This window comes from Coprococcus sp. AM100_B19A (assembly GCF_027662015.1).
In the GTDB taxonomy this organism is placed as follows: domain Bacteria; phylum Bacillota; class Clostridia; order Lachnospirales; family Lachnospiraceae; genus Allocoprococcus; species Allocoprococcus comes.
In genome coordinates this window covers 344,026-401,696 of sequence record NZ_JAQDKN010000001.1, presented here as the reverse complement: position 1 = coordinate 401,696, position 57,671 = coordinate 344,026, and the positions used below count along the sequence as shown (strand labels likewise).

Genomic DNA, 57,671 nt, shown 5'->3' with positions numbered 1-57,671 from the left:
GCGTACTCGTACATGTCACTGGTTCCGATCATCCAGCCGCCGATCATGAAGCTTCTCACAACAGAGAAGGAAAGAAAGATTAAAATGGGACAGCTTCGTCCGGTTACACAGCTTGAGAAAATTCTGTTCCCGATCATCGTAACCATCGTTGTATGTATGATTCTTCCGACAACAGCTCCTCTGGTAGGTATGCTGATGCTTGGTAACCTGTTCAAAGAATCCGGTGTTGTAAGACAGCTGACAGAGACCGCATCCAACGCAATGATGTACATCGTAGTTATCCTGCTTGGTACATCTGTAGGTGCTACTACAAGTGCAGAGGCATTCTTAAATGTCAGCACATTGAAGATCGTACTACTTGGTCTGATCGCATTCGCATTCGGTACCGCAGCAGGTGTCCTGTTTGGAAAACTGATGTGCGTAGCCACACATGGCAAGGTAAATCCGCTGATTGGTTCAGCCGGAGTATCTGCCGTACCTATGGCAGCCCGTGTATCTCAGAAAGTAGGAGCGGAAGCAGATCCGACCAACTTCCTTCTGATGCATGCAATGGGACCGAACGTAGCCGGAGTTATCGGAACAGCCGTAGCAGCCGGAACATTTATGGCTATTTTCGGAGTAATGTAGCAACAGGAAGCGATTTGCTTGCTTGCAAGGGCAAATCGCGGTTGCTATCGAAATGTCAGACTGTGTCATCAGGCACAGAAGGAAACCGTCAGGTTTCCTTAGCGCTGCGAGCGGCGCGTATCTGACAGTGAGATAACAATCCTGGAGCTTAATAAACCTTATAATAATTGGAGGAAGATATAATGGCAGCAATTGAAAAGAAACCGATTAAGATTACGGAAACAGTTCTGCGTGATGCGCATCAGTCCCTGATCGCAACAAGACTTACCACAGAACAGATGCTTCCGATCGTAGATAAAATGGACAAAGTCGGATATCATTCCGTAGAGTGCTGGGGCGGAGCTACATTTGATGCATCCCTTCGTTTCCTGCATGAAGATCCATGGTCAAGACTTCGTAAATTCCGTGACGGATTCAAGAACACCAAACTTCAGATGCTCTTCCGTGGACAGAACATCCTTGGATACCGTCCATACGCAGATGATGTAGTAGAATACTTCGTTAAAAAATCTGTTGCAAACGGAATCGATATCATTCGTATTTTTGACTGTCTGAATGACCTTAGAAACCTTCAGACAGCAGTAAAAGCAGCTAACGCTGAGAAAGCGGAAGCACAGATCGCGCTTTCTTACACACTTGGAGATGCTTACACCTTGGATTACTGGGTAGACATCGCAAAGAGAATCGAAGATATGGGTGCAAACTCTATCTGTATCAAAGATATGGCAGGACTTCTTCTTCCGTACAAGGCAACAGAACTTGTCGGAGCATTAAAAGAAGCTGTTGATATCCCGATCCAGCTGCATACACATTACACATCAGGTGTTGCTTCAATGACATACTTAAAAGCAGTTGAAGCTGGTGTCGACGTGATCGATACCGCTATTTCACCGTTCGCACTTGGAACTTCTCAGCCGGCAACAGAAGTTATGGTTGAGACATTCAAGGGAACACCTTATGATACAGGATTTGACCAGAATCTTCTGGCTGAGATCGCTGATTACTTCCGTCCGATCCGTGACGAAGCACTTGACAGCGGACTTCTCAATCCGAAGAACCTTGGTGTTAACATCAAGACTCTTCTGTACCAGGTACCGGGTGGAATGCTTTCCAACCTTACTTCCCAGCTCAAAGAGCAGGGAGCAGAAGACAAGTTCTACGACGTACTTGAAGAAGTACCGAGAGTTCGTAAAGACCTTGGTGAACCACCGCTGGTTACTCCGTCATCACAGATCGTTGGTACACAGGCAGTATTCAATGTCCTGATGGGCGAACGCTACAAGATGGCAACAAAAGAGACGAAAGACATCCTGAGCGGAAAATACGGTGCAACTGTTAAACCGTTCAACCCGGATGTTGTTAAGAAAGTACTCGGAGACAATCCGGAAGTTATCACATGCCGTCCGGCAGATCTGATCCCGGATGAACTCGGAACTCTTGAAAAAGAGATGGAACAGTACAAAGAGCAGGATGAAGACGTACTCAGCTACGCACTCTTCCCGCAGGTAGCTACAGACTTCTTCAAATACCGCGAGGCACAGGAGAAGAAAGTAGATGCTACAATTGCAAAAGACGGAAGTTATCCGGTATAATAACGACGAACTGACGAAAGCTGTTACAGACAGTATTTTGTGAGCAAAACGTAACCTCAGGAGCCATAAAATTCGAGTTGAATTTTATGGCTCTTTTGCTTATAATAAAAAGGGTTGTGACCTTATTTATAATAGAAGTAAATGATTTTATAAAAAGGCACGTTTCTTATTTGGAGGCAAATTGTGAGCACAAAAAATGAGTTACTGATTAGAATTGATGAGAAATATCCGAAGTTCAGCAAGGGACAGAAGCGGCTTGCGGATTACATCAAAGAAAATTATGATAAAGCAGCCTTCCTGACGGCTGCAAAGATGGGAGAGGCAGTCGGTGTCAGCGAATCAACGGTTGTCCGTTTCGCAACACAGCTTGGATATAAAGGCTATCCCGAATTCCAGAAAGCACTGGGAGAACTGGTGCGTACCAAGCTGAATTCGATCCAGCGTATGGAAGTGACCTACGGACGGATCGACCGGAGTGAGATCCTGGCGACGGTTCTGCAGTCTGATATCGAGAAGATCAAGCAGACATTGGAATCCGTGGACAATCATGCATTTGAGCTGGCGGTGGATACGATCCTTGCGGCAAAAAAGGTTTATGTGATCGGAATCCGAAGCTGTGCACCGCTGGCAAAATTCCTGACTTTCTATCTGAATCTGATCTGTGAGGATGTGGTAGAGGTCGATACCAACAGTTCCAGCGAGATTTTTGAGCAGCTGATCCGGATCGGGGAAGAAGATGTGATCATCGGGATCAGTTTTCCGCGATATTCCATGCGTACTTTAAAAGCACTGGAGTTTGCCAGCAACCGGAAAGCAAAGGTAATAACCTTGACCGACAGTGTGAATTCACCGATGAATCTCTATTCCTCCTGCAATCTGATCGCCAAGAGTGATATGGCATCTATCGTAGATTCCCTGGTTGCACCGCTCAGTGTGATCAATGCACTGGTGGTTGCACTCTGCATGAAGAAGCAGGATGATGTCATCGAGACGCTGGAGACACTGGAGGACATCTGGGACGAATATCAGGTTTATTCCAGAGATGAGCTGGAGCCTGTAGAAGATGAGGTAAGGATCAAATGAGTAAAGTACTGATCGTAGGGGGCGGAGCTGCCGGTATGTTCGCATCGATCTTTGCGGCGAAAAATGGCAATGAAGTCCACGTATTTGAGAAAAATGAAAAACTTGGAAAGAAGCTTTTCATCACGGGAAAAGGCAGATGCAATGTCACCAATGCCTGTGACGTGGATGAACTTTTCCAGAATATGGTATCCAATGAGAAATTCATGTACAGCAGTTTTTACGGATTTACCAACCAGGATGTGATAGATTTCTTTGAAAATGCAGGATTGCGTCTGAAGACAGAGCGTGGCAACCGTGTATTTCCGCAGTCGGATCATTCTTCGGATGTTATCTGCACACTGGAGCTGGAAATGAAGCGAAATGGAGTACACATCCATCTTTATTCCAATGTAGAAAAAGTTGTGGCAGAGGATGGAAGATTTTCCTATCTTGTCATGGCAGATGGAAGCAAAGAAGAAGGGGATGCCTGCATTATCGCAACCGGTGGTGTCAGCTATCAGACAACAGGTTCCACCGGAGATGGCTATCGCTTTGCAGAAGCGATGGGACACAAGATCACCGAACCTGCACCGTCCCTGGTTCCGATGAATGTCAGAGAAGAGTACATTCCGGCACTGATGGGGCTTTCCCTCCGGAATGTCCAGGCAACGGTCTATGACGGAAAGAAAGAGCTGTACAGTGATTTCGGAGAAATGTTATTCACCCACTTTGGAGTAAGCGGACCACTGATCATCAGTGCGAGTGCCTATGTAGGTAAAATCCTGCAGAAAAAGCATGAGTTAAAGCTGGTGATCGATCTGAAACCGGCACTTTCCGAAGAGCAGCTGGATGCGAGAGTACTGCGGGAATTTGATGCAAACCATAATAAACAGTTTAAAAATGCAGTTACCGGACTGTTTCCGGCAAAATTACTTCCGGTCATGATCCACTTAAGCGGCATTGATCCGGAGAAGAAGGTCAATGTGATCACAAAAGAAGAGCGGATGAATTTCGTCCATCTGATCAAGCATTTTACTGTGACATTGACCGGGCTTCGAGATTTCAAAGAGGCAATTATTACACGGGGCGGCGTAAAAGTCAAAGAAGTCAATCCGTCTACGATGGAGTCAAAGCTGGTACAGGGACTGTATTTTGCAGGGGAAGTGCTGGATCTGGATGCACTGACCGGTGGATTCAATCTGCAGATCGCATGGTCGACTGCATATGCGGCAGGAAGTAATATCTGGTAGTTTTTGGATTATAGATATCGCAAAGCAATCCAGAGATGGCGTAAACAGGAAATGTAAGTGAAACAGGGAGGATATAAAATGGGATATAATATCGCAATTGACGGACCGGCAGGTGCCGGAAAGAGCACGATCGCAAAACTGGTTGCAAAGGAACTGGGATTCATCTATGTAGATACCGGGGCAATGTACCGCGGACTTGCCGTACATTTTCTGAAAAAAGGGATCGTACCGGGAGAAGTAGAGAAGATCGAGGCAGCATGCGAGGATGCAAAGGTAGAGCTTGGTTATGAAAATGGTGTGCAGCAAGTCTATTTGAATGGAGAAAACATCACTTCACAGCTTCGTGAGGAAGCGGTTGGAAATATGGCATCCGTAAGCTCGGCAGTACCGGCAGTCCGTGCAAAGCTTCTGGATCTGCAGAGAAATCTTGCAAAAGAAAAAGATGTCGTTATGGATGGAAGAGATATCGGAACCAATGTACTTCCGAATGCGGACGTTAAAGTGTATTTGACTGCAAGTGTAGAATGCCGCGCAATGCGCCGGTTCAAAGAACTGGAAGGAAAAGGAGAAGCCTGTGATTTTGAACAGATCAGGCAGGATATCCAGGAAAGAGACGAGCGCGATATGACAAGAGAGATCGCACCGCTTAAGCAGGCTGAAGATGCAACGCTGATCGACAGCTCTGAGATGGGAATTGACGATGTGGTGAAGGCGATTATTGCACTGACAAAGTAGAAAATCTGTCAGAAATCAGATTGCAGCAGCAAAAAAGGTGATTATTGTATGGAAAGGGTAAAAATCTATAATTGAAAATACAATAATTGATAAATAATTAAAAAGTCATTAGTTTTCAGGAAAAAGTAGATAAAACTAATGGCTTTTTTGTGTGGAAAGTCGATAAAATGTCGAAAAAGAGAATTGTACATGGAGATTGCTTTACCTTTTATACGAAATATGTTATAAATGTTAGAGAAGAAAAATTACGAAAGTAATGTTTAAGAGGGTTGGGTTCACTTATGTACAGAAAGAAAACTTCCAGTTGGTTAAAACACTGGGATTTTATTTTGTTAGATTTAATATTGTTGGAATTATCTTATTTACTTGCTCACTGGTTACATCATGGGACTGCATATTACAGAGAAGCACCGCTTTACCGGAATGTGTTTTTTGCGATAGCGGCGATCGATCTGGTTGTGGGACTGATGATGGGAAGTTACAAGGGCATCTTAAGAAGAGGGTACTGGTTGGAGACTAAGGCAGTCGCAAAGCACGCAATCATCGTGACCGTGTGTGTGATTGCTTATTTGTTTGCAATGAAAGAGTCGAGCAATTACTCACGAGTTGTTATATTTGCATTCCCAATCATATCGATCTGCGTATTATATATAGGAAGGATTTTGTTGAAAAAATGGCTTTCCAAGCACAGAGGCCCTGCATCAGGGAAAAGAGCGATCCTTCTGATCGGTGGAAAAAAGAATTATAGAGAAATTGTGGAGGCATTTACCAGCAATCCCTACAGTGAGTTTCATGTAATGGGAATTGGAATTATTGATGCAAAAGAAAATGAAATTCCAAATTATCATGGATTCCCGGTATTTTGTGGAGAGAGTGCGATTGAAGATTTTGCACAGTTGAACTGGGTGGATGAAGCACTTTTCAGCATTCCGACAGAGCTTGCGCTTCCGGATAAAATGATCAAAAATTTCGGTATCATGGGAATTACCATACATATCAAGCTGGCAAGAGTTGCGGATGATTCTTCCAACCAGATTGTGGAAAAGCTGGAAGGATATACGGTGCTTTCGACCAGCATCAATATGGTAAGCGCCGGTCAGCTGATCTTCAAAAGGACGATGGATATCTGCGGAGGACTGGTTGGAATGCTACTGACAGGTATCATTTTTATCTTTGTAGCACCAATCATTTATATTAAGTCACCGGGACCGATCTTCTTCAAACAGGTGCGAATCGGAAAAAATGGCAAAAAATTCAATATTTACAAATTCCGAAGCATGTATATGGATGCAGAAGAGCGGAAGAAAGAGCTGATGGCGCAGAACGATATCAAAGATGGTATGATGTTCAAGATGGATAACGATCCGCGTATTATCAAAGGAATCGGAAACTTTATCCGTGATTACTCTCTGGATGAATTCCCGCAGTTCTGGAATGTGCTCAAAGGTGATATGAGCCTTGTGGGAACCAGACCGCCTACAGTAGATGAGTGGGAGAAATACGAGATGCATCACCGCTCCAGACTGGCATTCAAGCCGGGACTTACCGGTATGTGGCAGGTCAGCGGAAGAAGTAATATCACAGACTTTGAAGAAGTTGTAAGACTGGATACCGAGTATATTAAAAAGTGGAGTCCGGGGTTGGATATTATGATTCTGTTTAAGACCGTGGCTGTTGTGTTGGGGAAGGTTGGATCGAAGTAGGATTGTTGTAAAAGGTCAATAAAAAGCATACGAAATGCTGAAGAGGCTACTTCTTTTAAGTATGTAGAGTGCAGGAATGTCTACTCAACAAAAGTACATAGATATAAAGGAGTAGAGGGGACAATATTGGTTGGAGAACATTATGAAAGATAAATTTGCAGTGTCCATGTTCGGACAAAAAAGACTGTCCCGTGAGGGCGGGATAGAGATTGTTGTAAAAGAACTGTGCACCAGAATGGCACGAGATGGATGTCAGGTTACCTGTTACAACAGATCTGGTCATCATGTGAGTGGTGCAGAGTATGACAATAAAATTGAATATGATGGCATCCGACAGAAATTTGTTCCAACTATTGAAGGAAAAGGTCTTGCAGCGGTGAGTTCCTCTTTCTTTGCGGCTCTGTACAGTGCTTTTGGAAAATATGATGTGGTACATATCCATGCAGAAGGTCCAGCTTTTTTTTCATGGATTCCAAAGATGTTTGGAAAGAGGGTTGTGGTTACCATTCATGGTATAGACTGGCAACGGGAAAAATGGAAGTCAGGATTTGGCTCTAAATTCATCCGTCAGGGTGAAAAGAATGCTGTAAAATATGCAGATGAAATTATCGTACTAAGCAAAGGTGTTCAGGATTATTTCAGAGATACCTATGGCAGGGAGACACATTTCGTTCCGAATGGAGTGAACAGACCAGAAACCCGAGAAGCTGGTTTAATAACAGAAAAATTTGGACTGACGAAAGATTCCTACATATTATTTCTTGGTCGACTGGTACCGGAAAAAGGTATCCGGTATTTGGTTGAAGCGTTCAAGGATGTCAAAACAGATAAAAAGCTGGTCATCGCAGGCGGTTCCAGTGATACAGATTCCTTTATGAAGGAATTGAAAGAACTGGCGAAGGGTGACGATCGGATTCTCTTTACCGGATTTGTGCAGGGAGCGATGCTGGATGAATTATACAGCAACGCTTACATCTATACGCTGCCGTCTGATCTGGAAGGAATGCCATTAAGTCTTCTGGAAGCCATGAGTTATGGAAATGCTTGTCTGGTATCTGATATACCGGAATGTACCGAGGTGGTAGAAGATAAAGCAATCATATTCCGAAAATCCAATATCAAGGACCTGACAGAAAAACTGCAGGACGCATGCGATGATATTCGGAAGGTAGGAAAGTTAAAAGAACAGGCAGCCGACTTTATCTGTGCAAAATACAACTGGGATGAAGTAGTGGATAAAACACTTGCATTGTATGGGAGAAGAGCCGATGAGAGTATTAATAATAAATAATCTCCTCTAACCGAACGCAGGTAGTGAGATGTACATAGTGAAAACGCCTAAAAATGGCGTATTTACGGAACTTTTCGAGAGATGAGTAGAGCTGCGAGAGCGGTTTTTATCTCGCTACCTAGGTTCAGTAACAGCAGATGATTTTATCATAAGAACTTTCAGTATCACTACCTGCGTTTGTATGGAGCACTCTGGTTTATGAACAACACATTGGAAGTGCTTTATCTGAACAGAGGTAGTGAAATAGAACATAGAATAAGGAGAAATTTAACGTGAGGACGCTGATTTTGAATAAATTTCTGCACCGAAACGGCGGAAGTGAGACGTATATATTCAAGTTAGGTGAGGCACTGGAGCAGCACGGACACGAAGTTCAGTACTTCGGAATGGAGCATGAAGGTCGCTGCGTAGGTAACCGTGTCAATGCTTATACATCTGATATGGATTTCCACGGCGGCAGCAAACTGAGCAAGCTGACCTACCCGATCAAGACCATCTACAGCAAGGAAGCACGGGTGCAGTTGAGAAAAGTTCTGGACGACTTCAAGCCGGATGTCTGTCACCTGAACAATTTTAACTACCAACTGACTCCTTCCATCATCCTAGAAATCGTGAAGTGGCGCAAGGAGACTGGAAGGGATTGCAAGATCATCTTCACGGCACATGACTACCAGCTGGTTTGCCCGAACCACATGCTGAACAATCCGAACACCCACCAGAACTGTGAGAAGTGCCTCGGCGGCCATTTCGTGAACTGCATGAAAGGCAAGTGTATCCACGGCTCCACGGCGAAGTCTGCCATCGGCATGATGGAGGCAGAGTTCTGGAAGCGGAAAGGAACTTACAAGTACATTGACACCATGATCTGCTGCTCTGAGTTCATGAAGAGCAAGATGGACAGCAATCCGCTGTTTGCGACGAAGACCGTGGCAATGCATAACTTCATCGATAAGGTGGAGTGGAAAGAGACTCCGAAGAAGGATTACGTCCTTTACTTCGGCCGCTTCTCTGAGGAAAAGGGTATCGGCACACTCATCAAGGTCTGTAAGGAGCTGCCGGATGTGCAGTTTATCTTCGCCGGCACTGGCCCGCTGGAAGAGAGCATCAAGGGTGTAAGTAACATTAAAAATGTTGGCTTCCAGAAAGGCGAGGCACTGGAGAAGCTGATCCGTGAGGCGCGGTTTTCCATTTATCCGTCCGAGTGGTACGAGAACTGCCCGTTCTCTGTGATGGAATCCCAGATGTATGGCACACCGGTGCTGGGAGCTGATATTGGTGGTATCCCGGAACTGATCCAGGTCGGTAAGACCGGTGAGCTGTTTAAGAGCGGTAGTTCGGAAGAACTGAAGAGTAAGATTCAGAAGCTCTGGGGCGATAAGGAGCTGTGCAGAGAGTACAGTGAAAATTGTAAGGGCATCAGCTTCGATACCATTGATGAGTATTACGAGAAAATTATGAGAGTTTATAGATAAAAAGAATTTGAGGGAGCTATTTGTTGTGTAATGCAGGCTTGAAGTTTTCACATATTAAAGGATTGCATTATAATGCACTTGATTCTCAAAATGAGAAATATTTACGAGGTAAAAAATGAGTTTAAGTTTGGTTTTGCCATGCTACAATGTGATGAAATATTTGCCGAAATGCTTAGATAGTATTTTTAAAAATGATTGTAATGATATTGAAATTGTATTGGTGAACGATGGTTCTTCTGATGATATCGGGGGGGGGGTTAAGCCAATATTTTGATAAGAGCAATTGTGATCACAATATAGAATTTGAGTACAAAGATGCACGGATTAAAATAATTCACACGTGTAATTGTGGTGTTTCAGCAGCAAGAAACACAGGGATTGAAAATGCAACCAGTGATTACATTATATTTATTGATCCAGATGATACTGTGAAAGAAAATTATTTTTCCACGATAAAGACCTTTATGACATCGATAAACGTAGATGTTGCCATTTTGGGATTTTATCAAATTGTAGAAGATAAAAATGGAAATATAGTTAAAGAAGGAGAAATTTTTCCGCAAAAGAATTATATTTCCAATTCGGTCGAAGAAACGGTTAGAACTGTTCTTCCAAAATATCTTGGATATTCAGTTGAGGACATTTTGAAATGGGCGAAGTCAACAGAGGCGATATCGAAAAGGCTTGAATGGGGAGCTGTTTGGCGAAATGTGTATCGTAGAGATTTTTTGAATAAAAACCAAATCCGTTTTAATCCTTCAATTCGATTAAATGAAGATAGTATGTTCAATGCAATGTGCTTTTCTCGAGCACAAAAAATTAGAACATTGAATAAGGGATTTTATTGCTATACGATTCGTCCATCCGGTGCTTTTATGAAAAAACGAGATGCGGAACTGGTGGAAAATAAAACGGCATTGCTCGAAGCACGTAGTAACATTGTGAATGATTTAAATAAAAGAGGCTTTGATTTTTCTATTAAGGACTATGCAGGATCAAATGTTATGTCTTGCTTTGAATTGATAATTAAGATGCCTTTTTCTGCAAGGAGAGAGACGAAAAAGTATATCCGGAATTCGATTGTAAAAGAGTCTATAAAAGTTTTACCGTTTACGGGGCGAAAAAAAGTAGATATTCCGCTTTTTGCTTTGAAATATGACTTACATGTATTGATGATATATGCGGTGAATCTTGGTAAACTTTTTGGAGTTCAATTTCGATTATAAATTATATATTTGTGTCATCAGTCGTGATGAACATTGGGAGAAAATGTTGAAGGTGTATCAGTAAGATCGGTAAAGGAGGAGAGAATCGATGGCTATAAAAGCGGATCGATATGAGGGAATCGATGGATTGAAAGCGTATGCCATCATTGGCATTGCTTTGATGCACGTCCTTTCAAATGGAAAATATGAACTTGGAGGATTTGCGTTTGAACGGCTTATACCATCTTTCACGAACCTCGTTTTTCTTTTTATGATGGTCAGCGGTTTTGGTATGTGCTGCGGCTATTACCAGAAAATCATAGACCGCAAGATCAGCATGGAAGATTTCTACAAGAAGCGATACATAAAAATCTGGCCGTACTTTGCACTGCTTTGTGCGTTGGACTTTGTAATTTCACCGAGCAAAGAATCGTTGTCTGAAGTATTCGCTAATTTGACTTTATGTCAGGGACTTCTGCCAAATGCGAATATTACGGTCATTGGTGTGAGTTGGACACTGGCGGTTATTTTTGTGTTCTATATGCTGTTCCCGTTTTTCTGCTTCCTACTTGGAAATAAGAAGAGAGCGTGGGGAGTGGCGATAGTCGCATTGGTGTTCAATTTTCTGTGTGGTAGCTACTTCAATGCCGACAGAACAAATATTGTCTACGATGCAATCTACTTTATCGCAGGTGGCTTGATCTACCTTTACCGGAAAGAACTTGCTGAATTTGCACAGAAACATAAGGTAATCACCGGTGCGATTCTGCTGGCAGCCACAGTTGCGTATTTCGTGTTAGGCAGCTCCACTTTTACGATGCTGTTTTTTTGTGTGGCAGCATTGCTTTATACCCTCGGATGTAAGTGGGGGGGGGTACTGGTCAATCCAGTCGCAAAATTCCTCGGTGGCATATGCTTCGAGATCTATCTGTGCCACATGGTAATTTATCGTGTGCTTGAAAAATTGCACCTTGTCCATCTGTTTGGTAATGGCTTACTTGCATATATCTTCACAGCGGGCGCAGTTATTTGCGGCGCAGTTGTGTTCTCGGTATGTGCCAAGTGGTTCTTAAATAAAATTGAAACTTTGATTGTTAATAGGAGAGTTAATCATGTCTGAAGAAAAGAAGTTAAATGGTACGGTTATCGTTACTTACCGCTGCAACGCTCGTTGCTCCATGTGCAACCGTTATAAAGCACCTTCCAAGCCGGAAGAAGAAATCAGCATCGAAACCATCAAGAAGCTGCCGAAGATGTACTTTACCAACATTACCGGCGGTGAGCCGTTCATCCGTACTGACCTGAAGGATATCGTGCGCGAACTGTACAAGAAGTCTGATCGTATCGTTATCTCTACCAACGGTTTCTTCACAGATCGTATCGTTGATCTGTGCAAGGAGTTCCCGCAGATCGGTATCCGTATTTCCATCGAGGGTCTGGAGCAGACCAACAACGAAATCCGTGGCCTGCAGAACGGCTACCAGCGTGGTTACGGTACGCTGAAGAAGCTGCGTGAGATGGGAATGAAAGACGTTGGTTTCGGCATGACTGTTCAGGACAAGAATGCTCCGGATCTGGTTTCTCTGTACAAAATCTCTAACGAGATGGGTATGGAGTTCGCAACCGCTTCCCTGCACAACAGCTTCTATTTCGTTGAGGCGAAGAACATCATTCATGACCGTCCGATGGTTGCAAAGAACTTCGAGAATCTGGTCAACGAACTGCTCCGTAGCAACAGCCCGAAGAAGTGGTTCCGTGCCTACTTTAACCACGGCCTGATCAATTACATCTATGGCCAGAAGCGTCTGCTGCCCTGTGACATGAGCTTCGATACTTTCTTCATCGACCCGTATGGTGATGTTATGCCTTGCAATGGTACCAAGGATAAAGAGGTCATGGGCAACCTGAACAATCAGACTTGGGACGAGCTGTGGAACAGCCCGGAAGCAGAGAAGGTTCGTGCAAAAGTTCGTTGCTGTGACCGTGACTGCTGGATGATCGGTAGTGTAAGTCCTGCTATGCACAAGTACATTTGGAAGCCTGCTACATGGGTTCTGGTTCACAAGTTTAAGGCTCTCTTCACCAAGCATCCGTACAGCATGTATGAGTTGAAGATTTGCCGTGACTACCGTGATGGCAAAGTTACCAAAGAGGATCTTGATAAGTGTAGCACTTGCGATATGAACTGTGTGATCAACAACGGTCTGAGTGAAGCATCTAAGGAACAGCTGAAGCATAAGACTGGTGAGGAAATCGTGGATGCTGATATCGCACAGCAGATGGAGAATAAGTAATGAATATCCTATATATAGCTTATTCATGTAATCCTTTTGCCGGAAGTGAAGATAAAATAGGTTGGTGTGTTCCTTATGAAATTTCAAAAACGAATACTGTTTATGTAATTACAAAGGAAGAGCAGCGTGAACCAGTCGAAAAATATTTGCAGAGACACCCACTTCAAAATATAAAGTTTTATTATGTTGATATCCCGAATTTTTATAAGAAAATCTTCAAGGGATTCATGTATTCTGGAAGACTTAATGTGTGGAATAGACGGGTACTTCCTCTTGCAAAGAAAATCTGTGCAGATCAAAAAATTGACGTTATTCATCAGATTACGCCAATTGAGTTCCGTGCAATTGGCGACTATGGAAAGATAGCAAATATCAAATTTATTTGCGGGCCACTTGGCGGAGGCGAGTCTTTGCCTAATGGGTTAAAAGATTACGCAAAGGGACATGAAATCATTGAAGTTGTTCGTTCAGGGATAAATCGTTGGTATCGTTTTAAGCTGAGAATTACGGGCAAACTAAATCGCTGCGACTATATTATGTTTGCGAATCGAGAGACACGCGATTTTTTGGGATTAGATGAAAATGTTCCTTTGGTTACAGAAATTGCTGCGGATGAAATATCAATTGAGGAAAGAATTGTACCAAATGATATAAATAATGAACTCGTTTTCTTGTTTGCAGGAAGAATGGTGTATCGAAAAGGACTGGAATTACTCTTTGATGCAATAATGGAAATTCCAGACGAGTGGAAATACATAGTGAAAATAGTAGGAACTGGCCCGGAACTTTCACATTTAAAACATCGTTGTGAATCAAACTCCTTGTTGTCTGCACATGTACAGTTCATGGGGGCAGTTGAATACTCTGAAATGCAAAGGGAATATGAAATGTCAGATGTACTAATCATGCCAAGTATTAGAGAAACAACTGGAACGGTGTTGATCGAAGCTATGTCGCAAGGGATGCCTATAATTACAATTAATAAGTTTGGAGGAGCAATACTTGTAGATGAAAATACTGGCTGGTTATATAGCGGTGAAAATCGAAAATCATACATAGCTGGTTTGAAAAACGCAATGGTTGCTTGTATTGTGAATCCAAAAGAAGTAGAAAAGCGTGGACAAAATGCTAGAAAAAAAGTAAAAGACTATACATGGAAAAGAAAATGTGATCAATATGAAAAAATATACAAAAGACTAAATTGTAATTAATAATGATCCTGTATGTAAGGAACCGTAGAGATAAGGAGTTTTGGCTTGAAGCAAATGGATAAAAAGGATGGCATGAGTAAAACGGTTACGGTAGTGATACCGATTTATAATGTTGAAAAGTACCTGAATAGATGCATTGAAAGTGTTGTTGGTCAAACATATAAAAATTTAGAAATAATATTAGTGGATGATGAGTCGCCAGATAATTGCCCTCAAATTTGTGAGTCTTGGAAAAATCGAGATAACAGGATTAAGGTAGTGCATAAAAAGAATGCTGGTTTGGGATACGCAAGAAATACAGGCATTGATTGTGCAACCGGAGAGTATATTTGTTTTGTTGATAGTGACGATTATATTGCTACAGATATGGTAGAGAAAACATATAAATGTGCGGAACAGTATAATGCAGATATAGTAATGTACGGATATAACGTAGTCGACTCTAATGGGAAAAAGGTAAAGGAATGCATACCAAAGCCGTATAAGACATTTTATAAAAATGAGGAAATACAAAATTATGTTCTACCTAATATGATAGCAACTGATCCAAATGCAGGGGATGAATTTTGGATGAGCGTGTGTGGCGGTTTGTTTTCAATGCGACTGATCAATGGAGCAAACTGGCGGTTAGTGTCAGAAAGAGATATTATCTCTGAAGATGTATACTCATTACTTCAGTTATACAATAGTGTAAAAAGTGTTGCGTTTCTAGCCGAGCCTTTTTATTACTATTGTACAAATATGGGGTCTCTAACGCATACATTAAGAGTGGACCGCTATGAGAGAATCAAGGATTTTTACGATCGAGCAATTAATGAATGCGAAAATCTAGGATATTCCGAGGAAATAAAACTTCGTTTATCAAAACCATATATGGATAATACTATGGCGGCACTTAAAATGGTTCTTCAATCTGATTTGATGGCTAAACAAAAAAAAGATATGTTTATGGATATAGTAAAAGATGAACATCTTCATAGGGTAATCAAAAATGTGGATATGAAAAAGATGACCCTAAAAAAGAGGCTGTTTTGGCTGGCAGTAAAGTATAAGATATATTACATGAGTTATTCTATGGTCGGGATGAGGATATAATATATGATAATTGAAAAAAGAGGCAATTCATTATATTTTCATAAAAACATAAAATCATTGGTCTGGTTTCAACTGTATTGGTTGATGTTTTATGGCGTACTTAGAGATCTTGTTGGAGTTCCTGGGTATGTGGCATATGTGCTCGATTTGTTTAATATTATTCTCATTGTTTATGTCATTGTTAATGGGAAAATGATTAAATACGGGAACAGTAGAGTTGGATTGTGGATAATACTGTCTTTTTTTTGTTCTACGGTTATAGGACTGATTGCAGTAGAGGGTTCGCCAATACTCTATATATGGGGCTTTAGAAATGTTTTTAGATATTATGCATATTTTATATCATGCATTGCGCTATTAGATATATCAGATGTGCTAGAAATTATTCCCAAATTAAAAAAAATCTATATAATTAATTTCTTTATTTGTCTTGTAGAGTTAGGATTGGGATACTCAGGAGATAATATCGGAGGAATATTTGGAACACAAACAGGATGTAATGGTTATTTAAATCTGTTCATGATTGTAATTTCTGCAATTTATGTAACAGAATATTTGGAAAAAAAGATAGGCCTTATGCAGACTATGATTTCCATCATGAGTTGCTTTTTTTTGATGGCAATAGCAGAATTGAAAGTTTATCTTTTCGAACTTCCAGTTATAATCTTGATTGGTATGCTTAATGCTAAATTTAGCTTTAGAAAAATAATAATTATTATGCTTGGAGTTTGCGGAATAGCCGTAGGAATTTCAATGCTTGGGCATTATTTTGAATCGTCTGGATTGGAGTTTTTTACTTCTGATGCGATTACAAAATATATGGGAGATCGCGGATATACAAACTCCGGAGATTTAAGTCGAATGAATGCAGTTTCACAACTTTATGAAAGGTTTCTAAATGGGAATCCGTTGGGAACGTTATTTGGTATAGGTCTTGGAAACGCAAGCTATTCAGCTGCGTTTTCGTTCTTTAATAGTCGGTTTTATCTTCTGAATCAAGCACTGCATTATCAATGGTTTACGGATGCAATAATCTTTATTGAAACTGGAACTGTTGGACTTATGCTTTATGAATTGTTCTTTCTGAGAATATTTACTTATTCCAGAAAAATAAATAAAAGAATTGCAAATAGATATAGTAATGATATTTCACAACAACTTAGATGTGTAGTGCAGGTGGCTGGAATTACAGCAATATTATGTATTATCAATTCGGTTTATAATAGTGCTTTAAATATGGATGCGGGCTATATGGCTTTTTTTATTTTTTCAGTTCCGGCAATAGTTGATATATTTATGGAGGAGAACAACTGTTATGATAAATAGAATAATTAGAAAGCTGATCTATGGCCATAAGGCATCCACAGAAACGTATATTAAATATCTCCGCAGTTTGGGTATGAAGATAGGAGATGAATCAACAATTTATGTTCCGACAAAAACACAAATTGATACCACACGTCCTTGGTTGATTGATATTGGAAAGAATGTAAAAATAACAGAGGGAGTAACGATTTTGACGCATGGATTTGATTGGTCCGTTTTGAAAGGTGTCTATGGTGACATTCTTGGATCATCGGGGGGGGGGTCAAAATCGGAGACAATGTTTTTATCGGTATGCAGACAACAATCTTAAAGGGCGTGCATATTGGAAACAATGTAATTATCGGAGCCAATTCGTTAGTTAATAAAGATATCCCAGATAATTGTGTTGCAGCTGGTAATCCCTGTAAAGTTATAATGAGTCTTGAGGAATACCATGAGAAGAGAAAAGCGGCTCAAGTTGATGAGGCAAAGGAACTCGTAATGCTATATCGGGAGCACTATGGAAAAGAACCAGATGAACATGCATTACATGAGTTTTTTTGGCTCTTCACAGATGGAAATGATGAGCTTCCTGAGTGCTGGGATAACATGATGAGACTCGGAGGAAATTACGAGTATTCCAAAGAAAAACTCAGAAAAAATCAAAAGAAGTTCTTGAATATGAAAGACTTCTTGAAGAATGTTTAGAATATAAAAGCGTGTAGGAACGAAGGAGGAACAAAAAAGTGAAAGTATGTATTTTGTCGATGCAACGGGTTGGTAATATGGGGTCCTTACTTCAATCGTATGCGCTGAAGACAACAATTGAAAGACTCGGTCATCAGGTGGAATTTATAGATATTGAAAAAAGAGAAGATGACTATAAATTGTTGGGTGATTATAAACAGAAGTATGATAAAGAAAAAGAAACGACAGGCTTGATTGGAAAAATAAAGAAAACGGATAGATACACACTGAACCGTCTAAGAATAAAAAAGAAGAGCATTGACCAGGAAAATATCTTTGAGAAATTTCGTCAAAAAGAACTCTTTATTGATAGAAAAAGCTCGAAATATGATATGTGCGTTATTGGTAGTGATGAGGTTTTTAATTGCTTGAATTCTGGCGAATGGGGATTTACTTCACAGTTATTTGGTAATGTTCCAGAGGCAAACAAAGTGATTACCTACGCAGCATCCTGTGGCTCCACAAAATATGAGGAACTTCCAGCAATGGTTGCTAAAAAAATCAGAAAAACATTTGAAAATGTTGCAGCTATTTCGGTGAGAGATGAGAATACGCACAAATTTGTTGAAAAACTAACAAATAAGTTGATTGACGATAATTTAGATCCTGTGCTGATATATAATTTTAACTGTGAGGTGGAACAGGCGAATTTGCCTAAAATGCCAAAGCATTATTGTGTGGTTTATTCCTATTATAACCGAATTCACACGGCAGAAGAGATTGATGCAATTAAAGTTTTTTGTAAAAGGCATGAGTTGACACCGATTGCAATTGGTGCACCGCAATTCTGGATTAAAGATTATATTGTATGTTCACCATTTCAGTGTCTAAAGATTTTTAAAGAGTCGGATTTTGTAATTACGGATACATTTCATGGCACAATTTTTGCTTCAAAATATGCAGATAAATTTGCAGTGTTAGCAAGGGCTAGCAATAAAAATAAACTGCTAGATTTGATTAGAAAAATAGGAATGAAAGATCATTTGATGAGTAATCTTTTAGAACTGGAAGAAAAATATGGCCTTTTGAAAAATAAGGAAAACTTTGATTCAATTGTTGAAGAAGAAACACAAAGGACCTTACAGTATTTGAACAAAAATATATAAGGTAAATAAACAGCAATATAGATTTTTACAATATAAATTAAAATATAGTTAGAAAAGCGGGAGTTGGTTGGGTGATGAGAACTGTATGTAAACAGGATTTATGCACAGGTTGCATGGCTTGCGTAGGAAAATGTAAAAAAGAGGCCATATCAATTCAGGATAATGTGTCGGCATATAATGCAGTTATTGATGAAAGCAAATGTGTTAGTTGTGGAGCATGCGAACGAGTATGCCCTAATAATCACAAAGTGAACCTGAATGAACCTATTTATTGGAAAGAAGGTTGGGCGCCAGATAATATTAGAAGCAAAGCATCATCGGGAGGTGCAGCTTCTGCTATGATGGAATATTTTGTCAATGATGGTGGCTATGTGGCAGCCTGCCTGTTTAGTAATGGAGAATTTGTTTTTGACATAACGAATAAAAAAGAGGAATTGGTTCATTTTGTAGGTTCAAAATATGTGAAAAGTAATCCAGTTGGTATTTATGATAAAGTTATCGAGAAACTCAAGAATGGAAATAGCGTTCTATTTATTGGTTTGCCTTGTCAAGTGGCAGCGGTAAAAAACTATATGCTGGCAATGCCAGATAATATAAGAGAGAACCTTTATACAGTTGATTTGATCTGTCATGGATCACCGTCACCAAAAATCTTGAAATTTGCATTATATGAAAAAGGCATTGACATCTTGCAACTGAAAGAGATTCGATTCAGAAATAAAACAAATTTTGGATTGTCTTCACGAGATGAGGATGGTGAATATAAAACGATAGTGCCGGCAGGTGTTCAGGATATGTATACTCATGCATTTCTTACATCTTTAGATTACACAGAAAATTGTTACTCTTGTCGGTATGCAACATGGGGGAGAGTATCCGATGTTACTCTTGGAGATTCTTGGGGAAGCAATCAAATCGATAGGGAGCAAGAAAAAGGTATTTCTTTGGTTTTATGTCAGACAACCAAAGGGGTAACCTTGATTCAGAACTCCGGAATTAAATTAGAGGAAGTTGATATTGAAAAGGCACTAGAGGCTAACCATCAATTAAGACATCCTTCCATTGCACCAGAGACCCGAGAGATGTTTTTTGCGAATTTGAGCAAGGGATTTTATAAAGCTATTTCGAAGAGTGCGCCTAAAGTATATTATAAACAAAAATTAAAAGAAAGTCTGATAAAATTCAAAATCATTCGGGGGGGGGGACATATAAAATAGAATATAAGATTAGCTTCAAATGAAAGAAATGAAGAAAGTGTTTGGGGTTATAATTTGATGGATTTTATCTATAAATTCTTGGATTGTACATATAATTAAAATTGTCGTAGATGGATGCATTTTGTGGCTCCTTAAGGAATGGTAAAGCGAATATAACGAAGGAATAACGGGAAAAATAAATGAGCACATCGAGAAAAAAATATTTACTAAAAAATACAGCAATATTTGCATTAGGGAGTTTTGGGACAAAATTTATTAGTTTCTTCCTTGTCCCCTTATACACCAATATTCTTACAACGAGTGAATATGGAACTGTTGATATGATCTCAACAATAGGAATGGTATTAGTCCCATTGTTGACATTGAATATATGCGAAGCCGTAATGCGATTTTCGTTGGACGAAAATGCAGACTTAAATAAAATAATAAGCGTTGGAATATGTTCGCTTTTCTTGGCGATTTTTGCTGGCGGAATAATCTTCCCAGTAACTGCTAAAATTAAATCTCTGAATGAGTATGCGGTATATGTGTACATGTATGCTGTATCGCTTGCATTTAGTCAGATGTTTCTTTGCTATTTGCGCGGCAAAGAATTATTGCTGAGATACTCAATAGGAAATATTATTCAAACTTTTTGCGTTGCCTTGTTTAACATTTTATTCTTAGTGCAATTTAATAAAGGAATTAAAGGATACCTGTTAGCCTATATTATTGCAAATTTTGTGACCGCAATGTATGCGATGGTGGCAGGAAATGTTTTCAACGCTATGAAACATTTCTCTTTTGATTCAAAACTTCTTGTGCAAATGGTAAAGTATGCAATTGTTTTAGTTCCAAACTCTTTTATGTGGTGGATTATGAACTCATCTGATCGATTGATGGTTACGGCTATGGTCGGGGTGGCTGCTAATGGTATTTATGCTGTAGCATATAAGATTCCAACCCTATTGTCATCTGTTACGCAGGTTTTTAATCAGGCTTGGTCATATTCGGCGATAAGAGAAGAGGGAAGTTCAGACGAAGAAAAATACAACAATGATATTTATAATAGATTGGTCGTAATCGTTTGCATCTGTGCTGCCGGTTTGATGATGGTTATGAAGTTTTTTCTAAGGTATTACGTTGGAGCAGAGTATTATATTGCTTGGAAATATACGCCGGTACTAATTATTGGATTCATTTTTTCAACATTGGGAACATTTGTTGCAACAGCTTATACAGTGCATAAAGACAGCATGGGTTATTTGGTGTCTGGTACGGCAGGCGCAATGGTCAATATTATATTGAATTTTGCTCTTATACCTCAAATGGGAGCAATGGGAGCCGCCCTTGCTACCGCGGCTAGCTACTTTATTGTCTTCTATTATAGAATCCGAGATACAAAAAAGTACTTAAAATTATATATTTGGCAAAAGCGTCATATATTTGCAGGGACATTACTTCTTGTTCAGGCAATAACTATGTTTATCAATAATCCAGTTGGACAACTGTTATTGATTCTCGAATTTTGTGTAATGATACTTATATATGTAAATGATATTAAACAATTGTTTTTTGCTGTAACAAAAATATGTCGACTGAAAAATAAAAAGGAACACTAGAATGGGTAAATACTTTGGAACAGATGGCTTCCGCGGTGAAGCTGGAATTACTTTAACAGCCGACCACGCTTACAAAGTAGGTCGTTTTCTCGGCTGGTATTATAATGCTCTTCGCGAGCGTAATGGAGATAACGAACCCGCCCGTATCGTTATTGGTAAGGATACGCGCTGCAGCTCCTATATGTTTGAATATAGTCTGGTGGCTGGTCTGACGGCTTCTGGCGCAGACGCTTATCTGCTTCATGTCACCACCACCCCGTCCGTGGCCTATATCGCTCGTGTGGATGACTTTGATTGTGGCATCATGATTTCTGCCAGCCACAATCCGTATTACGACAACGGCATCAAGCTGATCGACTGCTATGGCGAGAAAATGCCGGAGGAAACCCTGCTGCTGGTAGAGGACTACATCGATGGCAAGCTCCATGTATTTGACAAGGACTGGCCGGAACTGCCGTTTGCGCATCGTGAGCATATCGGTTGCACTGTGGACTATGTTGCAGGTCGCAATCGTTACATGGGTTATCTGATCTCTCTGGGCATCTATTCCTTCAAGGGTGTCAAAGTCGGTCTGGACTGTGCCAATGGTAGTTCCTGGAACATTGCAAAATCCGTCTTTGATGCACTGGGTGCAGACACCGATGTGATCAATAACCAGCCTAACGGCCTGAACATCAATAACAATGCAGGCTCCACCCATATTGAGGGCTTGCAGAAGTTTGTGGTGGAAAAGGGTCTGGATGTTGGTTTTGCCTATGACGGTGACGCTGACCGTTGCCTGTGCGTGGACGAAAAGGGCAATGTCATCACTGGCGACCACATTTTGTATATCTACGGCTGCTACATGAAAGAGCGTGGCAAACTGCTGAACAATACCGTTGTCACGACCGTTATGTCCAACTTTGGTCTGTACAAGGCATTTGATGAGCAGGGCATTGGTTATGCAAAGACTGCTGTTGGTGACAAGTACGTCTACGAATATATGGCAAAGAACGGTTGCCGCATTGGCGGTGAGCAGAGTGGTCATATCATTTTCAGCAAGTACGCCAGTACCGGCGATGGTATTCTGACGAGCCTGAAGATGATGGAAGTCATGCTGGCTAAGAAGAAGCCGATGAGTGAGCTGGCTGCACCGCTGAAGATCTATCCGCAGGTGCTGGAAAATGTCCGCGTGACAGATAAGAAGGCAGCACAGAACGACCCGGCTGTGCAGGAAGCTGTAAGCCGAGTGGCAGAAGCATTGGGTGACACGGGTCGTATTTTGGTGCGTGAATCCGGTACCGAGCCGGTGGTGCGTGTCATGGTGGAAGCACCTGACCACGATATATGCCAGAAGTATGTGGACGAAGTAGTCCATGTGATTTGTGAAAAGGGCTACAAGGCGTAAAGTCGATGATGACTCTTGGAGATTGAATCCGGAGTCATTTTCTGTAATAGAGGGTAAGTATAAGAAAAAACACTGGGAGGGATAAATCTATGTGTGGAATCGTTGGTTTTACAGGAAATCGACAAGCAGCACTGATCCTGCTAGATGGTCTGTCAAAGCTGGAATATAGAGGATATGACTCGGCCGGACTGGCTGTTCGTGATGGTGAAAATCTGGCGCAGGTCGTTAAGGCAAAAGGCCGTTTGTCTAATCTGATTGAGAAAACAGATGGTGGTAGAGCACTGAAAGGAACCTGTGGTATTGGTCATACCCGCTGGGCAACGCATGGTGAGCCGAGCCAGACCAATGCACATCCGCATGTCTCAGGCAACTGCACCCGTTCTGGTTCAGGTACAGTGGAGTCTGAGGTCGTTGGCGTGCATAACGGCATTATTGAGAACTATACTGAACTGAAAGAAAAGTTGCTGAAACATGGCTATACATTCTATAGTCAGACGGATACCGAAGTGGTCATTAAGCTGGTGGACTACTATTATAAAAAGTATAATTTGGGTCCTATTGATGCCATTGCCAAAACGATGGTGCGCGTTCGTGGCTCCTATGCCCTTGAGTTGATGTTCCGGGATTATCCAGGTGAGATCTGGGTGGCGCGTAAGGACAGTCCGATGATCATCGGTATTGCAGATGGCGAAACCTATGTGGCATCGGATGTTCCTGCCATTCTGAAGTATACCCGGAATGTTTATTACATTGGTAACCTTGAGTTTGCAAAGCTGACTCCGGGTGAGGCTCATTTCTATGACCTGAACGGTGACGAAATCGAGAAGCAGACCACGGAAATTAAGTGGGATGCAGAAGCAGCAGAGAAGGCAGGCTTCGAGCATTTCATGATGAAAGAAATCCATGAACAGCCGAAGGCTGTGCAGGATACGCTGAACTCTGTCATCAAGGACGGCAAGGTCGACCTGTCCAGCGTGGAACTCACAGAGGACGAAATTAAGAACTTTGAGCAAATTTACATCGTAGCCTGTGGTTCCGCATGGCATGTGGGCATGGCTGCTCAGTATGTGCTGGAAGATATGGCAGATATCCCGGTGCGCGTGGAATTGGCATCGGAATTCCGTTATCGAAAGATGCCGGTCAATCAGAAAGCACTTGTGATTGTTGTCAGCCAGTCCGGTGAAACCGCAGATACGCTGGCTGCGCTCCGTCTTGCAAAAGAAAAGGGCATCACGACACTGGCGGTTGTCAATGTGGTCGGTAGCAGCATTGCCCGTGAAGCAGACAAGGTGTTCTACACCCTTGCCGGTCCGGAAATCTCCGTTGCTACAACAAAAGCATACAGCGCACAGCTGGCGGCAATGTATTGCCTGGCAGTTCAGTTTGCCAAGGTCAGAGAAAAAATCACCGAGGAACAGTACAGCTATTATATTTCCGAGTTGCTGACCATTCCGGAAAAGATGCAGAAGATTCTGGAAGACAAAGAGCGCATTCAGTGGTTTGCAGCAAAGTATGCGAATGCACACGATGTGTTCTTTGTGGGTCGTGGCATTGACTATGCTGTCTGCTTGGAGGGGAGTCTGAAGCTGAAAGAAATCAGCTACATCCACTCCGAAGCATACGCTGCAGGTGAACTGAAGCACGGAACGATTAGTCTGATTGAGCAGGGAACACTGGTCATTGGCGTACTGACCCAGAGCGAACTCTATGAAAAGACTATTAGCAATATGTTAGAGTGCAAGAGCCGTGGTGCTTATTTGATGGGTCTGACTACATATGGCAAGTATGAAATCGAAGATCAGGTAAACTTCACGGTATATGTGCCGAAAGTGGACGAGCACTTTGTGGGCAGTTTGGCTGTGATTCCGTTGCAGCTGCTGGGCTATTATGTATCTGTAGCCAAGGGTCTGGATGTGGATAAGCCGAGAAATCTAGCTAAGAGTGTGACTGTGGAATAAAAGATAGCAAGAGGAAAAAATTATGAACACAACATTACTTATTATGGCAGCCGGTATCGGTAGCCGTTTCGGAACGGGAATTAAACAGTTGGAGCCGGTGGATGATGCTGGTCATATCATCATGGACTACTCAATCCATGATGCGATTGAAGCAGGCTTCAACCATGTAGTATTTATCATCCGTAAGGATATCGAGAAGGAGTTTAAAGAGGTTATCGGTGATCGCATTGCCTCCATTTGCTCTTCTCATAATGTAACTGTTGACTATGCTTTCCAGGATATTAACGATATTCCTGGTACGCTGCCGGAAGGTCGTACAAAACCTTGGGGAACCGGTCAGGCTGTGCTTGCAGCAAAGGACGTAATTAAAACTCCGTTCATCGTCATTAACGCAGACGATTACTATGGCAAGGAAGGCTTCAAGGCTGTTCATGAGTATCTGGTGAACGGCGGAAAGTCCTGCATGGCAGGCTTTGTGCTGAAGAACACTCTGTCCGATAACGGCGGCGTAACTCGCGGTATCTGCAAAATGGATGAGCAGAACAATCTGACCGAAGTTGTAGAGACAAAAAATATTGTGAAGACCGCAACCGGAGCAGAAACAGAAGGAAAAGTGATTGATGTGAATTCTCCGGTTTCTATGAATATGTGGGGATTAACTCCTGATTTTCTGGATGTTCTGGAGGAAGGTTTCAAAGAGTTCTTTGAGAAAGAAGTCCCGGGCAATCCTCTGAAAGCAGAGTATCTGATTCCTATCTTCATCGGTGAATTGCTGGAGCATGGAAAGATGTCTGTAAAGGTTCTGAAGACCAACGACACCTGGTATGGCATGACCTACCATGAGGACGTTGCAGCAGTAAAGGACAGTTTCAAGAAGATGCTGGCGGATGGCGTGTACAAGGCTGACCTGTTCAGTGATCTGTAAACGACGATGAATGAAACGATTGATTTACTCGGAAAGATACTCACAAACATCCTGACTGCGATGTATGAGCCGTTTGGATTCTCACTCCTTCTTTCTTTCCTAGCTATGTTTTTCTACCTGTATGCGTATGAGCCAATACATGCTGGCAAAGGATGGAAGAATGCCATAGTGACATGGTATCAGAAGTTCAAGGAGAGTGTGTTCTTTCGGAAACTGTTCTTCCTGGCCTTTGTGACTTCACTTATTCTGTTCCGAACCCTGTTAAACCGCAATCTTTGGATGAATCCTTTATCCGATGTCATGGGTGGCTGGGGCATCTGGGAGACTGTGAATGGCGAACAGAAGCTGACCACCGAGTGCATCGAGAACGTGATCATGATGGTACCGTTTTCAGCTGTAGCGATGTGGACGTTCGAAGAAAAGATAGGAAACGGCTGGAAGAAGATACTGTGGCAAAGCGGGAAGATAGCGTTTGGCTTTTCTTTGATAATAGAGATGCTGCAGTTACTCCTGCGGCTCGGGACGTTTCAGCTATCTGACATCTTCTACAACACAGTCGGCGGAGTGCTAGGCGGGTTATTGTACTGTGTGGCGATGAAGGCAAGAAAGCGTCTGTAAAACGGGATGAAATTGTGATATACTGGGAGCGGTAGCTCCCTACGCTGCTCGTAATAATCACACACCTCTCCGTGGTGAGCAGCAGGCAACGATCTATGATCGGCGAAGATGTGAGAAAAGAAAATTAGATTGGGGGACAATAAAATGTTTAGAATTAATCACAATGACGCAATTGAGTTGGAACATCAGGTTAGAAGGCTTTATGGCTGTGATCGAGGTGGCGTCTCTGGTATGGCTGATGCAGATTATTTTGAAGGTCATCCAATTCAGGCAGCAGTTTTGGTTGTTTCTTATATTCATGCTAATCATCGTGAGAGCGGTCCATACCAGTTCGATGAGTTCCTCAATAAATATGAGACTATTTTTGAATATCCGGACGAGAATAATGCAGCCGATGAGGTAAGAAATTATATTGATGAGATCAGTTCTATTGTCGAGCAGTACATTTAAAGATCAATGGGAAATGAGTGTATGTAAAAGAAAGGCTGAATGAATATGCCCAGAACGAAAGGCAGCAAGAACAAACCGAAGACAATCAATGACTACGCATCCCAGATAGCAGAGAAGCAGGAGACTATTGCATATCTGAATACTGAGATCGTATCCATCCAGAAAGCGATTGAAGAGCAGAAGAACACACTGAAAGAGAAGAAGTCTGCTCTGAAGAAGGCCGAAAAAGAAGTGGCATCCTTGGAAGCGAAGAAGGCAAAGGCAGATGCTAAGGCCGCTGAAGAAGCAAAGAAGACCGAGGCAGAGGCTGTGCTGAAGAAGTTGCTGGCAAGTGGCATGAGCGCGGACGAGATCCTCGAAAAACTGAAATAAAACCATTGCCGTGTGGACAAACTGAACTCCAGAAGTTCACACGGTGTTTTTGCAGGCTTCCGTATAGTTTATAACGAAAATAAAAGAAGAACAAAAATAAAAGAAATGGAGCATGAAAAAAATGAACTTATCTAAAATACACCACATCGCGATCATCGTATCTGACTACGAAGTCGCGAAGGATTTCTATGTGAACAAGTTGGGCTTCTCTGTTATCAGAGAGAATTATCGCTCGGAGCGCAGGGATTGGAAGTTGGATCTTCGTGTCAATGAACTTACGGAACTTGAAATTTTCGCTGAGGAAAATCCTCCAAAGCGTGTGAACCGTCCGGAGGCCTGTGGCCTGCGTCACCTTGCATTTTGTGTAGACAGCGTAGAGCAGACAGTGAATGAACTGGCGGAGGTAGGCATTGAATGTGAGCCAATCCGCGTGGATGATTACACCGGCAAGAAGATGACTTTCTTCCACGACCCGGATGGACAGCCGCTGGAGCTGCATGAGTAAATGAAGAAAACAAGAAAACCAGGCGGTGGCCGGAAGAAGTTGAAGCCAGAGTACGATGCCGGGAAGAACCTGAAAGAGCAGCTGGATGCTGCTGTGGCACTTTATGATTCTGAGATGTCCTTGCAGGCCGTCGGTGAAGAACTGGGATTAAATCCAATAAAGGTACGGAAGCTGCTCATCACAGCCGGTGTGTATGAATCAGATGTGGCGGAGAAGGTACAGGATACTTTCGAGGAGTATCGAGAAACACAAGACTATAAAACCGCATTGCTATCAACCGTAGCAGCCCTTGACCTCTCCAAAGCCTCCGTCACTTCGTACCTGCCTTATCAGAAAGGTGTGTACTTCCCAAGTACTGCATCAAAAGAGAAAATCAGTGTAGGAGCAGAGCGGCAGCGGAGATACAGAGCGATGAAGTGGTGGAAGGCTGATTCGACAGAAGAAAACTTCTGGAGCGTGGTTCTGGCCTATGCTGGTGTGAAATTCAAAACCTACTCTGGGTTGCCATTCACTTACGAAATTAAAAAAGGCAAGAATGGCGAGTACACAAAAGAGCTGTGGATCGACCGCCGAGAGAAGAGCAAAAGTCTAGCGTGGAGTTCAGTGCTGCTGGCGCTGAAGAATATTAAAGGAGAAGTGGTAGACCGCCCGAAAGCTCTGGGCGATATCCGGGGCGTGACTTACATATACGGAATGTTCTACCGGTTTGGGCTGATTGATGTGCCGGACGAGATAAAGGAGAAGATGGGCCATCCGAAAGACCGCAAAAAATAGGTTGCTATGTGCAAAAGTCTACGGTAATATGTGCCGTAACTGAGGATGTGAATCTCAGTTGGGAAGGATGGTAGCATTATAGAAAAATTGAAGGAAATGCTGGAGGAGTATTTGAAGAAAACAGAGCCGGAGTATTATCCGCCTGTAGAAAATCTGCTGGATCTGATCTACGAGCATTATACAGAGAAAAACCCAGTAGAGAAAAACACAGTTGCCGGGAAGGCAGCAAAGACCAAGGAAAAGGAACTGGAAGAGTGGCTGCGTGGGCTAGATGGTATGGATAGGTTGGTAGATGATTATATCGGAGATAAAATTCCGCTCTGGGAAAAAATCATGGACCGGCAGGGGACGGTGTGCTGTGCATGGGAGAAGACCGCCTTTGAGGAAGGTCTGAAAGTCGGGATGCGGCTGATGGTGGAAGCGTATAGTTTGTGACGGAAATAAAGTGAACTCCTGGAGTTCAAAAAAAGCCCTCGCTTGTTACGGCGAGGGCGTGTGTTCTTATTTTTCAGGCTTTTCAGCTTTTTTCTTCTTCGGTGCAATTTTGTGGCCGGAGTAGATTGCCATACCCATGCAGACCAGAGAACCGCAAGCGAAATACTTGTGAGCCTGCATCAGCTTCTTGCAGCCTGTGTAGAAGCATCCTGCCATGCAGGCAAGTGCTCCGAGTGACCAATATTTATGTGCTTTCATTTTGTATGTCCTCCTTATCTTCTTTCCGTATTTTAAGCAATTCCTCTATTTCATTGTTACTCGCTAAGCGCACCGCTGACTTCTCTTTATAGGTTTGTGCTCCGCAGTCAGGGCATCGATCTGGCAGCTTCTCGGCAGAGAAGCAGTAGCGGCAGGCATCGCAAAAGTAGTAATTCAAGTCATATTCACCCCAATCTCTAATATATCTTCAAATGCAATAATGGTCGGCAGCTCTTTGCCGGTATCGTTTATAAATCCTGTGTAAATTCGCAGTTCTTTGCTTATCGCATCCACAGCATCCAGTACCCCGTCTATATCTTCATAGTAGCCATCCGTGAAATATTTAATTGTGACCTTTTGTTCCTTCCGAAGTTGGCCGATCTTTTGGCTCAGAGCTTCCTTACCTTCTTCAGACAGTTCGATTCTATTTCCTTTCAGGTGATCCCTGCCTTCAGATGCAATCTCATCCTCATAGCCTCGTAAGGCGGCAAAAGGAGAGAAGATTTTAGCGCGATTTGACATCGGCATCCGGGGATGATCGTGCGGTGGCTCCGGACGGGAAGCATGGAGTATTTTGCCATACTTACTTTGGACGGCTTTGCCTTCCGGCGTGTTCTTGTAGTCCATGTTCTCCCTCCTTACTTAGCCTTGTGGCCGCCTATCTGCTGATTTCTTTCCCTCATCGTTGCACCATCCAGATAGTTGGTTCCTTTCAGAACGGCGTTCTTGCCGAACTTCTTCTTGAGTCCTAGCATCGCATTCTGCAGCTTCTTCTCTTTTTCCAGCTTGGTCGTGTCTGTGAATAGGTCAACTTGGAAGAAGCCCTCGTCTTTGACCACACGGTTGGCGGCTATTGTGATCCGTCTTACGGTCAGTGTTTTATCGGCTATTCTCTCGAATAACTCAGTTGTGGCAGAGATCAGGATGCTTCCGAGGTTGGTTGGATTATCCAGTTTCGTACTGCCATGTGCACCCTTCGGAACGGTGCGGCCGTAGTGATCGATGTGTACCGGACCGTGATATTTTCCGCTGTCACAGTTTTCCCGGTCATAGCCCACATCCAACGTCAGGCTATCCGTAACCAGTCCTTTATCTGTTAATTGCAATACTAAGCTGTCAGCCATCTCCATGACAATGATTCTGGCTTTGTCATATGGGTAAGGGCAGGAGAGAACCTGTCCTTCGGAGATACTATTAGTGCTGGGTTTGTAGGCTTTGATTTCTTTCATGCCGCAGGGTTCCAGACCCCAAGCATGATCAATCAGCAGTTCAGCATCAACGCCGAATTCCTTATATAAGATATCCTGATTGACGGTGCTGAAATAGGCCAGTTCGCCCATCGTATGGATGCCGTGTTTTTCTAGTCGCTTGACGGTGCCGGGGCCAGTCATCCAGAAGTCTGTGAGTGGTTTGTGATCCCAGAGGAGATAACGGAAACTCTCTTCATCCAGCTCAGCGATGCGAACACCGTCCTTGTCCGGTGCAGCATGTTTGGCGGTGATGTCCATTGCCAGCTTCGCCAGATACAGATTCGTACCAATCCCGGCGGTGGCTGTAATGCCAGTTGTATACAGCACTTCCCGGATCATTGTCATGGCAAGGTCGTGTGCTGTCATGTTGTAGTGGGATAAGTACGAGGTGGCATCGATGAACACCTCGTCGATGGAATATACCACGATGTCCTCCGGGGCAATGTATTTCAGATAGATGCCAAAAATCTGTCGCGACACCTTTTCATAGTATGCCATCCGGGGTGGTGCAACGAGGTAAGAGAGTTCGAGTGATGGGTCGGTGGCAAGGGATAAGGAATCATAGGAGGCCGAGGAAAAGGATGGTTTACCGTCCTTATACACAGCTTTTCTTAATCGTACCACTTCCCTTAACCGATTCGTATTGACCTCTTTGACCTTCTGCACGACCTCGAACAGTCTGGCGCGACCCGGAATGCCATAGGCTTTCAGGGAAGGAGACACAGAGAGACAGATAGTTTTCTCAGTGCGGGAGGAATCTGCCACGACCAGATTTGTGGTAAGCGGGTCGAGGTGGCGAGCGGCGCATTCCGCACTCGCGTAATAGCTTTTAAGATCTATCGCAAGATATGTGCGTTGCATCGTGCAATTTCCTCCTTTCTGACTGTGTTCTCATAATAATGCTTTTAATGTCCGGTTCTCTCGACAAACCATCGGCCTAATCGTCCGTTGAAGCGTGAGTCGAGGTGTTCAAAGAATAGGTGCTTCTCCTGCCCCTGGATGAGTACAGTAAAGCAGTCACCAGAGTAACCGTTATCGGCAGTCCCAGCAGGGCGGAAGTCACGCACTGTTTCGATTGGGAAGGTACGTCCATCCGACCATGTGATTGATGTCGGCTGCATATAGCCTGTAGAATCAAAGTCGGAGGATACCTTTACATAGACTCGTTCTTTTGTCATAAGCAGTCACCTCCATGTTTAATCGTAACATTTAGAGCAATTCTTCATGGAATCCTTCAGAAAATTGCTCTGAAGCTCTGGCACAGCAGGAAGCTGGTAGCCTTTTGCGGTAAGAATGTTCAGTTTAAAATCAACAAAGTTTTTTTCGATTCCAGCCATCTGTGCAATCTCCTCAATGGTGGCGAATCCTGTATGCGTGTATTGAAAGTCCTGCAGCAGCTCGTGGTATTTCAAGGCACGGTATGTGCTAGAGCAGTGGGTTGGCAGAGAAGCCTCCATTTGAAGCCTGTCGGCGTTGAATTCATAGAAGCCGATTGGTTTCAGTACATCATCATCTGACAATAGCAGTTCAGCAGCAAACGTATTTGCCCTGCGCTCTGCTTTTGCGTTGCTGAGACTATAAAAATATGTATCCTGGAAAGCTTGACCGGATGCCGCATGTTTCCGGTCGAAAATGGAATGCCCAAGTTCGTGAGCCAGTGCGGATCTGCGTTGTTGCTTTGAGCAGTTTGGATTGATGCCGATGTATTCGCAATTTAGAAGTACTGTATAAAATCCAAGGAGCTCTTCGCAGAACCGGATGTCTTTAATTTTAATGGCGCGCTGGGCAATGATAGCTTCCGGGTCATTGCTCTTATATCGGCGGCTTACAGCGTCGGCGGCAGTAATAGCAAAGTTGTCCAACAGCGACTCCTTTCCTCTGTAAGTCGATTACAGATATTTTTTAGGAGTAAACTTTTTTGCCTCTTCTTTTGCATCAAGGAAGAGAGCTTCCATTTCCTTAATGAAATTAGCCTGATCTTCTTCGGACAGCTCGCCGCCTGCAAAAAGGGCAGAGGTCTGTTCTTTTATTTTCTTTGCCTGAGCTACACCGCGGGAGCCATACTTCTTACGGACGTCAGCGTAGAATTGGTCATCGCTGAGTTCCTTCTGGAAGGTGGCATCATCCATAAAGTAGTCGGTCGTGACACCAAGAGCAGCGGCAATCTTCTGGATTGCGTCCACGCTTGGTTCGCGCTCGCCGGCTTCGATATAGCGGATGGCACGATCAGACATAGATGCTCGTCTGGAGAGCTCGGCCATGCTCATACCTTGTGCGGATCGCAGAGCTTTGATCTTCTCGCCATTGGTCGCATTCGGTGTAAGTGCAGTGGCTGCTTCAGCCCGGACATCCTGAGTGTCTAGTAAGTTCGTATCTTTTTTCATGTCATGCCTCCATGTGGGATATTTTGCTGCTTTTTGCCGGAAGGGAAAGTTGCCGGTGAGAAGCAGCAATTTTTTGTAAAGCCTACTTGACAAGGAACAACTGTTCCTATATACTAAGAACAACAGTTCGTGAACTTCTGTTCCTATGATACAATAAGAAGTTGTAGAAGTCAAGAGGGAAATGAACTTCTGTTCCTTTTTATTATGGTATGGGATGTAACTGTGGATGTAACATGGACTTACTAAAACGTAACTACGAGTTTGGTAACGCAACAAAAGCAATAAGATAAAATCATTGCGTAATATTGACAAGTATGCAATAAAGTGCTACTATATAAACAGAGGAGGTGTGACACCGATGGGAAGAAAGAAGATAACGAATCTTTTTCCTGATTACATTCGGACGGGAAAGGCCGACCTAGAAGTGCTGAGTCAGTTGGTTCTGAGTGCAAAGGGAGAACGGTCGATGAATGACTTTGCGAATGAGTGCGGGGTAAACACATCGACGATTTCCCGTATTATTAATATGAAGAACACAACGGCTTGTTCTGATGAGGTGCTGGTGGCGATATCAAAGGCTGCAGATCCGAACAGTGGGGTCACACTGGAGAAACTGTTGGCGGCAAACGGAATGGTGAAACTTGTTCCTGCTGGAACAGAAGGAGCCGTTGTATCTCCATCTCAGATTGTTTTTGGATTGGCGGATATCGCAGAAGAGCAGAATATTGAGCCAGATCCCAATTCATCAAATATGTTCTTACGGAATGCAGCGAAGACGCTTACCGGATATATGTTAGAGCAAACTTACAGGGAAACGCTGCAGAACGCGTTCCTTATGAACGGCTATTTTGTAGAATTGGTTTCCTACGAAAATATGATCTGGCCAAGAACCAAACAGTACAGGGCTGATTTTGCAATTCGGACAAATGCTCTTTTAGAAGAAGGCATTGATACATGGCTGTTTGAGTGTAAATCTTATACAGCGGGAATCGGAAGGGGTACGATTGGCAAGATGAATCAGCTGTTTGCGATGGCATATATGGAGAGTCCTCGTGAGCATGGCATTAAGGTTTCAGTAGTAGTAAACCATGTAGCTATGATTGAACAGGCGAGAGAGTATTATGCTGGCTGCAAAATAAGGGATTATTTTTCCTTTATTTTAATCGACCCGGTGAACCGATGTGTGAAAGATGAATTTTGCATTCCGCGAATCGATGGAACAGAGAAGTCAGTGTTTAATGTACAAGATGGGAGATGAGGATATTGATTTCAAAATGTGGAATTTATACGTCGCAAGGAAAGCGGGTGCTCCTTGCAACCCGTGCGGTTGTAAATGGTCGTAAGGCTGTTGCTTATGTGAAGAACGGGCAATTGCAGGGGTATGAGTACCTGGATGATTTTAATGAGCAATGTTATTCTGGTCCATACATGACCTTTGAAGATAAAAAGGAACAGCTCAGGATGTGACTGCTCCCGGTAACCGCTTGACTCATCGCAGGACGTGTGAGCCAGCCTGATTGAATTTACACCTGCCTGCAGGTGCTGCCCGGATATGCTGGAAAGCATAGTGTGCGTGGTAAGCCGAGGTAGACTTTAGATGACCTTAGTTTAGGTTGTCTTGGGTCTGCCTCGGCTTTTTTGTTATCTGAGTTTACAAGAGCGATGCCGTGAGCATCTTTACATCACGCAGACGTCTAAAAAATATGAAATACTGGGTTATTACTTAGTAGTGGAAATCCAGCTTGGTGGGAGTGGCACTGATTGCTTACATGGTGGATTTCCGTGTCAGGAATTTCAAAAAGAATGACCATTGGTGTTGGTTCTTCTGTTGTGAATGCACTGTTTGAAAAAGGCGTGGGGTATAAACGTAAAGGCGATAAAATTGTTAAGGAGTGATAAAAAAGAAGTCTGATTTTTAGTGCATTTGCACCAAAAAAGTTATTAAAATTCGACATATCCACCTGTCGATTTTTGGACACTTTTGGTTGTCGATTATTGGTGTCGGGTGTATACTATAAGAGCGTTCAACGGAACTACAGCAATTGGTAGAAAATACCTGCTGTTTGACCTGAAAGCCACTTAGTATACATAACTGAACTGAGATTTCCCCCATAAGTGGCAGGAAACTATACCAATAACGAAAGCAAATACATAGATAGGAAAATACATAGTATGAAGATTTTGATTTTAATTAGAAGCGTAATCAGCGCAAACAATTTCATAGGAGGCCGAAGTACGGGGTTGCTCAGGAAGAAATCGTAGATTTTAATCTGACTTGTTGTCGACACCCTTTTTCAGAAGGATTGGGTCGGAGCATTCCAGAGACTGTGTACTTTGAGTAGCATCTGAGTACATAGTCACAGGGATGCCCCGGCCTTTTTTGCTGTTTATGCTTTGGAAAAGGGGGTGTCAGGCGTGGTCGATATTCACAGTGATGAGTATATTATTGGTCAGAATATCAGAAAATATCGTAAACAGAAAGGCTGGTCACAAAAAGACCTCAGCGATGCTGTGGACATTGACCGCGCCAATATTTCCGGAATTGAAAACGGTGAACGTGGTGTGATAAATTGCGTGATGCTGAAGCGGTTTGCCAGAGCCCTCGGTGTGTCGATGGATACACTGATGGACGAAGAAGATGAGCCTCCTTGTGCAGACACATCCATTCAGGAAAAATACGATATGCTGAACCCCATGCATCAGGAGATGGTGAGAGAAAGCATCGACTGCTATCTGCTTAAAGAGCGGAAAGTGGCAATTTGAAGATCGTACAGTACAAATCAAGCTGTGCGGTCTTTTTTTATGCCCATAATGTCGTGAATTCAAAAATGTATCAAATTTGACCCCAAAGTGTGTCAAGTCTGAAATCTGCAAGAGACCGTCATTTTGTTATCATATAGTCAGTTCAAGGGACAAGCCCACAGAACCACAGAGTATGAATCTGTCGGCACTCTCTCGGACAAATAAAAATATCGTAAGCCCGATTCTAGAGCAGGCGAAGGATACCATAGCAGAACCTCACAGTACAGCGATTTATTTGCTGGTGCTGGAGGTATGCGAATGGGATTACTCTACCTATCTCTGGAATCGGGCTTTTTGTGTTTCACAGCCTTGCCAGATGGTTTGGTGCCTCATCTGCATCCTGCTTCGGTATCTTTCCCTCCCAGAAGTCCGGGGGAAAGGACAGAAAAATGATGAACATGATGACTGGAGCAGTAGCAATCAATGGTGGCGTAGGCGTGATGGAGATCTGCCAGCCGAAAATGGTTGACCAGATTGTGGAGAATGCGGCGCAGGCAGTCGACCAGACGGCTTTGAACGTACACATTACCCTGCATGAACTGAAAGAGCGTGTGGAACTGGTATTGGAGAAGAAAATCCCAGGTTACAAGCAGCTTATGGCAATGCATCCGGTTGCAGTCGCAAGGGCAATGGTGAATGGCGCAGTCGTTACTGCCTATGAAAATGGCTATGCAGTGTACGAGGCAGATGGTGCTCATACGGTGCTGGATGTGAATCGCTGTGGGGATTACCGCTATGATTTCACAGATGGCACCTATCAGGTGGTTCCAGCAGAGGTGTTTGAGGAAGCAGAGTGGTCTGTGCGGTTGGTTATGGAGGGTGAGCGTCGCCTGGAAAATAATCGCAACAAAATCAGCCGTGACTATGAAGAATTTGCTTTGGTTTGCGATGGTTCTGACTGGACGGATGCTGCCATGATCGACTTCATGGAAAAAGAAAACGCTGAAATATTGGCAGATGAGGAACTGCGGAAGCTGTATGCAGCCATGAGTAAGCTGACCGAGCGGCAGACAGAGGTGATTCAGCTTTACTTCTATAAAGGTATGACGCTGCAGGAGATTGCAGAGGAGTTGGGGATGTCAAAGCCTGCTGTTCATTATTCGATGCAGGGTGCTCTCAAAAAAATCCGAAAAAGTTTTTGATGAACTACTTAACTTTTGGTCGAAAATCGTGCGCTTTATGAGAGGACCACTTCTCAAGTACATCGACAGGAGGAAAAACCTATGAAAGCAGAACGCATGAATATGGCGAATGCAACCGCCAAGATAGGAGGTTCTAAGGAGGCTCGTCCGCCCGGCGGGTTCCCGCTGGCATCGGCACCGAAGAAGATTTTTATCTGCTCGCCGTACCGACCGACAGCAAATGACCCGCCGTGCAGGAAGACACAGATGGAGGCAAACATCCAGAGGGCAAAGACCGCCTGCAGGATTCTGGCCACAATGGGAGTCCTGCCACTGGCTCCGCATCTGTATTTTACTCAGTTCTTAAAGGATGAGGACGCACAGGAGCGTGCGACAGGAATCCGATTCGGAATGGAGTGGCTGGAAGCAGCTGATGAAGTGTGGGTGTTCGGCGAAACCATATCCGAGGGGATGGCGGCGGAGATCAAAAGAGCACATGAGCTGAAGAAGCCTGTTTGCAACCTCCCGGAGCCGGGACGCATGGTCGAACTGCTTTTGAAGAGACTTTCCGAGCAGTATCACATACCAATGGAAGATAAAACGAAAGAGCAGCAGGAAGCTGCAGAAAGTGAGAAAGACAATGGAGAATAAGAATGAGAAGAGCATGACTCTGGAGGAAATGATCAGCGAGATGCTGAAGGACGCCAAGGTGGTAAAGGTTCCGCTTCCTGCCAGGGCAGAGGAAAAAACGGAAACTCAGGAGCAGGATAAGCCGATGCCGGCACGCCCGTCTGGTGTTCCGTTCCTTTCGCTCAGCATCAAGAACCTGCACCTCCACATGGATGAGCGTATGACCTCGTACAACTACGGTTTCGGACAGGAGCCGGATGCTGAAGCAGATGACCCGGTAGAGGACATCGACTTCGATGAGATGCTGGCTCACATCCACAAGGAAACCGGTCTGTGCGAGAAGGTCATTCTGGCAGTCCTGAAGGCACAGGCCGATTATCTGGATGACCTGTGGGGGGATGAGGAAGAAACCGGAGAGGAGGCAAACGCATGATGGACGAACTGAATGCTTTGAACGCTCCGAAAAAAGTCGTGGACGGTCTGGTCGAGGTCTTTGACGGTCTGGCGCAGATGTTTGCCGGCGTATCCGAGCAGCTGGATATGCTGGCGGCAAATGCAAAGACGGAGGATGAACTGGAGCTTCCGGTGGCAGAGCAGCCAGTACTGCCCGTAACAGAAAAGAAAGGCCCGGCGGTTTCGCATCCCCGTAAGAAGCCGGTCAAGAAAACCAAAAAGGTGGAAGAGACGGTTACTTCGGCCATCGAGGAAACCGCAGAGGTGCCTGTGGTAGAAGACCCTGACGAGGCGGAGAAAGCAGTGAACTCCGAGAGTTCAGAAACCGCAGAGAGTGAGCATCCGGTGGATGATGCGGATGCGCTGCCGTGGGAAGAAGATACCGGCCAAAAAGAAGTACCGTCCGATAAAACCACGGACAAGGACACACCTGCTGCCAAGGAGGAAACACAGTCTGCAGTGACGATCACCAAGGACGAGATCACGGCGGTCATTGTCGCCAAGATCAAGAAGAAGCGTGATAACAACGAGAAGATCGGTCAGCTTCTGAAGACCTACGGTGTGGCCCAGCTGTCTGACCTGCCTGCAGAGAAGTACGAAGCATTTCTGGCAGATGTCTCCCAGATTTAAGGGAGGTCATCATGCCGGAAGTACATGCAATCCTTTCTGCTTCCAGCTCTAAGAGGTGGCTGAACTGTACACCATCTGCAAGGCTGGAGCAGAACTTTCCAAATGAATCCTCGGTGTACGCCGAGGAGGGAACTGCTGCCCATGAGTTGGGCGAATACAAGCTGCGGAAATATCTGCATGAACGGGTGAAGCGTCCAACCTCCGAGTACGAGGATGAGGAGATGGAAGCGAACACCGATATCTATGCGGAGTTCATCATTTCCACAGTGGAGCGCATCAAGGAGACCTGTCCGCATCCGCTGGTCATGGTGGAGGAGCGGCTGGATTACAGCTACCTGGTTCCATCTGGCTTTGGTACCGGCGACTGCGTGATTATCGCAGACGGTACGCTTTATGTCATGGACTACAAGAACGGCAAGGGAGTGTTCGTAAACTGTGACCATAATCCGCAGATGATGCTGTACGCCCTAGGTGCTTACCACGCCTACGGATATCTGTACAGTATCAAAAAGGTGTCCATGACCATTATCCAGCCGAGACTGGAAAATATCTCAACGTTTGAATGCAGTGTGGAGGAACTGCTGGACTGGGCAGAGACCTATGTCAGACCGAGGGCAAAGCTGGCCTTTGAAGGAAAAGGCGAGCAGGTTCCCGGGGACTGGTGCCGGTTCTGCCGTGCCAGAACTTCCTGTAAAGCCTGTGCCGATGAAGCTATGGCTCTGGTGAAAGAAGAATTTCTGGATCTGGATGCCGGTGTGCTGGAGGATGAAACCGAGGAAACGGATGCGACAGCATCCTTTGATCCGGACATTTCGGTGCCGACCTTTAAATCCCCGGCCCTGCTTTCAAAGACAGACATTGAGAAGATGCTGCCGACCCTGAACCGTATCGAGTCCTGGATCGAAGCCATCTTTGCCTATGTCAGTTCGGAGGCCATCAATCATGGTGTCAGCTGGGATGGGTATAAGGTGGTCGAGGGTAGGAGCAAGAGGCAGTTCCTTGATACGAAATCGGTGGTGGCTGCTGCAGAGAAGGCCGGATACACCGATATTTATAAGACGGAGCTGATCTCTCTGACAGCCTTTGAAAAGCTTATGGGGAAGAAAAAGTTCCAGGAGATTCTGGGAGAGTATGTGGTCAAGCCGCCCGGTAAGCTGGCACTTGTCCCGGATTCGGACCCCAGAGAAGCAGTCGATCTGCAGACTGCGGAAGATGAATTTGCTGTCCTCGATTGAGGGCAGCAGCAATACACAAAAACAGATTGATGGAGGATTTTTATTATGGCTAACAAGATTTCCAGTGCAACTAAGGTCGTGATTCCGTGCCGTATCTCTTTCGCAAACATTTTTGAAGCAAAGAGCATCAACGGCGGTGAGGCCAAGTATTCCGTTTCCTGTCTGATCCCGAAGGAGGATAAGAAGACCCTGCTGGCGATCCACAAGGCAGTGGAGGCCGCCAAGGAGGATGGCAAGACCCGTAAGTGGGGCGGTAAGATCCCGCCGAACCTGAAGCTGCCTCTGCGTGACGGCGACATCGACCGCCCGGACGATGAGAACTACCAGGAGCATTTCTTTGTGAATGCCTCCAGCAAGGATGCACCGCAGGTCGTGGACCGTCATGTCCAGCCTGTGACAGACCCGATGATGGTCTACTCCGGCTGCTACTGCAATGTCAGCGTGAACTTCTACGCTTTTAACGCCAACGGCAACCGCGGTGTGGCTGCTGGTTTGGGGAACGTGCAGTTTGTCAAGGATGGTGACCGTCTGTCCGGCAAGGCATCAGCAGAGTCTGATTTTGACGCGCTGGACGATGAGGATGTTCTGGGCGGCGATGCCGGTGAGGAACTGCCGGATTACCTTCGCTAAGAGAAACACAGATAAGTAACCGTGCCGGGGGATGCCAGGGTGTCCTCCGGCTTTTTACATCGAATAGAGGTGAGATATTTGAAAGAAACGCTGATCGATATTGAGACCTACAGCGAGGTGGATATCGGAAAATGCGGCCTGTACCGTTATGCCACAGATCCAAGCTTTGAGATCCTGCTGGTTGCCTGGGCGACCGATGAAGGGGATGGTTTTGGCGAGACCAGGTGTGCAGACCTTGCATCGGGAGAACCGCTCCCCAAAGAGCTGCTGGAGGATTTCCAGTCCGGCAATGTGCGCCTGATTGCCCACAATGCTTCCTTTGAGCGGGTCTGTTTTTCTGTGCATCTGCAAAGACATCTGCCGGGACAGTATCTGAAACCCGGAGAGTTCCTTTCGCCGGACAGCTGGATCTGCACGATGGTTATGGCGGCATCGCTGACTCTGCCAATGGCCCTAAAGGATGTTGGCATTGTGTTGAAGACCAGCCAGCAGAAAGACAAGGAAGGCGAGCGGCTGATCAAGCTGTTTTCCATGCCCTGTAAGCCAACGAAGAGTAATGGGATGCGTACCCGGAATCTTCCGGAGCATTACCCTGCTGACTGGGAGAAGTTTAAGTATTACTGCATTCAGGATGTCAACACCGAGGTGGACATTTATAAGCGGCTGAAGAAATTCCCGATGCCGGAGCAGGAGTGGAAGCATTACCGGGTCAATGAGCGTATCAATGACCGGGGCGTAAAGATCGACACGGAGTTGGTGCAGCAGGCCATTGCCTGTGACCTGCTGCTCTCGGACGCTATGAGTAAGAAAGCCTACGAACTGACCGGGCTTGAGAATCCAAACTCTGTGTCACAGCTGAAGTCATGGCTGGATGAGCGCGGCATTCCGATGGACACGCTCGGAAAAAAGGATGTAGCACAGATGATCGATGAACTGGACAAGAACGGAGTGGATGCTGAGGCAATGGACATGCTGAAGCTCCGACTTCAGATGGCGAAAAGTTCTGTGAAGAAATACCAGGCGGCAGAACGCTGTGTCTGTTCAGATGGAAGAGCCAGAGGGCTGTTCCAGTTCTATGGAGCCAGCCGCACAGGTCGGTATTCCGGCCGGAATATCCAGTTGCAGAATCTGCCACAGAACCATATTTCCACGCTGAATGAGGCGAGGGAACTGGTGAAGCTGGGGTGCTTTGATATGGTCGAGACCATCTATGGCAATACCCCGGATGTGCTTTCCCAACTGATCCGAACCATGCTGATCCCAAGAGAGGGCTGTGAGTTCATCGTGGCCGACTTCTCCGCCATCGAAGCCCGTGTGCTTGCATGGGAAGCCGGGGAGGACTGGCGGCTGGAAGCCTTTCTGGAAGGAAAGGACATCTACTGTGCCTCTGCCAGCCAGATGTTCCATGTGCCGGTGGTGAAGCACGGCATCAACGGGGAACTTCGGCAGAAAGGAAAGGTGGCAGAGCTGGCCTGCGGCTATGGCGGTTCTTCCGGCGCACTCATCAGCATGGGTGCTCTGCAGATGGGTCTGAAAGAAGAGGAACTGCCGGAGATCATCGATTCCTGGCGGGAAGCCAATCCGAAGATCGTCCAGTATTGGTGGGATGTGGAAAAGGCGGCAACGCAGGCGTTTAAAACCGGAAAGCGACAGGAGATCGGTAAGCTGGCGTTTGAGTTTTATTCCGGTACGCTCTGGATGCTGCTTCCTTCTGGAAGAAAGCTGGCGTATCTGAAGCCGAGACTGCAGCCGAACCGCTTCGGTCGCATGAGCCTGACCTATGAAGGAGTGGGGCAGAACCACAAATGGGCCAGACAGGAAACCTACTCCGGCCGTCTGGTGGAGAATGCGACACAGGCGATTGCACGTGACATTCTGGCAGAAGCAATGGCCCGGATGGAAGGCTATGGCCTGAATATCGTAGGTCATGTTCACGATGAAGTCATCATCGAAGCACCCAAGGATCGGTACACGGTGGATGAGGTCTGCAAGCTGATGTCCGTTAACCCGGAGTGGTGCAAGGATCTTCCTCTGAATGCTGCCGGATATAAGGGCAGCTACTACTTCAAGGATTAAAGGGGGAGCAAGATGCCTCATGTTCTGAAAATGAAGGACGGAAAACTTCTGATACCCTTTGGCATCCGGGATCTGCTGGATGCGGTGCAGGACTATGCCGGAGAGGAACTTCGCCGGGAGATTGAGGAGTACATCGAAACCAATGTGCAGGATATCGATGATTACGAAAATGAGTACGAACGCATGGAACAGGAGAATGAACGCCTGGCTGACCATCAGCGGTCCGTGCTCTGTAACATCCGGGAAGAGTTGGACGCTCTGGACACACTCCTGCAGGATACCCGGCTGAACCGCAGACGTATGCAGGGAGCCGTCCGAATCATCCGGCAGATGATCAACCGGGAATTATAAGCACTTGCAGTTATAAAAACACGGCGTTTTTGTCGGAAGGACACGGACGCATAAACGGGCGTATAAATATGCGCCGCAGGATAGAAAGGAAAAATTTATGAAAACAGGCAGAAATTTGCAGGAAGTCCTGGTCGAACTGAACCGTCAGAATCAGGCAAAGCAGGATTTTATCAGCCCGGCGCAGGGGATGCACCTCCGGGAAGATGGACACACCTTTGAGATTAACCACCTGACCACGAATCAGCAGGAGGTGTTCGGCACTACTTCGCTGTTCCATCGGCAGGTGGCATCGGCACTGGGCATCCCGGCCAAATACTATGATCTCATGCAGGCACAGAAGCCGGAGCTGCTGGCAGAGAACGTGAACAGCTGGTTTGCGGACAAGCCCGGCTCTTACATGGTCCGCTCGATGGATTACGGTGCCGGACAGGTAGCCCGTGCGCTGCTGTCGGAACGTTATCGCCGTATCGACAACATGGAGATTGCCACAGCTGTCCTGCCACTGTTTGCAGGCAATGATCAGTACGAGGTCATGTCCTGTGAGGTGACGGAAAACCGTCTGTACCTCAAGGTGGTCAATCACCGTCTGGAGATGGAAGTCCGTAAAGGCGATATCGTCCAGGCCGGTGTGATGATCTCCAACTCCGAGGTTGGTCTGGGAGCTGTGTCCATTCAGCCTTTGGTATATCGTCTCGTCTGCACCAACGGTATGGTGGTGAATGACATGGGCGAACGCCGTCATCATGTGGGCCGGCAGGCAAAAGCAGTGGAGGACAGCTTTGCCCTGTATTCGGATGAGACGATGGAAGCAGAGGACAAGGCATTCCTGCTGAAACTCCGCGATACCACGATGGCTGCCATTGATGAGGCTCGCTTTTCCCAGGTGGTCGGCCGCCTGCAGGAATCTATGGCAGTGCCGATCACCGGCAGGGTACAGGATGTGGTGCAGCTGACTGCCCAGAGCTATGGCATCAATGCCGAGGAACAGGAAGGTATCCTCAAGTACCTCATTGAAGGCGGAGACCTTTCTCTGTACGGTCTGTCCAATGCGGTGACCCGTGCATCGCAGGATGTTGTTTCCTATGACCGTGCTACCACACTGGAGGGCATCGGCTGGCAGGTTGCCACGATGGAGCCGCAGCAGTGGAAGCAGATCAATCAGTGAGGTGACGGTATGGAAGATGTCATTCACTGGATCACAGAACACAAAGAGGAAAGATCTCTGAACAGGAAAGTCAGCCACAGCCACCCGGACCCGACTGCCAATGAAGCCATCGGCAATGTAGTTCGGGAAGAGCGCAGGAAGAAGCACCAAAAAAGGAAACACCCGAAAAGGGAATGCCGGAAAAAGAAACGCCCACGCATCGGTGTCTGGCGGGCAGAGGAGGCGAAGCCGGATGAGGGAGAATGAAGTCGAAAAGCAGTTTGTGGAAGCAGTCAGGGCAGCCGGTGGGCAGGCCCTTAAATTCACCAGCCAGAGCATGAACGGTGTGCCGGATCGACTGGTTTTGCTGCTCGGCGGCAAGTGTGCTTTTGTGGAACTGAAAGCTCCCGGCAAGCAGATGCGTATCCTTCAGAGAAAACGCAGACTGCAGCTGGAGGCACTGGGCTTCCCGGTATTCTGCGTAGACCGCCCGGAACAGATCCAGCCTGCTATCCATGCGTTGATTTGCTGGAAACCGGGCGAGCCTATCCCCCAGGGAATCGGGGCGAAGATTCCGGAGATGCCGGAAGTTACGCTGCCACAAGGAAATACACAAAGCGAGGAGCTGGAAACACGGGCACAGGATGCCGGGGAGGAGGTGATGCCCAAATGAAGTTCATTCCACATGATTATCAGAGCTACTGTACGGAGTATATCAAAACACACCCGGTCGCAGCCCTTTTTCTGGATATGGGCTTGGGTTAAGGAAAGACCGTTATCACATTGACAGCCATCAAAGACCTTATGCTGGAGACCTTCGAGGTCAGCAAGGTCCTGATCATTGCGCCGCTGCGTGTGGCTCGTGATACGTGGCCGGCAGAGATCGAAAAGTGGGATCATCTGCAAGGTCTGGATATTTCTGTCATCGTAGGTGATACAAAGACCCGAATTGCAGCACTCCACCATCCGGCGATGATCTATGTCATCAACCGTGAAAATATCAAATGGCTGGTGGAGTACTATGAGAAAAACGGAATGCGCTGGGATTTTGGCATGGTCGTGATCGATGAGCTGTCATCGTTCAAGAACTACCAGTCCCAGCGTTTTAAATTCCTGCGGAAAGTCCGCCCGTATGTGAAACGATGGGTCGGATTGACCGGCACCCCTTCTTCCAATGGTCTCATGGATCTTTGGGCGGAGATCGGGATTCTGGATGGCGGGGAGCGGCTTGGCAAATTCATCGGCCGGTACCGGGAAGCTTATTTCAAGGCTTCTTCCATGAATCCTTCCACGGGTGTTGTGTTCCAATACAAGCCCAGAGAAGGAGCAGAGGAGCTGATCTACCAGAGGATCTCGGATATCACGATTTCCATGAAAGCACTGGATTACCTTCATATGCCAGACTGCATTCCAAGTCGGTACGAGGTGGAGATGAGCGCACCGGAGCGAGAACTCTACGATATGCTTCGGAAGGACCTGTTGATCCCGCTGAAAGATGGTGACATAGATGCTGCCAATGCCGCATCACTGACAGGAAAGCTGTTGCAGATGAGCAATGGTGCTGTCTACGACGAGAACGGAAAAGCCCGCATCATCCATGACCATAAGCTGGAGGCACTGGAAGACCTGATCGAAGCCGCCAACGGACAGCCTGTTCTGGTGGCGTACTGGTTCAAGCATGACCGCCAGCGCATCATGGAGCATCTGGCAAAACAGAAAATCCCGGTACGGGATATCAAGAGCAGCACTGACATCAGGGACTGGAATGCCGGGGATATCCCGGTTGCCCTGATCCACCCGGCATCGGCCGGACATGGCCTGAACATCCAGCAGGGCGGACATATCCTGATCTGGTTCGGACTGACATGGAGCCTGGAACTGTACCAGCAGACCAATGCCAGACTTTGGAGGCAGGGGCAGACGAATGTGGTCACCATCCACCATATCATCACCAAGGACACGGTAGACGAGGACGTCATGGCTGCCCTGGAACAGAAAGACATGACACAGGAAAAACTGATCTCAGCGGTCAAGGCACAGCTGGGGAGATAGGAGAGAATATGAAAAAATATCTATTTTTGAATGCTGAGGACCGCCGTCCGGCAGAGGAGAGTGATTATCGTTATAAAAAATCCAAGCCAGTAACGGCAATGAAAGCCAAAAGAGACGAGGAGGGATTCTTCATCCCCTGGGCAATGTTCCGGCCGATTGGCGAGAAGGGACTCCTTTGTGAGCTCTTTGGTACGAGTCCGATCCGCAGAGCAGCAGACCTGCGGATGAACCGGGATCTTCTCATGAAGGAAGCCTATGAGCATGAAGTGGAACTTCTGATGTGCCATATCCGGGCAAGTGAGCTCTGGATGCAGCAGGAATTCTGTAAGGAAGAACAGGCTATGGAACTGTATCAGAAATCCAAGATCCAGAATATGCCCAACCTCACCCCGGACGGAAAACGAAAGCTCCTGCTGGATGCAGTCACATGGAAATACGACTGTGTTCAGCAGTACAAAAAGATCTGTTTTCAGTTTGCAGAGGCGGTCATTGCAAGGAAAAAGAGCCAGAATCTGGGGAATACGAACCGAGATCATTTTATTGAGCAGTTTATCAAGAAAGCAAATGAACTGCCGGAAGCAAACCGCCGTTTGCTGGATCTTTTGTATGAGACGGCATGGCACACGATCTATGTTTTCAAATACGGTATTGCTCCGGAGAAGGTGCCGGCTCCCTGGTATGACAGGATGGGAGGCGTTGAAAAATGAGCAGAGTAAGAAATGCTGCAATTGCCGTCAGTGAAAATATGGCCTGCTATGAGAATCTGGCAAACGCCATCATCCTGCAGGCGGTCAAGGATTATAAGTGGGCGCTTCACCGGCTGGATGTCAATCCAAAGAACCGGGATGCGATGCACGAGAAAGAAAGATTGGAACGATTCTTTCATTCTCCGTGGTATGAGGCGCTTACGGATTTGGATGCAGACCGGCTGATCGAAGGGGTGCAGGAGCGGGTGCGTCAGGAAGCAGCCAAGCGACGAAAGAAGAAAGCCACCGTGGAGGCGTCCAGCTAAAAACCAATTGGATCGGTCAGAAAGGAGGACGAACTATGGCTGAGGAAAAGAATGTGGCATCTGCCGCAAAACCTGAACAGGTGGATTGTCTGGAGCTGGTCAAAAAACTGGCCGATTCCTATCGCTGTTTGATCCGCAGGCGGGAACTGCTCCGACAGCAGTATGAAGAATCCAAATCGTGGTTTTACACGAAAGAAGAGATTATCTATAAACTGTCACAGGGCGCACATGAGGAATCCGAGCGGGTACAGACAAGCGGCTTGTCGAACCCAGTGGAACGCACGGTCCTTAATTGCGATAAGGTGCTGGCATCCATGAACCGGGAAGTGCAGACACAGCGCACGGAGCAGTTTCTGGAACCGTACTATGAAGTCTGTGAGCAGATCGAACTCTTTGAGATCGGGCTTCGCAGTCTGCGCGGCCAGACCCGGCTTGTGGCGGAGCAGTTGTTTGTGGATGGGAAGAAGCAGTCGGAGATTACGGGGGCGGAAGGGAAATTGCTGACCCGGAGAATGGTAGTCCGGGAGAAAGAAAATGCCCTTATTGGAATGGCCGACACAATTGGCCGCTATCAGAGGAGGTGATACGGAATATGAAACAGGAAACAGCAGAGGACATGCTGGATTTTGCAAAAGAAGTCTGCCAGAAATACAGCAGGGTAAAAACGCTGGCGGAGGAAACACAAGTGCAGTGGAGGCGGGATCTTGAAATGGCTGCGGATTCTAAATATCCGGGTGAAAAGGAAATGTATGACCGGCAGGCAGAAGAAAGTCTTGCAAGGTATACAGCGGTAAGAGAGTGGCTTGAGCTGGCTGATGCAGCGGCGTTTCGGATCAGAGACAGTAAGGCACAGATCGTTGTGAGACAGCACTGTCTGGACCGGATTCCTCTGAAAGCAGTCGAATTTGAGAACGGGAAGCACATGGGAAAAACAGCCGTCTTTTATCATAAAAAAATCGGGCTGCAGCAGTTTTCAGAAGAGCTTTTCTCCAGCAAGGCGCAGATGCGGCAGCTGGAAAAAAAGTTCTGCAAAAACTGAACTTTACGAACGGAAACGAACCGTTTTTGAACTTTTCCTTCTTAACTGTACATCGGTTTTTTGCTATACTTTAAACTAGGAAAATAGGAAAACAAAGGCATAAAGATACTGGAAAGCATCCGGTGTTTTTATGCCTTTTTACATTTACGGCCGCTATGAGGATTCCATCTTCGGCGGCCTTTTTGCTATCAAACTGGAGGTGAGATCCCAATGGGGAGAAAGAAAAAGAATGCCCGGTCAGCAGCACATGGACGGAAGATCCATGTTAATAAATACATCAATCAGCGAGGGAAGACCAAGAAAAGGGCAGTAGCCTCCTGTCAGCCGGCACCTAATAGAGTGCCGATTCAGGAGATGCCGCTTACCAGATGGCCGGTACCAAAGATACCGAAGCAGTATGAAATCTGGTTTGCAGAACTGGGGAATCATTATGGTACTTCGGTGCAGAGCGGAAACCGCCCGGTGCTGGTTATCAGCAACGATATGGCAAACCGCAATTCTCCGATTATCACGGTGATTCCGATGAGTTCCAAGCTGAAGAAGCTGGAGCTGCCGGTACACATTCCGGTCACCGGGAGAGACTGCGAAATGCTCCGGGATGAGGGACTGGAAGAATCCATTCTGCTGGTGGAGCAGATCACGACCATTGACAAGATGGTCCTGTGCAACCGGCTCTGCCGTGTGACCTCGGCCAAGAAAAAGCAGGAGATCGAAGCTGCTGTTAAAAAGCAGTTTGCGATGCAGGCTTGCATGGGAAGGGAGGCGCAGGCATGATGGACATCAAGAACATTCCGGGCAAGCTGAAAACGACCTGCAGCTTCTGTGTCTGGAAGTTTGAAAAGCGCAATGGCCAGAAGACCAAGATGCCATTTAACCCGGCAACGGGGGAACGGGCAAGGATCAATGACCTGCGTACATTCTCAGATTTCAAGAATACCCTTGTCACTTATGCAATGGGCGGCTATGACGGTATCGGTATTGCTGTTGGCAACGGAATCGGAGCTTTTGATATCGACCATTGTATCCGGGAGGACGGTACGCTGAACGATACGGCGGATACCGTCCTTTCCATCTTTTCTACGGCTTACGTGGAAAAATCTCCATCCGGGAAAGGATTGCGAGGTTTCTTTTGTGTGCCGGAAGACTACGTCTACGACAAGACGGTCTACTACATCAACAACCGTAGCAAGGGTCTGGAAGTGTATATGCCCGGTGCGACAAACCGCTTCGTCACCGTAACGGGAGATGTTTACCGCACAGGTGAGATCCCGAACGATGAAACGGCAATGACAACACTGCTGGACACGCTGATGAAGCGAAACAAGCAGGTGCAGCAGACACATTTCCAGCACCATTCGTACCTGGATGATGAGGCTGTCATCGCACACGCCAACGAAGCCAGCAACTCGGAGAAGTTCAAAAAACTCTTTGCCGGTGACTGGGAAGACCTCTACGGCAGCCAGTCGGATGCAGATATGGCATTGCTGTCTATTCTGGCATTCTGGTGTGGCTGTGATGAGGAGCAGATGGACCGTATCTTCCGTACTTCCGGTCTGATGCGTGACAAGTGGGACCGCAAGCAGGCTGGTTCAACTTATGGTGCAATCTCTATCCGCAATACGGTCAATACCTGTGCGGCCATCTATATGCCGGTCAACGCACAGGATATCGTAGATGAGGAGTTTTCCAAGCTGGATGAGGATGACTATATCGAGTTCCAGCCGGATCTCACCAAGATCACGATCACGCTGGAAGAAATGGCTCCGCACACAAATGCCCGGTATGGCAGAAATGAGATCGGCATGGGCAATATGTTTGCGGATTATTTCAAGCAGATTGCCCGGTACAACAGTGAACGTAAAGGCTGGTATGTCTATGACGGATCTGTCTGGCGGCCGGACAAAGGCAATCTCAAGGTGTCGGAACTGGCAAAGCTGCTGGCTGACAAGCTGTATGTGTTTGCCCTGACGATCACCGAAGAGGATGCCAGGAAGCGGTTCATCGACCGTGTCCGAAAACTGCAGCTGCGTAAGAACCGGGAAACGATGTTAAGAGATGCCATGTCCGTGTACCCGATCTCCATGCAGGCATTCGACAGGAACAAGTATTTCTTCAACTGCAAAAATGGAACGCTGGATATGCGGACACTGGAATTCAGGGAACATCGGCCGGAGGATTATCTCACAATGGAATCCGGTATTACCTATGACCCGGATGCAGACTGTCCACGCTGGCACTCGTTTATCAAGGAGGTCATGTGTGGAGATGCAGAGCTGGCAGACTTCCTTCAGCGTTCTTTGGGATACGCCCTGACAGGAGATACCTCGCAGGAGTGTATGTTTATCCTTTACGGTGCCACTTCCCGAAACGGCAAAGGCACTGCAATGGAAACATTCCTGAAGATCATGGGCGACTATGGAAAGACATCGAATCCGGATATGCTGGCAGCTAAATTTCGTGGTGGGAACACAGGCGGACCTTCGGAAGAAGTGGCTCGCCTGGTCGGCTCCAGATTTGTAAATATCTCTGAGCCGGAGAAGAAGATCACATTTAATGCAGCTCTCGTAAAAAGAATGACCGGCAACGATACCATCAACGCCCGATTCCTAAATGAGAACAGCTTTGATTTTGTGCCGGTGTTCAAGATTTTTATCAATACGAACTACCTGCCTAATGTCAATGATATGACTTTGTTCCAATCCGGCCGACTGAAGATCATCCCATTTAACCGTCACTTTGAAGAGGGAGAACAGGACCAGGGGCTGAAAGGACAGTTTGCGAAGCCGGAGAACCTGTCAGGTATTTTCAACTGGTGTCTGGAAGGATACAAAAAGTTCTGTCAGCGCGGTTTGGAACTTCCGCAGGCTGTTACGAAAGCCACGGAAGATTACAAGGATGATTCTGATCGGATCGGGCAGTTCATTGAGGCGTGGCTTGAAAAAGAGGACGGGTCGGAACTTCGGACGGCAGCAGCATACCAGCTGTACACAAAGTGGTGTGAGGAGAACGGGTATTCCTCAGAGAATCAGAAGAACTTTAAAAATGCTATCGGCGTGCATTTCAAAGTGGTCCGAAAGCGCCCCAAAGGCGGTGGCGGACAGACTACGCTGATCATGGACTGCAAGTTCAAGGAAGTAGAAGATGGTGCGGAAGACCTGACGGTACAGGACGCATATAAGCCAAAGGACAGCCTTTTGTGACCTTTTTTTCTGATTTTGGGTGCTTTGTAGCATGTAGCTGGTTTGTAGCCGAGATTTCATAACCTTTTTTATTATTACTTTCTTTTATAGCTTTCTTATATAAAATTCAGCTACATGGTTGCTACATGCTACATGAGTTGAGAAGAAGAAAGAAAAATAAGAGAATCAACGGAAACCATGAACTGAGACAGGGCAGGCAGTCTTTGTGGGAGCCTATTTGTGGGCAATGGCAAAAACGGCCTGCTTTGTGATACATGAAAGAGAGGACAGAACATGAGTAAGATTATCACCTGTGAGCAGGTCAGCGATGGACATCCCGACAAGATCTGTGACCAGATCGCAGATGCCATCGTGACAGACATCCTTCAGCACGACAAGAACGCCCGCGTGGCAATCGAGTGCCTGCTGAAAAAGAACCAGCTCTTTATTGCCGGCGAGGTCACGACTGACTACCAACCGAACTACCACCAGATCGTTCATGATGTGCTTACCCGCATCGGTGCCGAGAAGCTGGGCTTTGATATGAGGGAGCTGCTCCGTATCGGCATTCTGGTGGACAAGCAGTCGCCGGATATCGCACTTGGTGTGGATAAGGGCGGTGCCGGTGACCAGGGCATCATGTATGGTTACGCCACCAACGAAACGGCAGAGCAGATGCCGATTCCTTACATGGTTGCCACTAAGTTTCTGCAACTGCTGAAAGCACATCCCAGCAGGATGTTCCGTGCAGATGCCAAGGCGCAGGTCAGCTACGATTACGACACTGGCCGTATCACCACCTTCCTCTGCTCCGTGCAGCACAGCCCGGATGTGGAGGTCAGCGACTTCCGGCACATCATCGAATCCATGATGGTGCTTGCCGCCTGCGAGTACGGTCTGGACGGTGACTTCCAGAAGCTGGTCAACCCGACCGGTCGTTTCGTGCTGGGCGGCAGCTTTGCAGACTGTGGTGTGACCGGCAGGAAGCTGGCGTGCGATACCTACGGCGGCATCGGTCGTATCGGCGGCGGTGCTTTGTCCGGCAAGGACCCAACCAAGGTGGATCGCTCTGCTGCATACATGGCACGGAAGATCGCCAAGGACATCGTGCAGGCAGGCTACGCTGACAAGTGCGAAGTCCAGCTGGCCTACGCCATCGGCGTGGTACAGCCAGTCGGTGTGTCGGTGGAGTGCTTCGGTACGGAACATGAAGCACTGGACTTTATCCAAGCCTACATCAATGACAGCTACGATCTGACCCCGCAGGGGATCATCAAGCGACTGGGACTGCTGGACGTGGACTACAACAAGGTCAGTGCTTACGGTCACTTCGGTAAGGCTGGTCTTCCGTGGGAGGACTGACCCATGCCATACAGACCAAAGACACCGTGCCATCACCCCGGCTGCCCAGAGCTGGTGGAAGCCGGCCGGCTCTACTGTGAGAAGCACCTGCCTCTCCATCCAGAGGTGACCCGCCCGGCAGCGAAGCGTGGATACAACAGGCGGTGGCAGAAAGTCAGAAAGTCGTATCTGGAAGCTCATCCACTCTGTGTGCAGTGCGCCAAGCAGGGCAAGTACGTCCGGGCAACGGTTGTGGATCACATCATTCCACACCGTGGTGACCAGAAGCTTTTCTGGAATCAGAACAACTGGCAGCCGCTCTGCAAAAGCTGCCACGATAAGAAGACGCTGACCGAAGACATCAACCCGACCTACACCTACTGACAGCCCCACCGGGGCCGGGGCCACTTCTCTACGGTGAAGTCACACGGAGACCGGTGGCCCCTTTTCTGTGAAAAACCGCAAAATTGGTAGGCCGGGGGTCAGAGGAATAACGGCGCAAAATGAAACAGGAAAATGTACAGGCATCGGAGCTTTCGTTCCGGTGCCATTCTTATTCCCCGAAATGAACCAAAGTGTGTGAAACTTCTCGAAAACAGGGAGCTTTCGCACATTTTAGCTTGTTCCGGGAGGAGCGAGGGCGAGCGAGAATCGGCCGCCGCAACAACAATTCAACCGGGCGGGACGGGGCCGATTTCCACTTCGCCGCTTTTCGTATGAATTATGAGATTTTTCTAAGAAACCGCCGAAGAAACGGCGAAAAATGAGAGTGAGGTGAGGGCAGATGGATGATTACACGGCTGAGATGATAAGGGACATGGCTTTTTCGTTCTGCCCTCAGTGCGGTACAGCCATTGTGCCGAATCATAAGGGCAGACCGAGAAAGTTTTGCTCACCGGAATGCCGGTCAAGATGGAACAACACCCACCCAAAGCCGGAAAACTGGAGAACAGTGCGGTCAAAGATCTGTCCGGTGTGTGGCAGGGAGTTTTCCTACCGGCATCAGTACGGATTGGAACGGAAATATTGCAGTCGGGCTTGTGCCAACCGGGGCAGGAAGAAGGAGGCGAACAGGAGTGAGTAAGAAGATTATCGGTGTGTATCCGATGTTCAACACCGGGGGTATCTGTGTACATGCGATTGACGATGCGGAAGATAAGGTCTTGGCATCTGTGAATGGGGAAAACCCGGAGTGGTGCGAGATGGCTGAACAGCCGCAGGAAGATGGAGATGAAATGGAGTCGGGCTTTTTGTTCGGCTCCTTTTTCGTGCCGTTTTCAGGGGTCATTCGCATGGGAATCTGAATTAGGAGGAACCTACATGAAAGCGACTGCTGAACTGAAGATGCTGCCGGTGTCCGTACTCAAGCCGGCTGCATACAATCCCCGGAAAAAGCTGAAGTCGGGGGATAAAGAGTACGAGAAAATCAAGAACTCCATTACGGAGTTCGGCTTCGCAGATCCTTTGGTGGTCAATGCCGACATGACGATTATCGGTGGTCACCAGAGACTGACAGTAGCGATGGAGCTGGGCTACACCGAAGTGCCTTGCGCGGTGGTGGACATCGACAAGACCAGGGAGAAGGCCCTGAACATCGCACTCAACAAGATCACGGGTGCATGGGATGATTCCCTGCTGGCTGATCTTTTGAAGGACATCGAGGATTCCAACTTCGATCTTGGAAAGACCGGGTTTGAACCGCCGGAGATCGAGACGCTGTTCAATAAGGTCCACAGCAAAGAGGTCAAGGAAGATGATTTCGATGTGGAATCGGAGCTGAAGCAGCCGTGCTTCTCTAAAGAGGGCGACCTCTGGCATCTGGGTAAGCACATCGTTCTGTGTGGCGATTCCACCAAGCCAGAATGCTACGATACCCTGATGGACGGCACCAAGGCAAATCTGGTACTTTCCGATCCCCCTTATAACGTGGATGTGGAAGAAACGGCTGGCAAGATCCTGAACGACAACATGGGCGATTCGGAATTCTACCAGTTCCTGCTGGCAGCGTTCCAGCAGATGCACGGGCATCTGGCGGATGACGGCTCCATCTATATCTTCCATGCAGATACGGAAGGGCTGAACTTTAGAAAGGCATTCAAGGATGCAGGGTTCTACCTGTCCGGGTGCTGTATCTGGAAGAAGAATGCTCTGGTGCTGGGACGCAGTCCATACCAGTGGCAGCACGAGCCGTGTCTTTACGGCTGGAAGCAGAAGGGGAAACACCAGTGGTATTCCGACCGGAAGCAGACGACCATCTGGGAGTATGACCGGCCGAAGTCCAACAAGGACCATCCGACCATGAAGCCCATCGGCCTGATGAGCTATCCGATCCGAAATTCCACCATGACCAACGGCATCGTCCTCGATCCGTTCCTTGGCAGCGGTTCTACCCTGATCGCCTGCGAAGAAACCGACCGTGTGTGCCGAGGCATCGAGCTGGACCCGAAGTTCGTGGATGTGATCGTGAAGCGTTATATCGAACACAGCGAGGGTCACTACGATGATGTGTATGTCATCCGTGACAGTCAGAAGCTGAAGTTCGAGGAAGTGGCGACCTTCGAGCCGGAAAGGGAGGTCGCTGATGGAGAATAAACAGCTGACCCTCGGCAGCCTCTTTGATGGCTCCGGGGGTTTTCCATTGGGCGGGCTTTTGACCGGGCAGATCACTCCGGTGTGGAGCAGTGAGATCGAGCCGTTTGCCATCCGGGTCACGACCAAGCGTCTGCCGCAGGTGAAGCATTATGGAGATGTGTCTACTATCAGCGGTGCAGACCTACCTCCTGTAGACATCATCACTTTTGGCAGTCCCTGTCAGGATATGTCCATCGCGGGTAAGCGGGACGGTCTGGATGGTTCACGGTCCAGCCTGTTTTACGAAGCAATCCGAATCGTGAAGGAAATGAGGTGTAAGACCAATGGAGAAAAACCAAGATTTATCGTGTGGGAGAATGTGCCAGGGGCCTTCTCCTCAAACAAAGGACAGGACTTCAAAGCAGTCCTCGAAGCCGTCATCGGTGTTAAAGAACCGTCCGCCTCGGTGCCTGCGCCTGAGAAGAAAGGATGGCCCGACGCTGACTACTACGTGGGAGACGGATGGAGCGTTGCGTATCGAGTTCTTGATGCGCAATGGTGGGGCGTTCCCCAAAGAAGAAAACGTATCTACCTTGTCGCAGATTTTGCAGACCAGAGTGCCCCAAAGGTATTATTTGAGTCCGAAGGCGTGTCTCGGTATTCTGCGGAGGTCTTCCGTGCGTGGCAAAGAGCTGCCGCCGGTGCTGAAAGCAGCACTGGAGAGACAGGCTGCAGTGGAGCAGGAGGACGGCTCTGTCTGAACGATCAGGGCGGAGAGAGGATGGATGTGACGGAAGAGGTGACAGCCACCCTCCGTGCGGAGGCACATCATCCGCCGTGTGTTATGGAAGCCGCTGGTTTCTGTACCGAGCATTCCGCAAATGCCAGAAGCATTGGATACGAAGAGGAACGGTCACCGACCCTCCGGGCTGGTGTCGTGCCGGCCGCCATCGCACTGGAAAATCATCCTGCGGACAGCCGGGTGAAGATTTCCGAGGACGGTAAGGTGCAGACACTGACAAGCCGGTGTGGTACGGGTGGCGGTAATGTCCCGATGGTCATGGACGCTGTTGAAAATTCAGTGGAAAGCCCGGTGAAAGAAGTTGAAAACTCTCCGGCGGTCACATTGAAGATCCGTTCCGGGTGTGAAGGCGGTGGCAAGGGCGCTATCTGGCAGGAAGAAAAGTCAGCTACCCTCGGCTGCAACAACGACCAGACACTGTTCGTTCCGAAATGCTACGGTGTCTGCTCTAAAGCCAGCCACTCCATGATGTCCGATAATCCGCATAGCGGCTTCTATGAAGCGGAGACCTCCCGGACACTAGACCGCAGTGGTGGAGATCCGACCTGCAATCAGGGCGGTATCTGCGTGGTAGAGCCGGTCGCCTTTACCCAGAACCAGAGGGATGAAGTCCGGGATCTGGGAGAGAAGTCAGCGGCACTTGCAGCAGAGCCGGGAATGAAGCAGCAGACCTTCGTCCTGCAGGGTAACATGATCGGCCGCAAGGATGAGAACGGTCCGCAGGGGGATGGCGTCAATGAGGATGTCTGCTTTACACTGGATGCCACTGACCGCCATGCAGTCTGCGCACCGGAGGATGTGTATGCCATGACCACCGGCTCCTATATGCAGGTGGCAAAAGAAGTCGCACCGACTCTGATGGCACGGGACTACAAAGACCCGACCACCGTCGCACCGGTGCCGCATCTGAACGAGGGTGTCATGGGAACGGTGGCAACCGGGGCGCATCCAAGCGGCTTCAACGGGCAGGATGCTTTCAATGACCGTCTGGTCATCGATAACCCGGAAGCGCAGCCGACACCTGTGACCTATACCGTCCGCCGCTTGACACCGACCGAGTGTGCCAGACTGCAGGGCTTCCCGGACTGGTGGTGCCGGAACCTTGGAACAGAAGATCCGACCGAAGAAGAGCTGGCGTTCTGGGCAGATGTGTTTGAAACGCACCGCAAGATCGTGACCCACGCCAAGAAGCCGAAAACGGAGAAACAGATCCGGAAATGGCTGGCTGACCCGTATACGGATTCGGCAGAGTACCGTATCTGGGGCAACGGCATATGCCTGGCCAACGCATTTTTTGTTCTGGCCGGCATCGCATGGTGTGCAGGTCTGGAAGAATAAACTGGCCCGCTATATTACTAGGTAGAAAGCGACCTGGTGATATGGTGGGCTTACATATTGGTCCTATTTACACAACAGATTTCGCAGTCCCTTGTGTAATTGGTCGAACATGAAGAATATCGGGAAATGGCCTTGCTATTTGACCGGTTCAGAGTGATATATGTGCTACCGAAAAAAACATCGGGACGTACAAAGACAAAAAACGAAAGGGGCAATGAATTATGTTGAAATTTGAATTGAACATAGCCGACCGCAAGACACTTGCAAATCGCATGGAGGAGCTGACGGGTATCCATCCTTACTACACCAGAGCACCGCTGTATGCTTATGACATCGGCAACTACACCATCGACCGGGACGGTAATCTTCTGGTCGAACCGGAAAATGCAGATGCCGAGTTGCTGAAAACCCTGCTGAATGAGGGACTGATCCGCGG

At 46.5% G+C, this 57,671-nt stretch carries 63 protein-coding genes and 1 pseudogene (2 of these 64 only partly in view); 58 read left to right on the top strand and 6 right to left on the bottom strand.

Going from position 1 to position 57,671, the window contains the following annotated elements:
* From PGQ33_RS02000 to PGQ33_RS01865, 29 genes are all read left to right on the top strand, one after another.
* Positions 1-627 carry the 3' portion of a sodium ion-translocating decarboxylase subunit beta gene (locus PGQ33_RS02000; RefSeq protein WP_008369207.1) on the top strand. Its footprint begins 525 nt before the window's first position, so 627 of the gene's 1,152 nt are visible here — the last part of the coding sequence; the start codon falls outside the window, past its left edge; its stop codon occupies positions 625-627.
* Positions 628-809: 182 nt separating this feature from the next.
* On the top strand, positions 810-2,219 hold the full coding sequence (locus tag PGQ33_RS01995; RefSeq protein WP_055155903.1) for an oxaloacetate decarboxylase subunit alpha: 1,410 nt from the start codon (positions 810-812) through the stop codon (positions 2,217-2,219).
* A 183-nt stretch (positions 2,220-2,402) separates the two neighbouring features.
* Positions 2,403-3,302, top strand: coding sequence for a MurR/RpiR family transcriptional regulator (locus PGQ33_RS01990; protein WP_022219915.1), 900 nt, complete (start codon positions 2,403-2,405; stop codon positions 3,300-3,302).
* Positions 3,299-4,531, top strand: a complete 1,233-nt coding sequence (locus PGQ33_RS01985) for an NAD(P)/FAD-dependent oxidoreductase (protein WP_270205153.1) — start codon at positions 3,299-3,301, stop codon at positions 4,529-4,531. Before PGQ33_RS01990 ends, PGQ33_RS01985 begins: the two co-directional genes overlap by 4 nt.
* A 78-nt stretch (positions 4,532-4,609) precedes the next feature.
* Positions 4,610-5,266, top strand: a complete 657-nt coding sequence (gene cmk, locus PGQ33_RS01980) for a (d)CMP kinase (protein ID WP_055247106.1) — start codon at positions 4,610-4,612, stop codon at positions 5,264-5,266.
* Positions 5,267-5,547: 281 nt separating this feature from the next.
* Positions 5,548-6,969 (top strand): sugar transferase, encoded by a 1,422-nt coding sequence (locus PGQ33_RS01975; RefSeq protein WP_270205152.1) that lies wholly within the window; start codon positions 5,548-5,550, stop codon positions 6,967-6,969.
* A gap of 142 nt (positions 6,970-7,111) precedes the next feature.
* Entirely contained in the window at positions 7,112-8,260 is a 1,149-nt protein-coding gene (locus tag PGQ33_RS01970; protein WP_270205151.1) for a glycosyltransferase family 4 protein, read from the top strand.
* A 272-nt stretch (positions 8,261-8,532) separates the two neighbouring features.
* On the top strand, positions 8,533-9,732 hold the full coding sequence (locus PGQ33_RS01965) for a glycosyltransferase (protein WP_107000280.1): 1,200 nt from the start codon (positions 8,533-8,535) through the stop codon (positions 9,730-9,732).
* Between the two features lie 115 nt (positions 9,733-9,847).
* Positions 9,848-10,006, top strand: a complete 159-nt coding sequence (locus PGQ33_RS17120; protein WP_442872442.1) for a glycosyltransferase family 2 protein — start codon at positions 9,848-9,850, stop codon at positions 10,004-10,006.
* Complete coding sequence (locus PGQ33_RS01960) at positions 9,972-10,958, top strand: glycosyltransferase (protein WP_270205150.1); 987 nt, start codon at positions 9,972-9,974, stop codon at positions 10,956-10,958. Before PGQ33_RS17120 ends, PGQ33_RS01960 begins: the two co-directional genes overlap by 35 nt.
* Positions 10,959-11,046: 88 nt before the next feature.
* Positions 11,047-12,057, top strand: coding sequence for an acyltransferase family protein (locus PGQ33_RS01955; RefSeq protein WP_270205149.1), 1,011 nt, complete (start codon positions 11,047-11,049; stop codon positions 12,055-12,057).
* The gene (locus tag PGQ33_RS01950) at positions 12,050-13,231 is read left to right on the top strand and encodes a radical SAM protein (RefSeq protein ID WP_107000278.1); all 1,182 of its coding nucleotides are present in this window, start codon (positions 12,050-12,052) and stop codon (positions 13,229-13,231) included. The genes PGQ33_RS01955 and PGQ33_RS01950 overlap by 8 nt, the downstream gene beginning before the upstream one ends.
* Positions 13,231-14,442, top strand: a complete 1,212-nt coding sequence (locus PGQ33_RS01945; protein ID WP_107000277.1) for a glycosyltransferase family 4 protein — start codon at positions 13,231-13,233, stop codon at positions 14,440-14,442. The genes PGQ33_RS01950 and PGQ33_RS01945 overlap by 1 nt, the downstream gene beginning before the upstream one ends.
* Positions 14,443-14,496: 54 nt before the next feature.
* On the top strand, positions 14,497-15,537 hold the full coding sequence (locus PGQ33_RS01940) for a glycosyltransferase family 2 protein (protein WP_233430196.1): 1,041 nt from the start codon (positions 14,497-14,499) through the stop codon (positions 15,535-15,537).
* Positions 15,538-15,540: 3 nt separating this feature from the next.
* Entirely contained in the window at positions 15,541-16,863 is a 1,323-nt protein-coding gene (locus tag PGQ33_RS01935) for a hypothetical protein (protein ID WP_107000275.1), read from the top strand.
* Positions 16,853-17,173, top strand: a complete 321-nt coding sequence (locus PGQ33_RS01930) for a hypothetical protein (protein ID WP_207655655.1) — start codon at positions 16,853-16,855, stop codon at positions 17,171-17,173. Before PGQ33_RS01935 ends, PGQ33_RS01930 begins: the two co-directional genes overlap by 11 nt.
* Positions 17,155-17,550: a hypothetical protein gene (locus tag PGQ33_RS01925; RefSeq protein WP_207655654.1), complete on the top strand. Its 396-nt coding sequence runs from the start codon at positions 17,155-17,157 to the stop codon at positions 17,548-17,550. The genes PGQ33_RS01930 and PGQ33_RS01925 overlap by 19 nt, the downstream gene beginning before the upstream one ends.
* Before the next feature lie 38 nt (positions 17,551-17,588).
* Positions 17,589-18,695 carry a polysaccharide pyruvyl transferase family protein gene (locus tag PGQ33_RS01920; RefSeq protein ID WP_233430179.1) on the top strand — a complete coding sequence of 369 codons (1,107 nt, stop codon included), beginning with the start codon at positions 17,589-17,591 and terminating at the stop codon, positions 18,693-18,695.
* A 74-nt stretch (positions 18,696-18,769) separates the two neighbouring features.
* A complete protein-coding gene (locus tag PGQ33_RS01915; RefSeq protein ID WP_270205176.1) occupies positions 18,770-19,912 on the top strand; it encodes a Coenzyme F420 hydrogenase/dehydrogenase, beta subunit C-terminal domain in 1,143 nt (380 codons plus the stop codon).
* A 179-nt stretch (positions 19,913-20,091) separates the two neighbouring features.
* Positions 20,092-21,513: an oligosaccharide flippase family protein gene (locus PGQ33_RS01910; protein WP_107000273.1), complete on the top strand. Its 1,422-nt coding sequence runs from the start codon at positions 20,092-20,094 to the stop codon at positions 21,511-21,513.
* 1 nt (position 21,514) lies between these two features.
* Complete coding sequence (gene glmM / locus PGQ33_RS01905; protein ID WP_270205148.1) at positions 21,515-22,900, top strand: phosphoglucosamine mutase; 1,386 nt, start codon at positions 21,515-21,517, stop codon at positions 22,898-22,900.
* Between the two features lie 89 nt (positions 22,901-22,989).
* The gene (glmS, locus tag PGQ33_RS01900; RefSeq protein ID WP_107000271.1) at positions 22,990-24,858 is read left to right on the top strand and encodes a glutamine--fructose-6-phosphate transaminase (isomerizing); all 1,869 of its coding nucleotides are present in this window, start codon (positions 22,990-22,992) and stop codon (positions 24,856-24,858) included.
* 22 nt (positions 24,859-24,880) lie between these two features.
* On the top strand, positions 24,881-25,783 hold the full coding sequence (locus PGQ33_RS01895) for a sugar phosphate nucleotidyltransferase (RefSeq protein ID WP_107000270.1): 903 nt from the start codon (positions 24,881-24,883) through the stop codon (positions 25,781-25,783).
* A 6-nt stretch (positions 25,784-25,789) separates the two neighbouring features.
* The gene (locus PGQ33_RS01890; protein ID WP_107000269.1) at positions 25,790-26,401 is read left to right on the top strand and encodes a VanZ family protein; all 612 of its coding nucleotides are present in this window, start codon (positions 25,790-25,792) and stop codon (positions 26,399-26,401) included.
* A 144-nt stretch (positions 26,402-26,545) separates the two neighbouring features.
* Entirely contained in the window at positions 26,546-26,851 is a 306-nt protein-coding gene (locus tag PGQ33_RS01885; protein ID WP_270205147.1) for a hypothetical protein, read from the top strand.
* A gap of 45 nt (positions 26,852-26,896) precedes the next feature.
* On the top strand, positions 26,897-27,223 hold the full coding sequence (locus PGQ33_RS01880) for a hypothetical protein (RefSeq protein ID WP_107000448.1): 327 nt from the start codon (positions 26,897-26,899) through the stop codon (positions 27,221-27,223).
* A gap of 121 nt (positions 27,224-27,344) precedes the next feature.
* Positions 27,345-27,728 (top strand): SMU1112c/YaeR family gloxylase I-like metalloprotein, encoded by a 384-nt coding sequence (gene gloA2 / locus PGQ33_RS01875; protein WP_107000447.1) that lies wholly within the window; start codon positions 27,345-27,347, stop codon positions 27,726-27,728.
* On the top strand, positions 27,729-28,502 hold the full coding sequence (locus PGQ33_RS01870) for a hypothetical protein (RefSeq protein ID WP_270205146.1): 774 nt from the start codon (positions 27,729-27,731) through the stop codon (positions 28,500-28,502). It begins immediately after the preceding gene.
* 111 nt (positions 28,503-28,613) lie between these two features.
* Positions 28,614-28,937, top strand: coding sequence for a hypothetical protein (locus tag PGQ33_RS01865; protein WP_181357164.1), 324 nt, complete (start codon positions 28,614-28,616; stop codon positions 28,935-28,937).
* A gap of 66 nt (positions 28,938-29,003) precedes the next feature.
* Here PGQ33_RS01865 and PGQ33_RS01860 read toward each other — a convergent pair whose 3' ends face one another.
* From PGQ33_RS01860 to PGQ33_RS01835, 6 genes are all read right to left on the bottom strand, one after another.
* On the bottom strand, positions 29,004-29,195 hold the full coding sequence (locus PGQ33_RS01860) for a DUF6219 family protein (RefSeq protein ID WP_055247149.1): 192 nt from the start codon (positions 29,193-29,195) through the stop codon (positions 29,004-29,006).
* Positions 29,196-29,369: 174 nt separating this feature from the next.
* Complete coding sequence (locus tag PGQ33_RS01855) at positions 29,370-29,822, bottom strand: YolD-like family protein (protein ID WP_107000266.1); 453 nt, start codon at positions 29,820-29,822, stop codon at positions 29,370-29,372.
* Positions 29,823-29,833: 11 nt separating this feature from the next.
* Positions 29,834-31,306 carry a Y-family DNA polymerase gene (locus PGQ33_RS01850; RefSeq protein WP_107000265.1) on the bottom strand — a complete coding sequence of 491 codons (1,473 nt, stop codon included), beginning with the start codon at positions 31,304-31,306 and terminating at the stop codon, positions 29,834-29,836.
* A 44-nt stretch (positions 31,307-31,350) separates the two neighbouring features.
* On the bottom strand, positions 31,351-31,623 hold the full coding sequence (locus PGQ33_RS01845; RefSeq protein WP_107000264.1) for a hypothetical protein: 273 nt from the start codon (positions 31,621-31,623) through the stop codon (positions 31,351-31,353).
* 18 nt (positions 31,624-31,641) lie between these two features.
* A complete protein-coding gene (locus PGQ33_RS01840) occupies positions 31,642-32,307 on the bottom strand; it encodes an ImmA/IrrE family metallo-endopeptidase (RefSeq protein WP_181357163.1) in 666 nt (221 codons plus the stop codon).
* Positions 32,308-32,334: 27 nt separating this feature from the next.
* The gene (locus tag PGQ33_RS01835; protein WP_107000262.1) at positions 32,335-32,829 is read right to left on the bottom strand and encodes a helix-turn-helix domain-containing protein; all 495 of its coding nucleotides are present in this window, start codon (positions 32,827-32,829) and stop codon (positions 32,335-32,337) included.
* A 358-nt stretch (positions 32,830-33,187) separates the two neighbouring features.
* Between PGQ33_RS01835 and PGQ33_RS01830 the strand changes: the two genes are divergently transcribed.
* The 29 genes and pseudogenes from PGQ33_RS01830 to PGQ33_RS01690 form a co-directional block, all read left to right on the top strand.
* Complete coding sequence (locus PGQ33_RS01830) at positions 33,188-34,087, top strand: helix-turn-helix domain-containing protein (protein ID WP_107000261.1); 900 nt, start codon at positions 33,188-33,190, stop codon at positions 34,085-34,087.
* A 5-nt stretch (positions 34,088-34,092) separates the two neighbouring features.
* On the top strand, positions 34,093-34,296 hold the full coding sequence (locus tag PGQ33_RS01825) for a hypothetical protein (RefSeq protein ID WP_055052881.1): 204 nt from the start codon (positions 34,093-34,095) through the stop codon (positions 34,294-34,296).
* 294 nt (positions 34,297-34,590) lie between these two features.
* Positions 34,591-34,725: a hypothetical protein gene (locus PGQ33_RS01820; RefSeq protein WP_267895294.1), complete on the top strand. Its 135-nt coding sequence runs from the start codon at positions 34,591-34,593 to the stop codon at positions 34,723-34,725.
* A 519-nt stretch (positions 34,726-35,244) separates the two neighbouring features.
* Complete coding sequence (locus PGQ33_RS01815; RefSeq protein ID WP_181357162.1) at positions 35,245-35,592, top strand: helix-turn-helix domain-containing protein; 348 nt, start codon at positions 35,245-35,247, stop codon at positions 35,590-35,592.
* Positions 35,593-36,020: 428 nt separating this feature from the next.
* On the top strand, positions 36,021-36,773 hold the full coding sequence (locus PGQ33_RS01810; protein WP_107000259.1) for a sigma-70 family RNA polymerase sigma factor: 753 nt from the start codon (positions 36,021-36,023) through the stop codon (positions 36,771-36,773).
* A gap of 81 nt (positions 36,774-36,854) precedes the next feature.
* Complete coding sequence (locus PGQ33_RS01805; RefSeq protein ID WP_107000258.1) at positions 36,855-37,403, top strand: DUF7768 domain-containing protein; 549 nt, start codon at positions 36,855-36,857, stop codon at positions 37,401-37,403.
* Complete coding sequence (locus PGQ33_RS01800; protein WP_146143903.1) at positions 37,381-37,815, top strand: hypothetical protein; 435 nt, start codon at positions 37,381-37,383, stop codon at positions 37,813-37,815. The genes PGQ33_RS01805 and PGQ33_RS01800 overlap by 23 nt, the downstream gene beginning before the upstream one ends.
* Entirely contained in the window at positions 37,812-38,465 is a 654-nt protein-coding gene (locus tag PGQ33_RS01795; protein WP_270205145.1) for a hypothetical protein, read from the top strand. Before PGQ33_RS01800 ends, PGQ33_RS01795 begins: the two co-directional genes overlap by 4 nt.
* Before the next feature lie 11 nt (positions 38,466-38,476).
* Positions 38,477-39,700 (top strand): DUF2800 domain-containing protein, encoded by a 1,224-nt coding sequence (locus PGQ33_RS01790; protein WP_107000255.1) that lies wholly within the window; start codon positions 38,477-38,479, stop codon positions 39,698-39,700.
* 45 nt (positions 39,701-39,745) lie between these two features.
* On the top strand, positions 39,746-40,330 hold the full coding sequence (locus tag PGQ33_RS01785) for a DUF2815 family protein (RefSeq protein WP_107000254.1): 585 nt from the start codon (positions 39,746-39,748) through the stop codon (positions 40,328-40,330).
* A gap of 78 nt (positions 40,331-40,408) precedes the next feature.
* The gene (locus tag PGQ33_RS01780) at positions 40,409-42,406 is read left to right on the top strand and encodes a DNA polymerase (protein ID WP_107000253.1); all 1,998 of its coding nucleotides are present in this window, start codon (positions 40,409-40,411) and stop codon (positions 42,404-42,406) included.
* Positions 42,407-42,418: 12 nt separating this feature from the next.
* Positions 42,419-42,757, top strand: a complete 339-nt coding sequence (locus PGQ33_RS01775; RefSeq protein ID WP_107000252.1) for a hypothetical protein — start codon at positions 42,419-42,421, stop codon at positions 42,755-42,757.
* 97 nt (positions 42,758-42,854) lie between these two features.
* Positions 42,855-43,922 carry a DUF932 domain-containing protein gene (locus tag PGQ33_RS01770; protein ID WP_270205144.1) on the top strand — a complete coding sequence of 356 codons (1,068 nt, stop codon included), beginning with the start codon at positions 42,855-42,857 and terminating at the stop codon, positions 43,920-43,922.
* 9 nt (positions 43,923-43,931) lie between these two features.
* Positions 43,932-44,168, top strand: a complete 237-nt coding sequence (locus PGQ33_RS01765) for a hypothetical protein (protein ID WP_270205143.1) — start codon at positions 43,932-43,934, stop codon at positions 44,166-44,168.
* On the top strand, positions 44,155-44,574 hold the full coding sequence (locus PGQ33_RS16760) for a VRR-NUC domain-containing protein (protein ID WP_316539852.1): 420 nt from the start codon (positions 44,155-44,157) through the stop codon (positions 44,572-44,574). The genes PGQ33_RS01765 and PGQ33_RS16760 overlap by 14 nt, the downstream gene beginning before the upstream one ends.
* Positions 44,571-45,953: pseudogene (locus PGQ33_RS01755) on the top strand (SNF2-related protein). The gene PGQ33_RS16760 and the pseudogene PGQ33_RS01755 overlap by 4 nt, the downstream one beginning before the upstream one ends.
* An 8-nt stretch (positions 45,954-45,961) precedes the next feature.
* A complete protein-coding gene (locus PGQ33_RS01750; RefSeq protein WP_270205142.1) occupies positions 45,962-46,660 on the top strand; it encodes a hypothetical protein in 699 nt (232 codons plus the stop codon).
* Positions 46,657-46,965, top strand: a complete 309-nt coding sequence (locus tag PGQ33_RS01745) for a hypothetical protein (protein ID WP_330663208.1) — start codon at positions 46,657-46,659, stop codon at positions 46,963-46,965. Before PGQ33_RS01750 ends, PGQ33_RS01745 begins: the two co-directional genes overlap by 4 nt.
* A gap of 35 nt (positions 46,966-47,000) precedes the next feature.
* Entirely contained in the window at positions 47,001-47,549 is a 549-nt protein-coding gene (locus PGQ33_RS01740) for a hypothetical protein (protein WP_270203409.1), read from the top strand.
* 8 nt (positions 47,550-47,557) lie between these two features.
* A complete protein-coding gene (locus PGQ33_RS01735) occupies positions 47,558-48,004 on the top strand; it encodes a hypothetical protein (RefSeq protein ID WP_270205141.1) in 447 nt (148 codons plus the stop codon).
* A gap of 210 nt (positions 48,005-48,214) precedes the next feature.
* A complete protein-coding gene (locus tag PGQ33_RS01730; RefSeq protein ID WP_270205140.1) occupies positions 48,215-48,778 on the top strand; it encodes a type II toxin-antitoxin system PemK/MazF family toxin in 564 nt (187 codons plus the stop codon).
* Positions 48,775-51,204, top strand: coding sequence for a phage/plasmid primase, P4 family (locus tag PGQ33_RS01725; RefSeq protein ID WP_270205139.1), 2,430 nt, complete (start codon positions 48,775-48,777; stop codon positions 51,202-51,204). The genes PGQ33_RS01730 and PGQ33_RS01725 overlap by 4 nt, the downstream gene beginning before the upstream one ends.
* A gap of 273 nt (positions 51,205-51,477) precedes the next feature.
* Positions 51,478-52,545 carry a methionine adenosyltransferase gene (gene metK / locus PGQ33_RS01720; protein WP_270205138.1) on the top strand — a complete coding sequence of 356 codons (1,068 nt, stop codon included), beginning with the start codon at positions 51,478-51,480 and terminating at the stop codon, positions 52,543-52,545.
* 3 nt (positions 52,546-52,548) lie between these two features.
* Positions 52,549-52,908, top strand: coding sequence for an HNH endonuclease (locus PGQ33_RS01715; protein ID WP_270205137.1), 360 nt, complete (start codon positions 52,549-52,551; stop codon positions 52,906-52,908).
* A gap of 528 nt (positions 52,909-53,436) precedes the next feature.
* Positions 53,437-53,604: a hypothetical protein gene (locus PGQ33_RS01710; protein ID WP_270205136.1), complete on the top strand. Its 168-nt coding sequence runs from the start codon at positions 53,437-53,439 to the stop codon at positions 53,602-53,604.
* Positions 53,601-53,828, top strand: a complete 228-nt coding sequence (locus tag PGQ33_RS01705) for a hypothetical protein (protein ID WP_118574047.1) — start codon at positions 53,601-53,603, stop codon at positions 53,826-53,828. Before PGQ33_RS01710 ends, PGQ33_RS01705 begins: the two co-directional genes overlap by 4 nt.
* A gap of 16 nt (positions 53,829-53,844) precedes the next feature.
* A complete protein-coding gene (locus PGQ33_RS01700) occupies positions 53,845-55,116 on the top strand; it encodes a site-specific DNA-methyltransferase (protein ID WP_270205135.1) in 1,272 nt (423 codons plus the stop codon).
* Positions 55,106-57,235, top strand: a complete 2,130-nt coding sequence (locus PGQ33_RS01695; RefSeq protein WP_270205134.1) for a DNA cytosine methyltransferase — start codon at positions 55,106-55,108, stop codon at positions 57,233-57,235. Before PGQ33_RS01700 ends, PGQ33_RS01695 begins: the two co-directional genes overlap by 11 nt.
* A gap of 221 nt (positions 57,236-57,456) precedes the next feature.
* Positions 57,457-57,671, top strand: the 5' portion of a protein-coding gene (locus tag PGQ33_RS01690; RefSeq protein ID WP_270205133.1) for a hypothetical protein. 862 nt of this gene lie beyond the right edge of the window; 215 of the gene's 1,077 nt are visible here — the first part of the coding sequence; its start codon is at positions 57,457-57,459; the stop codon falls past the right edge of the window.

What these genes read in the sequence shown, in the direction of transcription:
- PGQ33_RS01885 (WP_270205147.1), top strand. Translation starts at nt 26,546, where the DNA reads ATGTTTAGAATTAATCACAATGACGCAATTGAGTTGGAACATCAGGTT.
- PGQ33_RS01740 (WP_270203409.1), top strand. Translation starts at nt 47,001, where the DNA reads ATGGCTGAGGAAAAGAATGTGGCATCTGCCGCAAAACCTGAACAGGTG.
- PGQ33_RS01695 (WP_270205134.1), top strand. Translation starts at nt 55,106, where the DNA reads ATGGAGAATAAACAGCTGACCCTCGGCAGCCTCTTTGATGGCTCCGGG.
- glmS (WP_107000271.1), top strand. Translation starts at nt 22,990, where the DNA reads ATGTGTGGAATCGTTGGTTTTACAGGAAATCGACAAGCAGCACTGATC.
- PGQ33_RS01925 (WP_207655654.1), top strand. Translation starts at nt 17,155, where the DNA reads ATGCAGACAACAATCTTAAAGGGCGTGCATATTGGAAACAATGTAATT.
- PGQ33_RS01860 (WP_055247149.1), bottom strand. Translation starts at nt 29,195, where the DNA reads ATGAAAGCACATAAATATTGGTCACTCGGAGCACTTGCCTGCATGGCA.
- PGQ33_RS01950 (WP_107000278.1), top strand. Translation starts at nt 12,050, where the DNA reads ATGTCTGAAGAAAAGAAGTTAAATGGTACGGTTATCGTTACTTACCGC.
- PGQ33_RS01770 (WP_270205144.1), top strand. Translation starts at nt 42,855, where the DNA reads ATGAAAACAGGCAGAAATTTGCAGGAAGTCCTGGTCGAACTGAACCGT.
- PGQ33_RS01870 (WP_270205146.1), top strand. Translation starts at nt 27,729, where the DNA reads ATGAAGAAAACAAGAAAACCAGGCGGTGGCCGGAAGAAGTTGAAGCCA.
- PGQ33_RS01785 (WP_107000254.1), top strand. Translation starts at nt 39,746, where the DNA reads ATGGCTAACAAGATTTCCAGTGCAACTAAGGTCGTGATTCCGTGCCGT.
- PGQ33_RS01805 (WP_107000258.1), top strand. Translation starts at nt 36,855, where the DNA reads ATGAAAGCAGAACGCATGAATATGGCGAATGCAACCGCCAAGATAGGA.
- PGQ33_RS01915 (WP_270205176.1), top strand. Translation starts at nt 18,770, where the DNA reads ATGAGAACTGTATGTAAACAGGATTTATGCACAGGTTGCATGGCTTGC.
- PGQ33_RS01895 (WP_107000270.1), top strand. Translation starts at nt 24,881, where the DNA reads ATGAACACAACATTACTTATTATGGCAGCCGGTATCGGTAGCCGTTTC.
- PGQ33_RS17120 (WP_442872442.1), top strand. Translation starts at nt 9,848, where the DNA reads ATGAGTTTAAGTTTGGTTTTGCCATGCTACAATGTGATGAAATATTTG.
- PGQ33_RS01995 (WP_055155903.1), top strand. Translation starts at nt 810, where the DNA reads ATGGCAGCAATTGAAAAGAAACCGATTAAGATTACGGAAACAGTTCTG.
- PGQ33_RS01855 (WP_107000266.1), bottom strand. Translation starts at nt 29,822, where the DNA reads ATGGACTACAAGAACACGCCGGAAGGCAAAGCCGTCCAAAGTAAGTAT.
- PGQ33_RS01850 (WP_107000265.1), bottom strand. Translation starts at nt 31,306, where the DNA reads ATGCAACGCACATATCTTGCGATAGATCTTAAAAGCTATTACGCGAGT.
- PGQ33_RS01700 (WP_270205135.1), top strand. Translation starts at nt 53,845, where the DNA reads ATGAAAGCGACTGCTGAACTGAAGATGCTGCCGGTGTCCGTACTCAAG.
- PGQ33_RS01775 (WP_107000252.1), top strand. Translation starts at nt 42,419, where the DNA reads ATGCCTCATGTTCTGAAAATGAAGGACGGAAAACTTCTGATACCCTTT.
- PGQ33_RS01975 (WP_270205152.1), top strand. Translation starts at nt 5,548, where the DNA reads ATGTACAGAAAGAAAACTTCCAGTTGGTTAAAACACTGGGATTTTATT.
- PGQ33_RS01985 (WP_270205153.1), top strand. Translation starts at nt 3,299, where the DNA reads ATGAGTAAAGTACTGATCGTAGGGGGCGGAGCTGCCGGTATGTTCGCA.
- PGQ33_RS01710 (WP_270205136.1), top strand. Translation starts at nt 53,437, where the DNA reads ATGGAACAACACCCACCCAAAGCCGGAAAACTGGAGAACAGTGCGGTC.
- PGQ33_RS01745 (WP_330663208.1), top strand. Translation starts at nt 46,657, where the DNA reads ATGAGCAGAGTAAGAAATGCTGCAATTGCCGTCAGTGAAAATATGGCC.
- PGQ33_RS01935 (WP_107000275.1), top strand. Translation starts at nt 15,541, where the DNA reads ATGATAATTGAAAAAAGAGGCAATTCATTATATTTTCATAAAAACATA.
- gloA2 (WP_107000447.1), top strand. Translation starts at nt 27,345, where the DNA reads ATGAACTTATCTAAAATACACCACATCGCGATCATCGTATCTGACTAC.
- PGQ33_RS01960 (WP_270205150.1), top strand. Translation starts at nt 9,972, where the DNA reads ATGATATCGGGGGGGGGGTTAAGCCAATATTTTGATAAGAGCAATTGT.
- PGQ33_RS01945 (WP_107000277.1), top strand. Translation starts at nt 13,231, where the DNA reads ATGAATATCCTATATATAGCTTATTCATGTAATCCTTTTGCCGGAAGT.
- glmM (WP_270205148.1), top strand. Translation starts at nt 21,515, where the DNA reads ATGGGTAAATACTTTGGAACAGATGGCTTCCGCGGTGAAGCTGGAATT.
- PGQ33_RS01845 (WP_107000264.1), bottom strand. Translation starts at nt 31,623, where the DNA reads ATGACAAAAGAACGAGTCTATGTAAAGGTATCCTCCGACTTTGATTCT.
- PGQ33_RS01750 (WP_270205142.1), top strand. Translation starts at nt 45,962, where the DNA reads ATGAAAAAATATCTATTTTTGAATGCTGAGGACCGCCGTCCGGCAGAG.
- PGQ33_RS16760 (WP_316539852.1), top strand. Translation starts at nt 44,155, where the DNA reads ATGAGGGAGAATGAAGTCGAAAAGCAGTTTGTGGAAGCAGTCAGGGCA.
- PGQ33_RS01765 (WP_270205143.1), top strand. Translation starts at nt 43,932, where the DNA reads ATGGAAGATGTCATTCACTGGATCACAGAACACAAAGAGGAAAGATCT.
- cmk (WP_055247106.1), top strand. Translation starts at nt 4,610, where the DNA reads ATGGGATATAATATCGCAATTGACGGACCGGCAGGTGCCGGAAAGAGC.
- PGQ33_RS01955 (WP_270205149.1), top strand. Translation starts at nt 11,047, where the DNA reads ATGGCTATAAAAGCGGATCGATATGAGGGAATCGATGGATTGAAAGCG.
- metK (WP_270205138.1), top strand. Translation starts at nt 51,478, where the DNA reads ATGAGTAAGATTATCACCTGTGAGCAGGTCAGCGATGGACATCCCGAC.
- PGQ33_RS01735 (WP_270205141.1), top strand. Translation starts at nt 47,558, where the DNA reads ATGAAACAGGAAACAGCAGAGGACATGCTGGATTTTGCAAAAGAAGTC.
- PGQ33_RS01790 (WP_107000255.1), top strand. Translation starts at nt 38,477, where the DNA reads ATGCCGGAAGTACATGCAATCCTTTCTGCTTCCAGCTCTAAGAGGTGG.
- PGQ33_RS01970 (WP_270205151.1), top strand. Translation starts at nt 7,112, where the DNA reads ATGAAAGATAAATTTGCAGTGTCCATGTTCGGACAAAAAAGACTGTCC.
- PGQ33_RS01830 (WP_107000261.1), top strand. Translation starts at nt 33,188, where the DNA reads ATGGGAAGAAAGAAGATAACGAATCTTTTTCCTGATTACATTCGGACG.
- PGQ33_RS01890 (WP_107000269.1), top strand. Translation starts at nt 25,790, where the DNA reads ATGAATGAAACGATTGATTTACTCGGAAAGATACTCACAAACATCCTG.
- PGQ33_RS01715 (WP_270205137.1), top strand. Translation starts at nt 52,549, where the DNA reads ATGCCATACAGACCAAAGACACCGTGCCATCACCCCGGCTGCCCAGAG.
- PGQ33_RS01795 (WP_270205145.1), top strand. Translation starts at nt 37,812, where the DNA reads ATGATGGACGAACTGAATGCTTTGAACGCTCCGAAAAAAGTCGTGGAC.
- PGQ33_RS01725 (WP_270205139.1), top strand. Translation starts at nt 48,775, where the DNA reads ATGATGGACATCAAGAACATTCCGGGCAAGCTGAAAACGACCTGCAGC.
- PGQ33_RS01880 (WP_107000448.1), top strand. Translation starts at nt 26,897, where the DNA reads ATGCCCAGAACGAAAGGCAGCAAGAACAAACCGAAGACAATCAATGAC.
- PGQ33_RS01810 (WP_107000259.1), top strand. Translation starts at nt 36,021, where the DNA reads ATGATGAACATGATGACTGGAGCAGTAGCAATCAATGGTGGCGTAGGC.
- PGQ33_RS01730 (WP_270205140.1), top strand. Translation starts at nt 48,215, where the DNA reads ATGGGGAGAAAGAAAAAGAATGCCCGGTCAGCAGCACATGGACGGAAG.
- PGQ33_RS01940 (WP_233430196.1), top strand. Translation starts at nt 14,497, where the DNA reads ATGGATAAAAAGGATGGCATGAGTAAAACGGTTACGGTAGTGATACCG.
- PGQ33_RS01835 (WP_107000262.1), bottom strand. Translation starts at nt 32,829, where the DNA reads ATGAAAAAAGATACGAACTTACTAGACACTCAGGATGTCCGGGCTGAA.
- PGQ33_RS01910 (WP_107000273.1), top strand. Translation starts at nt 20,092, where the DNA reads ATGAGCACATCGAGAAAAAAATATTTACTAAAAAATACAGCAATATTT.
- PGQ33_RS01930 (WP_207655655.1), top strand. Translation starts at nt 16,853, where the DNA reads ATGATAAATAGAATAATTAGAAAGCTGATCTATGGCCATAAGGCATCC.